At 74.8% G+C, this 55,567-nt stretch carries 48 protein-coding genes and 2 pseudogenes (1 of these 50 only partly in view); 21 read left to right on the top strand and 29 right to left on the bottom strand.

All coding sequences use genetic code 11. The features are described from left to right. On the top strand, positions 1–468 hold a 468-nt coding region (locus tag ACFYPD_RS31205; RefSeq protein ID WP_387121381.1), incomplete at its 5' end, for an RNA-guided endonuclease TnpB family protein. Here the strand turns inward: ACFYPD_RS31205 and ACFYPD_RS31200 are convergent. Beyond that, a complete protein-coding gene (locus ACFYPD_RS31200; protein WP_387121378.1) occupies positions 421–801 on the bottom strand; it encodes a hypothetical protein in 381 nt (126 codons plus the stop codon). The genes ACFYPD_RS31205 and ACFYPD_RS31200 overlap by 48 nt on opposite strands. A 401-nt stretch (positions 802–1,202) precedes the next feature. Here ACFYPD_RS31200 and ACFYPD_RS31195 point away from each other — a divergent pair, with 401 nt between their 5' ends. Both ACFYPD_RS31195 and ACFYPD_RS31190 read left to right on the top strand, forming a co-directional pair. Next, complete coding sequence (locus ACFYPD_RS31195; protein WP_387121375.1) at positions 1,203–1,547, top strand: STAS domain-containing protein; 345 nt, start codon at positions 1,203–1,205, stop codon at positions 1,545–1,547. A 57-nt stretch (positions 1,548–1,604) separates the two neighbouring features. Then, the gene (locus tag ACFYPD_RS31190; protein ID WP_387121372.1) at positions 1,605–1,937 is read left to right on the top strand and encodes an STAS domain-containing protein; all 333 of its coding nucleotides are present in this window, start codon (positions 1,605–1,607) and stop codon (positions 1,935–1,937) included. 64 nt (positions 1,938–2,001) lie between these two features. Here the strand turns inward: ACFYPD_RS31190 and ACFYPD_RS31185 are convergent, their stop codons facing one another. Continuing rightward, positions 2,002–2,316 carry a hypothetical protein gene (locus tag ACFYPD_RS31185; RefSeq protein ID WP_357944753.1) on the bottom strand — a complete coding sequence of 105 codons (315 nt, stop codon included), beginning with the start codon at positions 2,314–2,316 and terminating at the stop codon, positions 2,002–2,004. Between the two features lie 185 nt (positions 2,317–2,501). Here ACFYPD_RS31185 and ACFYPD_RS31180 point away from each other — a divergent pair, with 185 nt between their 5' ends. The 3 genes from ACFYPD_RS31180 to ACFYPD_RS31170 all read left to right on the top strand — a co-directional run bounded on the left by ACFYPD_RS31180 (position 2,502) and on the right by ACFYPD_RS31170 (position 5,512). Continuing rightward, entirely contained in the window at positions 2,502–3,473 is a 972-nt protein-coding gene (locus tag ACFYPD_RS31180) for a DUF2267 domain-containing protein (protein WP_387121368.1), read from the top strand. A gap of 70 nt (positions 3,474–3,543) precedes the next feature. Then, entirely contained in the window at positions 3,544–4,335 is a 792-nt protein-coding gene (locus ACFYPD_RS31175; RefSeq protein ID WP_387121365.1) for a spermidine synthase, read from the top strand. A 43-nt stretch (positions 4,336–4,378) separates the two neighbouring features. After that, positions 4,379–5,512 carry an AI-2E family transporter gene (locus ACFYPD_RS31170; RefSeq protein WP_387121362.1) on the top strand — a complete coding sequence of 378 codons (1,134 nt, stop codon included), beginning with the start codon at positions 4,379–4,381 and terminating at the stop codon, positions 5,510–5,512. Positions 5,513–5,523: 11 nt separating this feature from the next. On the opposite strand, the gene ACFYPD_RS31165 is transcribed toward ACFYPD_RS31170, so the two are convergent. Next, entirely contained in the window at positions 5,524–6,822 is a 1,299-nt protein-coding gene (locus tag ACFYPD_RS31165) for an NAD(P)/FAD-dependent oxidoreductase (RefSeq protein ID WP_387121359.1), read from the bottom strand. An 89-nt stretch (positions 6,823–6,911) separates the two neighbouring features. On the opposite strand from ACFYPD_RS31165, the pseudogene ACFYPD_RS31160 reads away from it, so the two are divergent. Both ACFYPD_RS31160 and ACFYPD_RS31155 read left to right on the top strand, forming a co-directional pair. Continuing rightward, positions 6,912–7,116: pseudogene (locus ACFYPD_RS31160) on the top strand (aminopeptidase); the annotation flags it as partial. Positions 7,117–7,213: 97 nt separating this feature from the next. Then, complete coding sequence (locus tag ACFYPD_RS31155) at positions 7,214–7,372, top strand: hypothetical protein (RefSeq protein ID WP_167544517.1); 159 nt, start codon at positions 7,214–7,216, stop codon at positions 7,370–7,372. 49 nt (positions 7,373–7,421) lie between these two features. Here the strand turns inward: ACFYPD_RS31155 and ACFYPD_RS31150 are convergent, their stop codons facing one another. Further along, complete coding sequence (locus tag ACFYPD_RS31150) at positions 7,422–7,949, bottom strand: GNAT family N-acetyltransferase (protein ID WP_387121356.1); 528 nt, start codon at positions 7,947–7,949, stop codon at positions 7,422–7,424. A gap of 391 nt (positions 7,950–8,340) precedes the next feature. On the opposite strand from ACFYPD_RS31150, the gene ACFYPD_RS31145 reads away from it, so the two are divergent. The 3 genes from ACFYPD_RS31145 (at position 8,341) to ACFYPD_RS31135 (ending at position 13,011) form a co-directional block, all read left to right on the top strand. Continuing rightward, positions 8,341–9,567, top strand: a complete 1,227-nt coding sequence (locus ACFYPD_RS31145; RefSeq protein ID WP_387121353.1) for an MFS transporter — start codon at positions 8,341–8,343, stop codon at positions 9,565–9,567. 226 nt (positions 9,568–9,793) lie between these two features. Next, complete coding sequence (locus ACFYPD_RS31140) at positions 9,794–11,365, top strand: glycosyltransferase family 4 protein (protein ID WP_387121399.1); 1,572 nt, start codon at positions 9,794–9,796, stop codon at positions 11,363–11,365. Next, positions 11,347–13,011, top strand: a complete 1,665-nt coding sequence (locus tag ACFYPD_RS31135) for a glycosyltransferase family 2 protein (RefSeq protein WP_387121350.1) — start codon at positions 11,347–11,349, stop codon at positions 13,009–13,011. Before ACFYPD_RS31140 ends, ACFYPD_RS31135 begins: the two co-directional genes overlap by 19 nt. Positions 13,012–13,036: 25 nt before the next feature. Here the strand turns inward: ACFYPD_RS31135 and ACFYPD_RS31130 are convergent, their stop codons facing one another. The 4 genes from ACFYPD_RS31130 to ACFYPD_RS31115 form a co-directional block, all read right to left on the bottom strand. Beyond that, on the bottom strand, positions 13,037–13,330 hold the full coding sequence (locus ACFYPD_RS31130; protein ID WP_387121347.1) for a DUF6510 family protein: 294 nt from the start codon (positions 13,328–13,330) through the stop codon (positions 13,037–13,039). Positions 13,331–13,347: 17 nt separating this feature from the next. Then, the gene (locus tag ACFYPD_RS31125) at positions 13,348–14,109 is read right to left on the bottom strand and encodes a ferredoxin reductase (protein ID WP_387121344.1); all 762 of its coding nucleotides are present in this window, start codon (positions 14,107–14,109) and stop codon (positions 13,348–13,350) included. 1 nt (position 14,110) lies between these two features. After that, positions 14,111–14,701 carry a sulfite oxidase-like oxidoreductase gene (locus ACFYPD_RS31120; RefSeq protein ID WP_387121396.1) on the bottom strand — a complete coding sequence of 197 codons (591 nt, stop codon included), beginning with the start codon at positions 14,699–14,701 and terminating at the stop codon, positions 14,111–14,113. A gap of 95 nt (positions 14,702–14,796) precedes the next feature. Further along, positions 14,797–15,816 carry a TerC family protein gene (locus ACFYPD_RS31115; RefSeq protein ID WP_387121342.1) on the bottom strand — a complete coding sequence of 340 codons (1,020 nt, stop codon included), beginning with the start codon at positions 15,814–15,816 and terminating at the stop codon, positions 14,797–14,799. Between the two features lie 248 nt (positions 15,817–16,064). On the opposite strand from ACFYPD_RS31115, the gene ACFYPD_RS31110 reads away from it, so the two are divergent. After that, positions 16,065–17,213: a CaiB/BaiF CoA transferase family protein gene (locus tag ACFYPD_RS31110; RefSeq protein WP_387121339.1), complete on the top strand. Its 1,149-nt coding sequence runs from the start codon at positions 16,065–16,067 to the stop codon at positions 17,211–17,213. An 18-nt stretch (positions 17,214–17,231) separates the two neighbouring features. Here the strand turns inward: ACFYPD_RS31110 and ACFYPD_RS31105 are convergent, their stop codons facing one another. Further along, positions 17,232–17,636 carry a DUF2267 domain-containing protein gene (locus ACFYPD_RS31105; protein ID WP_387121336.1) on the bottom strand — a complete coding sequence of 135 codons (405 nt, stop codon included), beginning with the start codon at positions 17,634–17,636 and terminating at the stop codon, positions 17,232–17,234. Positions 17,637–17,794: 158 nt separating this feature from the next. On the opposite strand from ACFYPD_RS31105, the gene ACFYPD_RS31100 reads away from it, so the two are divergent. After that, positions 17,795–18,064, top strand: coding sequence for a DUF2795 domain-containing protein (locus ACFYPD_RS31100; protein WP_387121333.1), 270 nt, complete (start codon positions 17,795–17,797; stop codon positions 18,062–18,064). Positions 18,065–18,073: 9 nt separating this feature from the next. Continuing rightward, positions 18,074–18,739, top strand: a complete 666-nt coding sequence (locus ACFYPD_RS31095; RefSeq protein WP_387121331.1) for a DUF1345 domain-containing protein — start codon at positions 18,074–18,076, stop codon at positions 18,737–18,739. Positions 18,740–18,954: 215 nt separating this feature from the next. Here the strand turns inward: ACFYPD_RS31095 and ACFYPD_RS31090 are convergent, their stop codons facing one another. The 5 genes from ACFYPD_RS31090 to ACFYPD_RS31070 all read right to left on the bottom strand — a co-directional run bounded on the left by ACFYPD_RS31090 (position 18,955) and on the right by ACFYPD_RS31070 (position 22,740). Continuing rightward, positions 18,955–19,623 (bottom strand): hypothetical protein, encoded by a 669-nt coding sequence (locus tag ACFYPD_RS31090; protein ID WP_387121328.1) that lies wholly within the window; start codon positions 19,621–19,623, stop codon positions 18,955–18,957. Between the two features lie 32 nt (positions 19,624–19,655). Beyond that, on the bottom strand, positions 19,656–20,627 hold the full coding sequence (locus tag ACFYPD_RS31085; protein ID WP_387121326.1) for a pirin family protein: 972 nt from the start codon (positions 20,625–20,627) through the stop codon (positions 19,656–19,658). A 15-nt stretch (positions 20,628–20,642) separates the two neighbouring features. Continuing rightward, a complete protein-coding gene (locus ACFYPD_RS31080; RefSeq protein WP_387121323.1) occupies positions 20,643–21,545 on the bottom strand; it encodes a hypothetical protein in 903 nt (300 codons plus the stop codon). Positions 21,546–21,672: 127 nt separating this feature from the next. Beyond that, on the bottom strand, positions 21,673–22,212 hold the full coding sequence (locus ACFYPD_RS31075; protein WP_387121320.1) for a hypothetical protein: 540 nt from the start codon (positions 22,210–22,212) through the stop codon (positions 21,673–21,675). A 399-nt stretch (positions 22,213–22,611) separates the two neighbouring features. Then, entirely contained in the window at positions 22,612–22,740 is a 129-nt protein-coding gene (locus ACFYPD_RS31070; RefSeq protein WP_387121317.1) for a hypothetical protein, read from the bottom strand. A 170-nt stretch (positions 22,741–22,910) separates the two neighbouring features. Here ACFYPD_RS31070 and gdhA point away from each other — a divergent pair, with 170 nt between their 5' ends. Both gdhA and ACFYPD_RS31060 read left to right on the top strand, forming a co-directional pair. Further along, a complete protein-coding gene (gene gdhA, locus ACFYPD_RS31065; protein ID WP_387121393.1) occupies positions 22,911–24,248 on the top strand; it encodes an NADP-specific glutamate dehydrogenase in 1,338 nt (445 codons plus the stop codon). Between the two features lie 165 nt (positions 24,249–24,413). After that, on the top strand, positions 24,414–25,781 hold the full coding sequence (locus tag ACFYPD_RS31060) for an alpha/beta hydrolase family protein (RefSeq protein ID WP_387121315.1): 1,368 nt from the start codon (positions 24,414–24,416) through the stop codon (positions 25,779–25,781). Positions 25,782–25,851: 70 nt separating this feature from the next. Here the strand turns inward: ACFYPD_RS31060 and ACFYPD_RS31055 are convergent, their stop codons facing one another. Both ACFYPD_RS31055 and ACFYPD_RS31050 read right to left on the bottom strand, forming a co-directional pair. After that, on the bottom strand, positions 25,852–26,397 hold the full coding sequence (locus tag ACFYPD_RS31055; protein ID WP_387121313.1) for a hypothetical protein: 546 nt from the start codon (positions 26,395–26,397) through the stop codon (positions 25,852–25,854). A gap of 539 nt (positions 26,398–26,936) precedes the next feature. After that, positions 26,937–27,596, bottom strand: a pseudogene (locus ACFYPD_RS31050) (DedA family protein); the annotation flags it as partial. Between the two features lie 338 nt (positions 27,597–27,934). Between ACFYPD_RS31050 and ACFYPD_RS31045 the strand changes: the two are divergent. Then, a complete protein-coding gene (locus ACFYPD_RS31045; protein ID WP_387121310.1) occupies positions 27,935–28,846 on the top strand; it encodes an MOSC domain-containing protein in 912 nt (303 codons plus the stop codon). Between the two features lie 10 nt (positions 28,847–28,856). Here ACFYPD_RS31045 and ACFYPD_RS31040 read toward each other — a convergent pair whose 3' ends face one another. The 5 genes from ACFYPD_RS31040 to ACFYPD_RS31020 all read right to left on the bottom strand — a co-directional run bounded on the left by ACFYPD_RS31040 (position 28,857) and on the right by ACFYPD_RS31020 (position 33,038). Then, on the bottom strand, positions 28,857–30,308 hold the full coding sequence (locus tag ACFYPD_RS31040) for a serine/threonine-protein kinase (protein WP_387121307.1): 1,452 nt from the start codon (positions 30,306–30,308) through the stop codon (positions 28,857–28,859). Between the two features lie 133 nt (positions 30,309–30,441). Further along, positions 30,442–30,645 (bottom strand): hypothetical protein, encoded by a 204-nt coding sequence (locus ACFYPD_RS31035; protein ID WP_387121304.1) that lies wholly within the window; start codon positions 30,643–30,645, stop codon positions 30,442–30,444. Positions 30,646–30,647: 2 nt separating this feature from the next. Next, positions 30,648–31,694 carry a LacI family DNA-binding transcriptional regulator gene (locus tag ACFYPD_RS31030; protein WP_387121301.1) on the bottom strand — a complete coding sequence of 349 codons (1,047 nt, stop codon included), beginning with the start codon at positions 31,692–31,694 and terminating at the stop codon, positions 30,648–30,650. A gap of 86 nt (positions 31,695–31,780) precedes the next feature. Beyond that, positions 31,781–32,668 (bottom strand): helix-turn-helix domain-containing protein, encoded by an 888-nt coding sequence (locus tag ACFYPD_RS31025; protein WP_387121298.1) that lies wholly within the window; start codon positions 32,666–32,668, stop codon positions 31,781–31,783. Between the two features lie 115 nt (positions 32,669–32,783). Further along, a complete protein-coding gene (locus ACFYPD_RS31020; protein WP_387121295.1) occupies positions 32,784–33,038 on the bottom strand; it encodes a DUF397 domain-containing protein in 255 nt (84 codons plus the stop codon). 252 nt (positions 33,039–33,290) lie between these two features. On the opposite strand from ACFYPD_RS31020, the gene ACFYPD_RS31015 reads away from it, so the two are divergent. Beyond that, positions 33,291–33,926, top strand: coding sequence for a GGDEF domain-containing protein (locus ACFYPD_RS31015; RefSeq protein WP_387121293.1), 636 nt, complete (start codon positions 33,291–33,293; stop codon positions 33,924–33,926). Between the two features lie 10 nt (positions 33,927–33,936). Here ACFYPD_RS31015 and ACFYPD_RS31010 read toward each other — a convergent pair whose 3' ends face one another. Next, positions 33,937–34,431, bottom strand: coding sequence for a type II toxin-antitoxin system PemK/MazF family toxin (locus tag ACFYPD_RS31010; RefSeq protein WP_387121290.1), 495 nt, complete (start codon positions 34,429–34,431; stop codon positions 33,937–33,939). Between the two features lie 156 nt (positions 34,432–34,587). Here ACFYPD_RS31010 and ACFYPD_RS31005 point away from each other — a divergent pair, with 156 nt between their 5' ends. Further along, the gene (locus ACFYPD_RS31005; protein ID WP_387121287.1) at positions 34,588–35,010 is read left to right on the top strand and encodes an OsmC family protein; all 423 of its coding nucleotides are present in this window, start codon (positions 34,588–34,590) and stop codon (positions 35,008–35,010) included. Positions 35,011–35,021: 11 nt separating this feature from the next. On the opposite strand, the gene ACFYPD_RS31000 is transcribed toward ACFYPD_RS31005, so the two are convergent. Continuing rightward, a complete protein-coding gene (locus ACFYPD_RS31000; RefSeq protein ID WP_387121284.1) occupies positions 35,022–35,759 on the bottom strand; it encodes a class I SAM-dependent methyltransferase in 738 nt (245 codons plus the stop codon). A 55-nt stretch (positions 35,760–35,814) separates the two neighbouring features. On the opposite strand from ACFYPD_RS31000, the gene ACFYPD_RS30995 reads away from it, so the two are divergent. Beyond that, on the top strand, positions 35,815–36,333 hold the full coding sequence (locus tag ACFYPD_RS30995; RefSeq protein WP_387121281.1) for an NUDIX hydrolase: 519 nt from the start codon (positions 35,815–35,817) through the stop codon (positions 36,331–36,333). A gap of 40 nt (positions 36,334–36,373) precedes the next feature. Then, positions 36,374–37,609: a hypothetical protein gene (locus ACFYPD_RS30990; RefSeq protein ID WP_387121278.1), complete on the top strand. Its 1,236-nt coding sequence runs from the start codon at positions 36,374–36,376 to the stop codon at positions 37,607–37,609. Positions 37,610–37,649: 40 nt separating this feature from the next. Here ACFYPD_RS30990 and ACFYPD_RS30985 read toward each other — a convergent pair whose 3' ends face one another. The 6 genes in view from ACFYPD_RS30985 to ACFYPD_RS30960 are tightly spaced (at most 45 nt apart) and all read right to left on the bottom strand, a layout consistent with a single transcriptional unit that may run on beyond the window. Continuing rightward, on the bottom strand, positions 37,650–43,196 hold the full coding sequence (locus tag ACFYPD_RS30985; RefSeq protein ID WP_387121275.1) for an amino acid adenylation domain-containing protein: 5,547 nt from the start codon (positions 43,194–43,196) through the stop codon (positions 37,650–37,652). Between the two features lies 1 nt (position 43,197). After that, positions 43,198–46,317, bottom strand: a complete 3,120-nt coding sequence (locus tag ACFYPD_RS30980) for an amino acid adenylation domain-containing protein (RefSeq protein WP_387121272.1) — start codon at positions 46,315–46,317, stop codon at positions 43,198–43,200. Further along, positions 46,314–46,502, bottom strand: coding sequence for an MbtH family NRPS accessory protein (locus ACFYPD_RS30975; RefSeq protein WP_091266326.1), 189 nt, complete (start codon positions 46,500–46,502; stop codon positions 46,314–46,316). Before ACFYPD_RS30975 ends, ACFYPD_RS30980 begins: the two co-directional genes overlap by 4 nt. Before the next feature lies 1 nt (position 46,503). After that, the gene (locus tag ACFYPD_RS30970) at positions 46,504–47,457 is read right to left on the bottom strand and encodes a TauD/TfdA family dioxygenase (protein ID WP_387121269.1); all 954 of its coding nucleotides are present in this window, start codon (positions 47,455–47,457) and stop codon (positions 46,504–46,506) included. A gap of 27 nt (positions 47,458–47,484) precedes the next feature. After that, complete coding sequence (locus ACFYPD_RS30965; RefSeq protein ID WP_387121266.1) at positions 47,485–52,944, bottom strand: SDR family NAD(P)-dependent oxidoreductase; 5,460 nt, start codon at positions 52,942–52,944, stop codon at positions 47,485–47,487. A gap of 45 nt (positions 52,945–52,989) precedes the next feature. Beyond that, positions 52,990–55,567, bottom strand: partial view of an amino acid adenylation domain-containing protein gene (locus tag ACFYPD_RS30960; protein WP_387121264.1) — the 3' portion only. It continues 923 nt past the right edge of the window; the window shows 2,578 of its 3,501 coding nt (coding positions 924–3,501); its start codon lies off the right edge, out of view; the stop codon is at positions 52,990–52,992.

The following is a 55,567-nucleotide window of genomic DNA, read 5'->3' as shown; positions in this document are numbered from 1 at the left end:
ATCGTGGTCGAAGACCTCAACATCACCGGCATGCTCGCCAACCGGCGACTCGCCAAACACATCGCCGACGCCGGACTCGCCGAACTCCGCCGGCAACTCGCCTACAAAACCCAGTGGAATGGCGGCCGGCTGATCGTGGCCGACCGGTGGTACCCGTCCTCGAAAACCTGCTCGGGCTGCGGCACCGTGAAAGCCAAGCTGGCCCTGTCCGAGCGCACCTACCACTGCCAGGCGTGCGGCCTGGTCACCGACCGCGACCGCAACGCCTCACTAAACCTGGCCGCCCTGGCGGCCCAGTACGACACCGCCGGGAGTGGCCCGGTGGCAGCACGTGGAGCCGACCAGAAGACCCGCCAACGCGGGCAGGCGGCTGTGAAGCGTGAACCCGGCACGGCGCCCGCCGGTCAGACCGGGACCGTCTCACCGCAAGGCGGGACTACCAACCGTGTGCTCGCTAGAGCGCACTGAAAGGTAACGGTTGCCGAGCTTCTCGCCGACCACGGCGAGGAACGCCGAGCGAGCCCGCTCGGCGAGCAGCGCGTCGGCCCGGCTGACGCGCTCGGTGACGTCCTCGACGTACCAGCAGCGGCGGCCGGCGGAGAGCTGGACCCGCCGCAGGCGCAGTCGCCGGCCGTGATGGGTGAACTCGCCCGGGTCGTCGCCGCGCAGGGCGGGCATGGCGGCCGCGGCGAGCACCTCGCCGGGCACCACCTCGGGGACGAGGCGCGCGGCGACCGGGCTGAGGTGCCGCACCACCCCGTCGGCGTCGCAGACGATCAGACCCTCACGGAAGTGCTCCACCACCTCCGACCAGTCGGGGGTGGCCAGGTCGCGGTCCGGGGCCAGGGGCGGCAGGGCCGGCGCGGCGGGCGACCAGCCCGTCTGGCACCCGGCGTGGAGATCCGTCCGTCGCCCGGGTCACCACCCCTGACGTCGGCAGCAGTCACCAGCTCAGCCCCACTCCTGTCGATACCCGCGGTCCACCCGAAACGGCGCGTATGGTCAAATCTCTTCGCCCACCCTGCGCCGGTGTGCCCCCACCGCCACCTCACGGCTCCTGCCCCGGCCTGCGGATGCGCCACCCGGCGGGGCGGTTCCAGGGTTGTTACGATCCGGACGACCGGCCCGACCGGCAGCCGCGGAAAGGCGTGATGGTGGCACCCCGACGGAGAACGCCTGAGGCGAAACCGCTGAGCATCTCCGTGGACCGCTCCGACCCCGCGGCCCCCGCCATCAGGGTCGGGGGTGACCTCGCCTTCACCACCGCAGCCCCGCTGCGCACCGAGGTCGAGCGGCTGCTGTCGGAGACTCCGCGGACGCTCGTCCTGGACTTCCGCGACCTGCTCTTCATCGACAGCACCGGCCTGTCGGTGATCGTGCACGCCTGGCGGGACGGCCAGCAGGGCGGAACGGTCATCCAACTCCGGGAGACGCCCCGCTTCCTGGCGACCATCCTCGACATGACCGGGGTCACCGGCCTGCTGTCCGGGCGGCAACCCGACGACCGGTCCGAGCGGCACGCGCCGGGCCCGTCCGCCCGTGTCTGAGCACCCTGGGGTTTTCGGGATCGGCCCGAGCTGGAAACATGGCCACATGCGCAGCTGTTGACCATCGAGGTGGACCGGCTCGACGCCGGACGTGCCCGGCTTCGGCTGACCGGCGAGCTGGCCTTCGACACCGCGCCGGAGCTCGTCTCCGTCGCCGCCGAGCTGCGCCGCGACGGCTGCCCGGAGCTGCTCCTCGACTTCGCCGGGGTGGTGCTCTGCGACTCCTCCGGCCTCAGCGCCCTGGTGGTCATCCACCGGGCCGGCGCCGGCTCGGTGCGGCTGGACGCCGTGAACCCGCAGGTGCGGCAACTGCTGGACCGCACGGGGCTGGCGGAGCTGCTGGCCGTCCCACCGCCCGGGGAGACCGTGGCGACCCGCGAGGTCGGCTGACCACGCGGGAAACGGGGGTGGCCCCCGACCCTGGGACCAGGGGCCGGGGGCCGGGGAGGGTGGTTCAGGCGGCGGGGATGGCCTGCAGGCGCGGGCCGGACTCGCGCAGCTCCCCCACCGTGGGCGACGCCGCGTCCTCCGGGGTGCCGGAATCGGGCGTCTGGAACAGGTAGCGGACGAACTCCCCACCCGCCTCGTTGTCGTCGGCTCCGGGCCACTGCCCCACACAGTCGACGCCGACGACCTCGCGTCCGCTGCCGTCGCTCTCCTCCAGCAGCGCCCAGAGGGTCACCGGGTAGCTGCGGGTGCCCTCCGGGTCGACCTGCCACCTCGCGTACCAGCCGGGCCGGGCGGGGACGATCTCCACGATCCGTTTCATGACGACCTGCCCTTCCGCGTGCGTCGGAAGTTCTTCCGGTCCACCACGATCGTGCGGCCCCGCGGGGTGACCGGTCCTCACCCGCAGCGAGTGAAGCCGGCCGGTCCGCCCGCACCCGTTTCCTTCCCAGCAGCGCCGGGAAGGCGACCGGCGCAAGCGCAACCGACCAGGAACGAGGTGCGACGATGCGCAAGCAGATGGAGGGCGACAACCAGCGCCGCCGGGCCCTGGCCCGGGACGCCCGGGAACGCGGTCGGCTCCCCAGCCAGACCGGCGCCAGCCTGAGCGCGTCCAAGCAGATCACCTCGCTGGACCGACGTGAACGGTCCGGCCCGCCGCCGGCCGGCCGGCGCAAGCCGGACACGACGCGCGGCGGTCCCGCGCCGCCGCCCGCGGCCGTGGCGGAGCGCCCGCGTCCGCTGCCCGACGAGCGGCCGGCCCGGGTGACCACGTTGGCCTACCGGGATCTCGTCGACGACGTCAGCCGGCGGGCCGGGGTGGACTTCTCCACCGCCAAGGTGGCGGCCGAGGCGACGGTGCTCGCGCTGGCCTGGGCGCTCGACGAGGCCGAGCGGGAGCGGCTGCTCGAGGCGGTGCCGGTGAAGCTGCACGACGTGGTGCCGGTGGACGGCATCGAGCGGCGGCGGGACCTGCCTGGCTTCCTGGCCGAGGTGGGCCGGCGCAGCCGCCTCACCCCGGAGCAGGCGCGCTACCAGGCCGAGGCGACCCTCGCGGCGCTGGCCGACGCGGACGGCGAACTGGTCGAGTCGCTGCGCGTACCGGACGGGTTGCGGGACCTGCTCACGCCGCCGGAGCCCGGCGGCGGCCTGGTGGGTCCGAGGTCCGCCACCGCCCCGCTGGACGAGCAGGAACTGCGCGCCGCCCTCGGCCGGCTGCCGTACTGGTCCAGCGACCGGCAGTCGCTGGTGCGCACCATCGAACTGCCGGCCGGCAACCTGGACCGGGTGCTCGACCGCCTCGACCGGCTCCGGGTGGACACCGGGCGCGGCCCGCAGATCGGCCGGCCCGACCCGGACAACGCCGTGCTCACCGTGCGCAGCCAGCAGGTCGACGGGGTGACGGCGACGGACGTGGACCTGGCCGGGCGGATCGACGACGCGATCGACGAGGCCGGTGCCGGGATGGCCACCGGCTGAGCCGCGGGTTGGCCGGGCCGGCGGGCGCTCCGCCCGCCGGCCCGGCGTGGCCCGGGTACCGTTGCCCGCCGTGGAGAGCGACGCCGAGGCGCTGGAGATCGTCGTGGACCCGGCCCGGCCCACCGGCCGGACGCTGCTCGCCGCCGGGGTCGAACAGTCCTACGTCGACGTCGCGGACCCGCGCCACCTGCACTTCGAGTACGTGCGGCGGATGGCCGCCGTGGTGGACCTGGCCGCCCCGCCGGGCCGGCCGCCGGCCGCCCTGCACCTGGGCGGCGGGGCGCTCACCCTGCCGCGCTGGCTGGCCGCCACCCGCCCCGGCTCACCGCAGCGGGTGATCGAGCGGGACCCGAGGGTGGTCGAGCTGGTCCGCCGCGAGTTGCCCCCGGTGCCGCCCGAGGTGGTCGTCGAGATCGGCGACGCCCGGGACGCGGTCACGGCCGCCCCGGCCGGCGCGTACGACCTGGTGCTGGCCGACGTCTACCGGGCCGCCCGGATGCCCCGGCACGTGGCCAGCGTGGAGTTCGCCGCCGAGGTGGCCCGGGTGCTCCGCCCGGACGGCGTCTTCCTGGTCAACGTCACCGACCTGCCGCCACTGGTGCACACCCGGACCCAGGTGGCCACGTTGCGGGCGGTCTTCGCCGACGTCTGCCTGGTCGCCGACCGGCGGATGCTGCGCGGCCGGCGGTACGGCAACCTGGTGCTGGCCGCCACCTCCCGCCCCGACCTCCTGCCGGTACGCCGACTCGTCGCCCGCGCCGCCGGCGATCCGGTGCCCGGCGGCGTGCTGCACGGGGCGACGCTGGACGCGTTCGTCGCCGGCACCCGGCCGGCCATCGACGCCACCCTCGCCGAGCGCTGACCGTCGGGGGTTTCCACTCATCCGGGGCGGGTAGCCGCGCCGGATGAGCAGAGCCGACGACCGGTCCACCGCCCGCCGGGCGCTGATCGTGATCGGTCTGGTGCTCGCCACGCTGATCGGGCTGGCGCTGGTCTGGGCGACCCGGCGGGTGCTGGTCTGGGGCCTGGTCGCGGCGTTCTTCGCGGTGGCCCTGAAACCCCTGGTCGACCGGGTGGAACAGCGGCTGGTCCGGCGCCGGGCGGTGGCCACCCTGCTGGTCTTCCTGGCCACCTTCGTGCTGCTGGCCGCGCTGGGCGCGATGATCGTCCTGCCGCTGGCCGACGAGCTGGGTCGGTTCGCCGACCGGGCCCCGGAGCTGCTCCGGGAGGCGCGCGCCGGGCGCGGACCGGTCGGCGAGGTACTGAACCGTTTCCGCCTGCTCCGGTACGCCGAGGCCCACGCCGACCAGCTCCAGCGCTACGGCTCCCGGCTCGGCCAGCCGGCGGTCGGGGTGCTCCGGGGCGTGCTCGAGATCGTCGCCGCGGTGCTCACCGTGGTGGTGCTTGCCTACCTGATGGTGCTGGAGGCGCCGAAGATCATCGCCGGCACGCTCAAGCTGGTCGGCGACGGTGCGGCGGAGCGGCTGCGGCGTATCGGCCGGGACTCGTCCCGGATCATCACCGGCTACCTCAGCGGCAACCTGCTGATCAGCGTCATCTGCGGGGGCCTGACCTTCGTGGTGCTCTTCCTCGTCGGGGTGCCGTTCGCCGGGGTGATCGCCCTGGTGGTCGCGCTGGCCGACCTGGTGCCGCTGGTCGGGGCGACCATCGGGGCGATCGTCGCGGCCGGCGCCGGGTTCCTGCACTCCCCCACCGCCGGCGTGGTGGTGCTGGTCTTCTTCGTGGTCTACCAGCAGGTCGAGAACCACCTGTTGCAGCCGGTCATCATGGCCCGCGCGGTGCGGCTGAACCCGTTGACCGTGCTGGTGAGCGTGCTGCTCGCCGCCGAGCTGGCCGGTCTGGTGGGCGCCCTGCTGGCCATCCCGGTGGCCGGGATCGCGCAGGTCCTGCTGCGCGAGTTCGCCTCGACCGGGCGGCAGGCCCTGGCCGTCCCGGCCACCGTGCCGGACCGGCCCGGACGGCGCCCGGCCGGCGGTCGGGCTCCCGAGGACGGGAACTCGCCGCCGGCCGGCGGATGAGGCGCGCCGGCTCAGCCGCGGCGCACCACCTCGGGCGATTCGCTCTCCAGCGGCACCGCGTTCGCCGGGACCAGGCCGAGCTGCACGGCCGGCCGGGGCAGGGCCGCGTCGAGGAGCCAGTCCGCGCCGACCCGGGCCCGGTTGCTCGGCATGGCGTACAGGTGGTAGCCGCGGGTGACCGCCTTGGCCGGCAGGCCGGCCAGCGGCACGTGCAGCGGGTTGGCCGCCGCCTCCTTGCCGCCCAGGTCGACCACCCAGCCCAGGTCGCGGTGCTTGTACGTCTTCCGGGTGCCCTGCCCGTAGGAGGCGGCGATGTTGCGGGCAGCGAGCTTGCCCTGCCGCTGCGCGTGCTGGGCGGTCATCGCGCACACCTGCCCGGGGCGGGTCGGATCGGGCACGGCCGCCGCGTCGCCGCAGGCGAACACTTCCGGGTAACCGGGGACGTTGAGGTACTCGTCGACCACGAGGCGCCCCTTCTCGGTGCGCAGCCCCAGCTCGGCCACGAACGGGTCGGGGCGCACCCCGACGCACCAGACCAGGCTGCACGTCGGCACGTACTCGCCGTCGGTGAGCATCACCCCGTCCGGGGTGGCCTCGGACACCGAGGTGCCCATCCGCACGTCGACGCCGCGCCGGCGCAGCACCCGGTCGGCCGTGACGGAGAGACGCTGGTCCAGCTCGGGCAGCACCCGCGGGGCCACGTCCAGCAGCATCCAGCGGGGGCGCACCTTGAGGTGGGGCCGCTGGGCCATCAGCCGGTCGGTGAAGAGCTGGCCGTGCGCGGCGACCTCGGTGCCGGTGTAGCCGGCGCCGACCACCACGAACGTGGTGCGGGACCGCTGCTCGGCCGGGTCCTCGGCCAGCTCGGCCAGCTCCATCTGGCGGACCACGTGGTCGTGCAGATAGAGCGCCTCGGGCAGGCCGCGGAAGCCGTGCGCGTACTCGGTCACCCCGGGGATCGGCAGCAGCTTGTTGACGCTGCCGACGGAGAGCACCAACCGGTCGTATGCGAGCTGGCCGTGGTCCCCCTCGGCGGAGCGGTAGCCGACCCAGCGGTTCTGCAGGTCGACCCGGTCCGCCTCGCCGATGACCACGCGGACGCCGTCGAGGGTGCCGGCGAGCGGCACGGAGATCCGGGTGGGCTCGACCACCCCGGCGGCGACCTCGGGCAGCAGCGGCAGGTAGAGGAAGTAGTCGGTCGTGTTCAGCAGGACGATCTCCGCCTGCCTGCCGGCCATCCGGCTCAACGCCTTCGCCGCGTGGTATCCGGCGAACCCGGCCCCCACGATCACCACACGAGGTTTCGTCATGCCTGCTGCCGTTCCCGTCGAGGACCCCGACAAACGTGGGCGTCAGTCGGGGGGGGTCGGCGGGAGTCGGACGCACGACAGCCATGCCGCCGGCCGGGCGGTTCACCGAGCCGAACGAGGACTTCGCCCACCAGCACCAGGACGTCCGGGTGGTCGACGGCGTCCAGTACGGCGACCTGCCGAAGTTCTGCGACTTCGATCGACCTGTCCAAGGACAACGTGTTCTTCGGCGTCCGGGCGGTGGACCGGGCGGGGCACCGCAGTCCGGTGGCCTTCCCGAAGCCGGGCAGCTGACCGCCGCTCACCCGGATCGGGTGGGGTGACCTCACCCGGCCGAGACGGAGAGTGGTGGGAAGCGCGAGAGTCGACTCCGACACGAGGGGAGCCCGTAATGAGCATCCTGCCGTCCGACCGACGTGTCTCCCACTACCGGCAGCAGAGTGGCCGCCCGCAGCTCACGCCCCGGCAGCGCCGGCGCGTCGAGCACAAGGAGGCGAAGCTCCAGCGCCTCACCGGTCAGCGACCGCAGGATCGAGGGCCCGGGCGCTGAGCCGATGAACGTGGTGGCGGTCGCCGTTGCGCGGCCGCCACCGCGCCGTTCAGCCCGGCGCCGGCGCGGTGATCGCCCAGCGCTCGTGGTCCCGCCAGGCGCCGTCGATGAACAGGTAGTCGGGCGAGAAGCCCTCCAGCCGGAACCCGAGCCGCTGGGCGAACCGCTTCGACGGCTCGTTGCCAGGCTGGATGTTCGCCTCCAGCCGGTGCAGCCCCAGCACGGTGAACGCGTACTCGATGACCAGCCGGACCCCGGCCGAGGCGTGCCCGGTGCCGGCGTACGGCAGGAACGCGGCGTAGCCGAGGTAGCCGCCGCGCAGCGCGCCCATGACGATGCCGCTGATGTTCGCGTACCCGGCGATCTCCCCGGTGGCCCGGTCGCAGAGCAGGTACCCGGAGCTGTCCCGCCCGCGGATCTTGCGGCGATAGGTGGCGTACCGCTCGGCGTCGTCGGGCGCGGCGAGCCACGGATGGTGCAGGTCGCGGCTGCGGCGGGCCGCGGCCACGAACTCCGCCTCGTCGGTGGGGCGCGGACGGCGGATCGCGACGCGGCCGTCGCTGCGCAGGTACCTCACGGTGATCCACTCTCGGTCACGCGCCCGCCCGCTGTCCAACCGGGGTCGCGCCGCCCACCGAGGTGCCCTAGCCTGGCACCCGAGGACGGGAGGTCGATCATGAGGACTGCTCCACTCGGCACGGTGCTGGTTTCCGCTTCGCCGGTAGGCGATCCGGTGTCCTGACCTGACCGGCGCGGCTTCCCCGCCCGATCCGCCCGGCGCTTCCCACCGGGCCCGACACCGCCACCCTCACCGCGAAGCGATCCGGTGATCCGCCCCGCGCGGGTCCCGACGTCCCGGCGTGCCCGCACGCCACCACATCGCTTCCGAGGGAGTTCCTCGTGTTTCCGGACAACCCGTCCGGGTGCCGCCTCGCGCCCGGACCGCGTACCCCTGCCCGGTGGCCGGCATGACGGCCACCCTTCCCGCCGACCAGCTCGGCCCCGACTTCCGGCGGCTCTGGACCGCCTCCGCCGTCTCCAACCTCGGCGACGGCGTCACCCTGGTGGCCGCGCCGCTGCTGGTCGCCTCGCTGACCCCCGATCCGGCGGCGGTGGCCGCCGCTGCGCTCGCCCCGCAACTGCCGTGGCTGCTCCTCGCCCTGGTCAGCGGGGCGCTCGTGGACCGGCTCGACCGCCGCCGGCTGATCATCGCCGTCAACCTGGGCCGGGCCCTCGTGCTGGCCGCACTGACCGCGGCCCTGCTCGCCGGGGTGGCCACCGTGCCCCTGGTCTGCCTCGCCTTCTTCCTCACCGGCGTCGGGGAGACCCTCGCCGACACCGCGGCCGGGGCACTCCTGCCCTCGGTGGTGCCCGCCGACCGCCTGGAGCAGGCCAACAGCCGGCTATCCGCCACTTTCGTGATCGGCAACCAGTTCGTGGCGAAGCCGTTCGGGGCGTACCTCTTCGTGTGTGCGTCCGCGCTGCCGTTCGGGTTCGACGCGGCCACCTTCGGGTTGGCCGCGCTGCTACTGGCCCTGCTGCGCTGGCGACCCGTCCCGCCCGCGACGCCGCCGGCGCCCGCGGCTCCGCGCCGGTCGCTGAGGGCCGACGTGGTGGAAGGCGTACGCGCGCTCTGGGCCGTGCCGGTGCTGCGCACCCTGGCCGGCTGCATCGCCGTCATGAACGTCGCCTTCTGCGCCGCGTTCGCCGCCTTCGTGCTCTACGCCCGTCAGCGGCTCGGCCTCGCCGAGGTCGGGTACGGCCTGCTACTGACCGCCTCGGCGCTCGGCGGGCTGGCCGGCAGCGCGCTGGCCACCCGGCTGCGGTCCCGGTTCGGCACGCCCGCGCTGCTGCGGGCCGGGCTGCTGATCGAGATCGGGCTGCAGCTCGTCCTGGCCGGCACCCGGAACCCGGTGGTCGCCGGCGCGGCGCTGGCCGTGTGGGGCGGGCACGCCATGGTCTGGGGCGTGCTCGTGGTGTCCCTGCGGCAGCGCCTCGTGCCGGACCGGCTGCGCGGCCGGGTGACCAGCGTCTACGCCCTGGCCGACCTGGGCGGGGCGGCGCTGGGCACGGTCGCGGGTGGTGTCCTGGCCCGGGCGGCCGGGAGCCTCCTGGCACCGTTCTGGCTGGCCGCGGCGGCGCTCGCGGTGCTCACCGCGCTGGCCTGGCGTCGGCTGGGCGACACCGGCCGCTGATCCGCTCCCGCCGGTGGGGAGGCCGTCCGGTCTCCCCACCGGCGTCCCCTTGTGTCGCGGGTCACCACTGAACCGCCTCCTCTCGGTCACCTTGCCGTCACGTCGGCGTAGCCCCGGCGACCGCTGCCTCCACCAGCGTGGTGTCGCGCCGGAGAGGCCGGCCGACAGCGGAGGACCAGCAGTGGCACACGACGAGGGGACACCGCCGCGCCGCGGCCGGATCGTCATGCTCGTCGACAACAAGGTCGAGGGCGACTCCCGGGTGCAGAAGATCGCCCGGTCCGCCGCCGAGGCCGGGTGGGACGTGACCCTGCTCGGCCGCTCCCCGGACGGCACCGAACGGAGCTGGCGGCTGGGCGCGGCCGAGGTCCGGCTGGTGCCGATGGCGGAGCCGCTGCACCGGCGCCGGCACGAGTTCCGCCGCTCGCTGCGCTGGCCGCTGGCGTACCGGTCGGACGGCATCGCCGAGCATCGCGCCCAGTGGGTCCGGGCCTGGCGGGCGGACCTGGCCGTCCGCTCCGCCCTGGTGACGCGGCGCGCGGCCGCCGGCGAGCTGGCCGGCGCCCGGCTGCGGCGGGCCCGGCACGCGCTGCGCCGGCAGGAGGCCGCCGCCCGGCTGCTCGACCGCTGGGTGTGGCTGCGCTCGAAGATGATGAACCGGGTCCGGTACGGCCGCCGGTTCCGCGGCCCGTGGGACCGCGCGTACACGCTGTTCTGGCAGCTCGTCCAGGGTGACCGGGCGTGGCGGCGGCTGGAGCCGGGGCTCTGGGACTTCGAGCTGGCCTACGGCCCCGAGGTGGATCGGCTGCGCCCGGACCTGATCCACGCGCACGACTTCCGGATGCTCGGCGTCGGCGCCCGCGCCAAGATCCGCGCCGCCGGCCGGGGCCGCCGGATCGCGCTGGTCTGGGACGCCCACGAGTTCCTGCCCGGCATCAAGCCGTGGCGGGACCACGCCCGCTGGCTGCCCGCCCATCGGGCGCACGAGCGGGAGTACGCCCCGCACGCCGACGCGGTGCTCACCGTGTCGGCGGACCTGGCCGAGCTGCTGCGCCGCGAGCACCGGCTCGCCGAGACGCCGGGGGTGCTGCTCAACGCCCCCGCCGACGACCACCGCCCGGCCGACGACGTGCCGCCGCCGGACCTGCGGGCCGAGTGCGGGATCGCCCCGGACGTGCCGCTGCTGATCTACAGCGGCGCGGCGGCCCCGCAGCGCGGGCTGGACACCCTGGTCGAGGCGCTGCCCCGGCTGCCCGGCGTGCACCTCGCGCTGGTGGTCAACCCGGCGTTGCGCTACGTCGAGCGGCTCGCCGAGCGGGCCGCCCGGCTCGGCGCGGCCGACCGGTTGCACGTGCTGCCGTACGTGCCGCACTGGCAGGTGGTGCCGTTCCTGTCCGGCGCGGACGTCGGGGTGATTCCGATCCACCGCTGGCCCAATCACGAGATCGCTCTGATCACCAAGTTCTTCGAGTACGCGCACGCTCGGCTTCCGGTGGTGGTGAGCGACGTGCGGACCATGGCGGCCACGGTCCGGGAGACCGGCCAGGGCGAGGTGTTCCGGGCCGGCGACGTCGACGATCTCGTCCGCGCGGTGACCGCCGTGCTGGCCGACCCCGCCCGGCACCGCGCCGCGTACGACCGGCCGGGCCTGCTCGCCGCCTGGACCTGGTCGGCCCAGGCCGAGGTGCTGGAGGCGACGTACCGCCGGCTGCTGCCCGACGCCCCACCCCCGCCCGACGCGGACACGCCCGAATCGTCGACTCCCCGAGGAGCGCTCCGGTGCCCACCCCAGACGTGAGCGTCGTCATCCCGGTCTACAACACCCGGCCCTACCTGCGGTCCTGCCTGGACTCGCTGCTGCGCCAGACGATCGGCCGCGACCGGCTGGAGATCGTGGCGGTGGACGACGGCTCCACCGACGGCAGCGGCCGGCTGCTGGACCGGCTCGCCGCCCGCCACCCCGGCACCGTGACGGTGCTCCACCAGGCCAACTCCGGCGGCCCGGCGGCCCCCTGCAACCGGGGCCTGGAGGTGGCGACCGGCCGGTACGTCTTCTTCCTCGGCTCCGACGACCACCTCGGCCCGGAGGCGCTGGAGCGGCTGGTCGCCGCCGCCGACCGCTACGGCTCGGACGTCGTGCTCGGCAAGGTGGTCGGGGTCAACGGGCGGCACGTCTTCTCCGACGTCTTCGCCGCCGGCAACGCGGTCGACGTGAGCCTGTTCGACTCCGCGCTGCCCTGGTCGCTGGCGAACACCAAGCTGTTCCGCCGGGATCTCGTGGACCGGCTCGGGCTGCGCTTCCCCGAGGACATGCCGGTGCTCAGCGACCAGCCGTTCACCCTGGCCGCCTGCTACCACGCCCGGCGCATCTCGGTGCTCGCCGACTACGACTACTACCACGCGGTGCGCCGGCTGGACGCCCGCAACATCACCTACCACAGCCGGGTCGACCAGCGCCTGGTCAGCCTGGAGCGGCTGTTCGCCTTCGTGGCGGAGCTGATCCCGACCGGCCCGCGGCGGGACGCGGTGCTGCGCCGGCACGTCGGGTTGGAGCTGGCCAACCTGGTCGGCGACGACTTCCGCCGGCTGGACCGCGCCGCGCAGGAGCGGGTGCACGCAGCCGTGCGCCGGCTCGTCGAGCGGTACGTCACCGACGGGCTCCGGGACCGCCTCGACATCGAGGCCCGCCTGCGACTGGGCGCGGTGACCGCCGGGGGCGTCGACGAGCTGCTGGCGATCATCGACCAGGACGCCGAGCGGGGCGTCCCGGCCACGGTGGTCGCCGACGGCCGCTGGCACGCCGGCTACCCGGGCGCGCCGGCCGCCTGGACCGACGTCACCGAGGTACGCGCCGACTGGCTGGCCCGGCTGGACACCGTGACGGTGAGCTGGACGGACGCCCACACCCTCGCGGTGACCACGCGCAGCCCGTACCCCCGCTTCGCGGCGGAGGCGGGGCCGGTGCGGCTGGTGGCCGGTCCGGTCGCCGGCACCACGCTGCTGGACGCGACCGACCCGACCGGCCGGACGGTGCGGACCGACTTCCCGATCGACCGGCTCCTCGCCGGCAGCGCGGCCAGCGGCCAGCGCCACCCGGTGCGGGCGGAGGTCGACGGTGGCCACGGCCGGGGCAGCGCCCCGGTCCGCGCGCCCCGGCTCGCCGCCGGCCGCCCGCGGCTGCTGCGCCGGGGCGCCCGCCTGTACGGGGTGGCCGCGACCGTCGACCAACGCAACGGCCAGCTCGTGCTGTCGGTGGTGCCGGTGACCGTCGGGCAACTGGTCAGCCGGCTGCGCCGGCGGTGGCGGCGGAGCGGTCCGGCCGTCGCCCGCCCGGTGTCGGCCCCGGCGCCGGCCCGGCCGGCGGGCTCACCGGCGCCCCTCGGCCCGACGAATCACGCCGAGCCCGGCCCGGCGCAGGTGGGCCAGCTCACCGTCACCCCCTGACCCTCGGGGCGGGTCGCCCGACCCGTCAGAGCGGGCGGGGATGGGGCTGGTCGAGGGGCATGGGGATCTGGAGGTAGGTGGTGCCGCGCAGGTCGAGCCAGGCGCGGTCGGGGGCGCGGACCAGGCGCACCATCACCCCGGTGCAGGCCGGGCAGCGCCCGATCAGCCCGGGGGCGTGCGAGTAGACGTGCAGCCCGGCCACCGGGCCGGTGGTGCCGCAGTGGTCGCAGCGCCCCATGGCGGAACTCAGGTCGACCGCGAAGACTTCGCGCATCGGCCCGTCGAGCATGTTGCCGTCCAGGTAGGACATGTCGGTCATGCGCTCTCCTCGGGTGGTCAGCCGGTCGGGCCGAACCGTTCGGTCTTCACCCGCCGGGTCGGGTGGCCCAGCCCTACCAGCAGGTCCGCCACCGTTTCCACGAAGCCGGTCGGGCCGCAGACGTAGCAGAGCGGTTCCAGGTCGGGCGGCCAGCCGTAGCTGTTCACGTCGGCCAGGCCGATCCGGTGCGGCTCCCCCCGCCAGCCCTCCGGCGCCGCCCGGGTGTAGATGTACGCCACGTCGAGGCCTTGGTCGTCGCGGGTGCGGCGGCGCAGCTCGTCGGCGTAGAAGACGTCGTCGGGGGTGCGTACCGAGTAGATGAGGCGGAACGGCGCCCGGCTGCCGGCGGCGCGCCGGGCCCGGACCATCGCCATCAGTGGCACCACCCCGGAGCCGCCGCCCACCAGCAGCACCGGCGCGGTCTCGTCGGGGCGCCAGACGAACCAGCCGCCGACCGGTCCGCGCACCTCCACCGGGTCGCCCTCGGCGTAGGTGTCGGTGAGGTACGGCGACACCTCCCCGTCGGGCACCCGCTGGACGGTGACCGCGATCCGCTCCCCCTCGGCCGGCCCAGCGAGGGAGTACGAGCGGGCCGCCTGGTAGCCGTCGCCGGCGGTGAGTCGCACGTCGACGTGCTGCCCGGGCTCGTGTCCCGGCCAGCCGGGCACGTCCAGCACCAGGGTCTGCGCGCTCGACGTCTCGACCCGCCGCTCCACCAGCCGGGCGACCCGCCAGGTCAGCGGGGCGGCCACCCGGCCGCCGGTCGTCGGGGCGGCCACCTCAGTCGCCCTGGTAGCGCTGCTCGCGCCAGGGGTCGCCGTAGTCGTGGTAGCCGGCGGTCTCCCAGAACCCCGGTTGGTCGTCGGTGAGCAGCCGGACGCCACGGACCCACTTGGCCGACTTCCAGAAGTAGAGGTGCGGCACGAGCAGCCGGGCCGGCCCACCGTGCTCGGCCGGCAGCGGGCCGCCGTCGTAGGTGTGCACCACCCAGGCCCGGCCGCCGCGCAGGTCGTCCAGGGGCAGGTTGGTGGTGTAGCCGCCGTAGGAGTGGGCCAGGGCGTAGCGGGCGGCGGTGTCGATGCCGTCGAGCAGGGTGTCCAGTGAGACCCCCTGCCAGTCGGTGCCCAGCTTGGACCAGCGGGTGACGCAGTGGATGTCCACGTGCGGCGTCTCCTGCGGCAGGCCCATCAGCTCGTCCCAGGACCAGCGGTACTCGGCGCCGGTCTCGGCGGTGAGCACGAACTCCCAGGTGTCCAGCGACACCCGGGGCGTCGGCCCGGCGGAGAGCACCGGGAAGTCCTGGGTGAGGTACTGCCCCGGTGGCAGGGCCGGTTCGGCCGTACGGGGCCGGCCCTGGAAGCCCGGCGACACAATTCCCACGCGTCAGTCGTACCACCCGGGGTGGGTCGGGGCGACGGGTTCGGCCGGGAGCCGCCGCGACCGGGTGACCGGCGCGGCGGCCGCGGTCACTGCCGCTCGGCGATCACCGCCTCCTCGCCGGTGGCGCGGTCGCGGGTGGCGCGCAGGCTGGTCAGGGTGACGATCACCAGGACGCCGATGATGACGCCCAGCGAGGCGAGGGTGGGGATCTGCGGCACCTCGGGCCAGATGCCGTGCGCCCAGTGCAGGCCCAGCTTGAGGCCGATGAAGGCGAGGATGGCGGCCAGACCGTAGCTGAGGTGCACGAGGCGGCTCAGGGCGGCGTGCAGGACGAAGTAGAGCGCCCGCAGGCCGAGCAGGGCGAAGGCGTTGGTGGCGAAGACCAGGTAGGGGTCCTCGGTGATGCCGTAGACGGCGGGCACCGAGTCGACGGCGAAGACCACGTCGGTGGCGAGCACGGCGACCACCACGAGGGCGAACGGGGTGAGCGCCCGCCGGCCGTGCTGCCGGATGGTCATCTTCGGGCCGTGGTACTCGTCGACCACCGGCATGACCTTGCGCAGCAGCCGGACCGACCGCATCTTGTCGATGTCGACCTCCTGCTCGTGCCCGGAGAGGGCGTCGCGCAGCAGCTTGACCGCGGTGGCGATCAGGATGAGGGCGAACAGCAGGAAGGCGAAGTCGAGGGTCTGCAGGGCGGCGGCGCCCAGGGCGATGAAGACCGCGCGCAGCACCAGCGCGCCGGCGATGCCGTAGAGCAGCACCCGCTGCGCCAGGACGGCGGGCACCGCGAACGCGGCCAGCAGCAGCATGAAGACGAAGAGGTTGTCGACCGAGAGCGACTTCTCGACCAGGTAGCCGGTGAGATACTGGACGCCCTGCTCGGACCCGTAGCGGCCCCACACCCAGGCGCCGAAGGCCAGCGGCAGGGCTATGTAGAAGGCCGACCAGCCCAGCGCCTCCCGGAGGGAGACCTCGTGCGGCTTCCTCGTGACCAGGAAGTCGAGCACCAGCAGCGCCAGCACGCCGGCGATGGTCACCGCCCAGAGGGTGGGGGTCCCCACCGACGACAACTCGGCGGCGGACAGGTACGACAACTGGGTCATGGAGCCTCCTCGAACACCGTGTCATGTTCGAGGTCTCCTTCACCCACCGTTCGTGGGCAACCACCCGAGGCCGGCCCGGGGCCCGCCGTACTGACCGGAATGGTTCGTGGGAAGTACTCCCCTCGCGCCTCAAGGTTAGGGCAACCTCAACGCGTACGCCAAGTGGCGACCCGGTTGATTGCCCTGGTCAACCGCTGTGTGGGGCGCCGAGCGTGGTGCCCGGCGGACCTGAGCCCTATGGTGACGCGATGAACAGTCAGGGGCCGCTGGCCGGCGTACGGGTGATCGAGCTGGCCGGCATCGGGCCCGGGCCGTTCGCCGCCATGATGCTCGCCGACCTCGGCGCGGACGTGGTGCGCGTGGACCGGATCGGCGGCGGCGGCCTCGGCGACATCCCGGGCGACCTGCTGAACCGCAACCGCCGCTCGCTCGCCGTCGACCTCAAGACGCCCGAAGGGCGCGAGGTGGTGCTGGCCCTCGTCGCCGGGGCGGACGCGCTGATCGAGGGCTTCCGGCCGGGGGTCACCGAGCGGCTCGGCCTCGGCCCCGACGACTGCCGGGCCACGAACCCCCGCCTGGTGTACGGGCGGATGACCGGCTGGGGGCAGGACGGCCCGCTCGCCCACACCGCCGGCCACGACATCGACTACCTGGCGCTGACCGGCGCGCTGCACGGCGTCGGCCGGGCCGGCGAACGCCCGGTGCCGCCGATGAACCTGCTCGGCGACTTCGGCGGCGGCGGGATGATGCTGGCCCTCGGCATCGTCGCGGCGCTGTACGCGGTCCGCGTCGGCGCCCCCGGCCAGGTGGTCGACGCGGCCATCGTGGACGGCGTGTCGGTGCTGGCCACCCAGATCCACGCGCTACGCCGCTCCGGCATGTGGCAGGACCCGCGCGGCGTGAACCTGCTCGACGGCGGCGCACCCTTCTACGACACGTACGAGTGCGCCGACGGTCGGCACGTCGCGGTGGGCGCGCTGGAGCCCCGGTTCTACGACGAACTGGTCCGGCTCACCGGCTTCCCGCTCGACGGCGACGAGGCCCCCGACCGGCACGACCCGGCGAACTGGCCGGCGCTGCGGGCCGCCTGGGCCCGGCTGTTCCGCACCCGCACCCGGGACGAGTGGGCCGCGCTGCTGGGCGGCTCGGACGCCTGCGTGGCGCCCGTGCTCGACTGGGCCGAGGCCCCGGCGCACCCGCATCTGGCCGCCCGGGAGGTCTTCGTCGCGCCCGGCGGGGTTCCCCAGCCGGCCCCCGCGCCGCGCTTCTCGGCCACCCCCACCTCGGTACGCCGGCCGCCGCCGCAGCCCGGCGAGCACACCGACGAGGTGCTGGCCGAGGCCGGTCTCGACGCCGCCCGGATCGCCGCCCTGCGCGCCGCCGGCACGGTCGCCTGACACGCCCGGCCCGGCGCGTCAGCGGCGGGTCGCAGCGGGCGCCAGAGCCGGCTCCACCATGTCCCGGAAGTCGCGCGGCAGCTGCACCACGACGTCCTGGAACTCGCCACTGGTGATCGCCTCGCGCAGGGTGCAGAACACGGCCCGCACCCCGTTCCGGGCGGTGGTCTCGTCCACGCCGGCCCGCACGGACACCCGGGCGACGAATTCGGCCGCCCCGAAGCGCTCGGCCGCCTCGGCGCGGGGATCCGGCTTCAGCAGCCCCTGAAGGGGCTTCGGCAGCTGCGCGGCGAGATCCAGCACCTCACCGCCGGTCAACCGGTCGGTGAGGGTCGCCAGCGTGGCCCGCGTCAGCTCCGCCGCCAGCTCCTGGGACGTCCCGGTACGCCGCGCCACACGGCCGACGAAGGTGAGGTAGTGCATGGGTGGTACCCCCTTCGATGCTCAGCACCCGCGCGGCTACCCGTCACGACGGCCCGCAAACGGTGGCGGATTTCCACCGGTCCCGGGGCGTGACCCGCGCTCCGGCGGGTAACCGCCGCCGGTCGTGACCGCAACTACAGGCGCGAGGAGCCCCACCCATGGCGAGTTACACCGACGTCCTCGAATACCTGTCCGCGCTGGACTACCCGGCCGGCAAGGACGACGTCATCCAGGAGGCCGAACGGGAGGGCGCGCCGCCGGAGGTGTTGAAGGCGCTGCGGGCGCTGCCGCCGGTGGACTACGCCAACGGCACCGAGGTGGCCCGGTCGGCGGGCATCGACGCCGCCCCCGAGGTGGGTCGATCGCAGCGTGCGGCGCAGGCCCGGGACCGGCACCAGCGGGTATCGCAGCACCTACGCGGCATCTGATCCCGACCCGTGCGACGCCGGACGACCGCCTGGGCCGACGCGCACGTGCCGGCGGCACTCCAGCTCGTCGTGATGGCGCTGGTCGGCGCCTTCGCCGCCGGTGCCGCCGCCGTCATGCTGTCGCCGACGCTCGCGCCACTGGTCGGCTGGGACGGCGCAGCGCTGAGCTGGCTGGTCCTGCAGTGGGGGCGGCTGTTCCGGCTGGACGCCGCCCGGACCGCGCGGTTGGCGAAGCTGGAGGATCCCAACCGGGCGGCGCGGGACGCCCTGCTGCTGGCTGCCTGCCTGGCCAGCCTGCTGGCGGTCGGCCTGGTGCTGACCACCGCGCACAGCGTCACGGCCGGACTGCCCCGGGACCTCTACGGCGGACTCGGAGTGCTCAGCGTGGTGGCCTCCTGGTTCGTGGTGCACACCGTCTACACCACCCGGTACGCCCGGCTCTACTACAGCGGTGAGCCGGGCGGGATCAACTTCCACCAGGACGAGCCACCCTGCTTCTCCGACTTCGCGTACCTCGGCTTCACCGTCGGCGCGACGTTCCAGGTCTCCGACACCGACCTGTGCAGCTCGGAGATGCGCCGGACCGCGCTGCGGCACCTGCTGCTGTCGTACCTGTTCGGCGCGGTCATCGTCGCCGCCACGGTGAACCTGCTCGCCGGCCTCGCCGGCCGATGAACCCCCGGCAGCAGGCGGGCGCCCCGGGTCACGAACCGCGACCTGGGGCGCCACGCAGCACCTGTCCCCGCCGGTTCGCGCCCGAACCGGGTCGCGACCGACAGGCGGTGGATGTTCGCCCGAACCGGGCGGGCATCGCTGCCACGATCATCATACGACGGGGGATCAGCCGAACGGGTGAGTATCGCGGAATTGTGGCCCGCGGCACGCCCCGGTCACGAGGTGACCTCGGCGTACCGCTTCTCCAGATCCACCCGGGCCAGCGCCCCGACCAGCCAGGCCAACCGCTCCGACTCGCCGCTGCCGGCCAGCCCGGCCAGGTCGTCGGCGGAGCGGCCCAGCCCCAGCCGGCGGGCCGCCGCGAGCGCCCGCCGGTCGGCCACCGGGGCCACCTCGCGCCACACCGCCTGCACCTCGCGCAGGAACAGGTCGGTGACCTCGTCGTCCACTCCGGGCAGCCCGATCAGCAGTCGCCGCTCCCGGGCCGGATCCTGGTGCGCCTCGGTGCGCAGCCGACGCAGGTCGCCCCGGTACGCGTCGACCACGTTCTGCGCCAGGTCACCGAGGGTGGCGGCGAGCGCGTCCACGTCGCCGCGCTGCCCCGCGGCGCGCAGCACGCGGACCCGGTCGGCGTGCAGCGAGCGGGCCAGCCGGGCGGCGCTGTCCCAGCCGGCGTCCCGCAACCCGGTCGCCGCGTCGATCGCCTTGTGGAAGTCGCCCCGCCGAGCGAGCAGAACGGACAGGTAGAGCACCTGGAACAGCTGGGACGGGTTGTTCGTGACCCGGAACCCGTACCGTTCGGCGAACCCCCGCCCGTCCCCGGCGAGCCGGCGGACCAGCCGCTTCTTGTCCTCGACACTGGAAATCGCACTGGTGGTGGGCATGCCCGCCGTCTACCCGTGGCGGGACGGGGCATTCAGCCGAGCGTGCCGCCGCGCCGGTCCCGCGCCTTGAGCCGGGTGGTGGGCAGCGCCGGGGCGGGCAGCGGAGGCGCCGCGTCGTCGGCGACCGTGCCGAACCGCCGGCCCGCCATCCAGTCCTCGCGGGCGGCCGCGACCTCCTCGTGCGACCGGCCGACGAAGTTCCACCACATCACCAGCGGCTCCTCGAACGGGGTGCCGCCGAGCAGCAGCAGCCGGCTGCCCGGTGCGGCTCGCAGGGTCAGCGCGTCCCGGCCGGCGCCCAGGTAGAGCAGGGCACCGGGGGCGAAGGCCACCCCGTCCACCTCGGCGGAGCCGGACATGGCGAGCAGCCCGTACTCGAAGTCGCGGCGCAGCGGCAGCGTGGCCGGCGCCGGACCGCGGGCCTCCAGTTGCGCGCCGACCAGCGGGGTGTGCACCACGGCCGGTGAGCGCTCCCCACCCACCTCGCCGACGAGCAGGGTGACGTCCAGGTCGCCTTCGCGCCACCGGGGCAGCTCGGCGTGGTGGGCGAAATCGGCCGCGCCGGCCCGGGCGGGGTCCGGCAACGCCACCCAGAGCTGCACGCCGTGCATCACCGGCGGGTGCACCAGGGGCGAGCGTTCCGAGTGGGCGATGCCGTGCCCCGAGGTCATCACGTTGAGCTGGCCGGGGCGGATCGGCTGGACATTGCCCAGGCTGTCGCGGTGCAGGATCTCCCCGTCGAGCAGCCAGGTGACGGTCTGCAGCCCGGTGTGCGGGTGCGGCGGGACCTCCATGCCGGGGCGCTCGGCCACGTCGTCCGGCCCGAAATGGTCGACGAAGCACCAGGCCCCGACCAGCCGCCGCTGCCGCTGCGGCAGCAGCCGGCGCACCGTGGTGTAGCGCCCCAGCGGCACATCGTGCCCGGGGAGCAGCACGCTGCCCGGGTCCGTGGAGCCCACGCCAGGTGGGAGGGTCTGCGCCGGCAGGGATTCGGTACGGTCCACCGCCCGACTGTACGCTCAGGCGGCCGAGACGCTGACCGTGTTCGCGCCGGCCGTCAGGTCGAGGTCGAGCCGGTTCCGGGCCCCGTCCCAGCCGGGTGACGTGACCAGCTGGCCCGCGGCCACCCCGGTGCGGCGGACGTCGTACACGGTTACCGAACCGGCGCCGGCCGCGACCCGGACCCGGGCGGGCGACCCGCCGGGAACGATCACGGTCAGCTCGCTGACCCCGCCCGTCACCCGTACGGCCAGCGCGCCGCTCAGCGGGGGTAGCCGCAGCACGGTCCGGGACGCCCCGCCGGCCAGCTCGATCCCGGCCAGCCGGGCCGCACCCAGGTCGAGCTGCTGCTCGCTGACCCCGCCGGCCAGGCGCAGCCGCCAGGTCACCCGGGAGTTGAGCACCACCTCGACGGCGGCCGGCCCCGGCCGGCCGTTCTTCTGGACGCGCAGCCGGACCCGGTCCCCGATCACCTCCGGCCGTGGGGTGACGCCCGCCCCGTCCGGTGCGCCGACCCGGTACAGGTCGGCGCCGAGGTCGGCGGCCCGCAGGGTGAGGCTGGCCAGCGGGTCGACCAGCTCGAAGTCGGCTTGCCGCCGGCCGCCGCGTGGGGCGGTGAGCGTCTCCTGGGCGGTGGCTACGCCGCCCGGCCGATGACCCTCGGCCAGCGTGGGCTGGTGGTCCTCGGTGGGCGTGGACTGGTGGTCCTCGGTGGGCGTGGACCGGGTGCCCTCGGTCTGCGTTGGCTGGTGGCCCTCGGGCAGCGGGGGCGCCTCGCCGGAAAAGGCGATGCCGAGCCGGGCCGGATGGGACAGCGTCACGACCACGGCCGCCACGCCGAGCGCCACCACCAGCACGGCGGCAGCGGTCAGCAGGCGGGCGGCTCCGGACCATCCCGACCCGGTGGGCTCAGGGTCGGTCATGGTTGTCCCCTCTCGCCGGTCCCCACCGGCTGATACGTCTCCGTTTCGGGTTCAGTTCATTCCTGGATACGCCGCTGGCCGGCACCCCCGTTGTTCGGGGGTGCCGGCCAGCGGTTGGTGTTTCGGGTCAGCTGTTCCAGTGCTGGTGGACGATGTCGGTGGCCTGCTGCTCCCACTGGGCGTAGGCGTCCGGGTAGGCCGAGACCTGCACGGTCTGCGCGGCCTCGGTCAGCGGCATGTCCTGCCAGCCGTCGACCTGCTTGAGACCCTTGAGGAAGGCCAGGGTGGAGTACTCGGGGTTGGTGATCTGCTCCGGCGTGCCCCAACCCGAGGTCGGGCGCTGCTGGAACAAGCCCAGCGAATCGTGATCATTCTTGTCGCCGAGGTGCCCGAGGTTCTCCAGCTTCGACTCCTGCAGGCTCGTCGCGATCGAGATGACCGCCGCCCGCTCCGGCAGGCCGGCCTTCTTCGTCGCCGCGATGATCGCCTTGGCGTTCGCCGTCTGCTCGTCGTTCAGGTCAATCTTCGACTGGGCGCCCTGCACCGACACGGCGACCGGCTTGGTGTCCACCGGCTCAGCGTGGGCGGCGACCGGACCGGCGAAGATTCCACCGGTGAAGGCCAGACCAGCAATACCCAGCACACTCTTACGCAGCATCGTGTTCATGGGGGTAGCTCCATTCGGGGGTTGGCGCACACGGCCGATGGGGGTCGGCGGCGCGCAAGCACCACGTCAGGCGCTCAAAGGAAAGTCTTGGGGGATCATCCAGCGCGCGGGGCGAAGCCACTTCGCGGCGCCGGGACCATGTACAACGACCGGCGGGCCACCGTCATTCCCGGCCGGGCAGTCCCGCCTCGACGGCGCCGGCTCCCGGGGGTCGGCCACCGCGCTGGGCGTGGCGTGGTCCTCGGTCGTTCACCCGTATACAACGACTCCCACCCACCGGCCATTCCGCCGCCGGGATGCCGCCGGTCACTCGCCGAACCGGACACCCCGCCAAGAACGGGACGGTCGGTGGAACGCCACGTGTGTATCCGGACCTGGGAGACACACATGGCGTTCCACTCAACACGCCAGGCGGGATGGAAACCGGACATCCACCCGCCGGGCGGCGGGCGCTGGGTGGGCGGCGAGCACCCCGATCCAGGCGGTCACCTCCCCCGCCTCGGTGAGCTTGAGGAGGCGGAAGGTCAACTCCGCGTCCCCGGTGCCGGCGGCGGCGTCCAGCCACAGCGCGGGCGTCCCTCGCCGGTTCCCAGATCAACTCGTCCACCCGCCCGGTGAACCGGACGACGGTGACGATCCGTACCCCGGGGCGGTGCGGCGACGAGGCCGGCACCGGGACCGGAAGGGGCGTGTCCGTGATGCCGGAGACCGTCGAGACGGTGTTCGCGAACGTGGTCAAGCGGAACCCGGGTGAGCCCGAGTTCCACCAGGCCGTCCGGGAGGTGCTGGAGAGCATCGGGCCGGCCCTGGCCCGCCACCCCGAGTACGCGCACGCGTGTGTCATCGAGCGGGTCTGCGAGCCGGAGCGGCAGGTCATCTTCCGGGTGCCGTGGGAGGACGACCACGGCCGGGTGCGGGTGAACCGCGGCTTCCGGGTGGAGTTCAACAGCGCACTCGGCCCGTTCAAGGGTGGGCTGCGCTTCCACCCGTCGGTCTACCTCGGGATCGTGAAGTTCCTCGGTTTCGAGCAGATCTTCAAGAACGCGCTGACCGGCCTGCCCATCGGCGGCGGCAAGGGCGGTGCGGACTTCGACCCGAAGGGCCGCTCGGACCGCGAGGTGATGCGGTTCTGCCAGAGTTTCATGACCGAGCTGTACCGGCACATCGGCGCGCAGACTGACGTGCCGGCCGGGGACATCGGGGTGGGCGGCCGGGAGATCGGCTACCTGTTCGGCCAGTACAAGCGGATCACCAACCGGTACGAGTCGGGCGTGCTCACCGGCAAGGGGCTGTCGTACGGGGGCGCGCAGGTGCGGCGGGAGGCGACCGGCTACGGGGCGGTCTTCTTCGCCGAGGAGATGTTGAAGCAGACCGGGGACAGCTTGGACGGCAAGCGGGTGGTGGTGTCCGGCTCCGGCAACGTGGCCATCTACGCCATCGAGAAGGTGCACCAGCTCGGCGGCACGGTGGTGGCCTGCTCCGACTCGGACGGCTACGTGCTGGACGAGAAGGGCATCGACCTGGCCCTGCTGCGTGAGCTGAAGGAGGAGCGCCGGGCCCGGCTCGACGACTACGTCCGGCGCGTGCCGCACGCGGTGGCCGTCTCCGGTCGTACCGTCTGGGAGGTGCCCTGCGACCTGGCGCTGCCCTGCGCCACGCAGAACGAGATCGGCGGCGCGGAGGCCGCGGCGCTGGTGGCCGGCGGCTGTGTCGCGGTGGTCGAGGGGGCGAACATGCCCACCACGCCGGAGGCGGTGCGGATCCTGGGCCGGGCCGGGGTGCGGTTCGCCCCGGGCAAGGCCGCGAACGCTGGCGGGGTGGCGGTGAGCGCGCTGGAGATGCAGCAGAACGCCAGCCGGGATTCGTGGACGTTCGCCCAGTCGGAGCAGCGGCTGCGGGAGACGATGCGGGACATCCACGCCCGCTGCTGGGCCACCGCCGAGGAGTACGGCCTGCCGGGCGACTACGTGGCCGGGGCGAACATCAACGGGTTCCGGCGGGTGGCGGAGGCGATGCTGGCGCACGGCCTGGTGTGAGCGGCCATTGTGGGCGGACCGGCCGGACTTGGCTGACCGTTCGGTCAGTCAACGATTGACAGGCTTCGACGCCCGTCCTAGGTTCAGGGCGCTACCGGCCGGTAGGCATCCGTCCCGCCTGGCCGCCCCCGTCCCGGGGCGGCACCCGTCCCCGGGGGAGCACCGATGCTGACCTCACCCACCCGTCTCCTGCGCCGGCTGCTCGCCGCCGGCGCGGCCCTCACCCTCACGGTCGGCCTCGCCGGCGCCGCGCCCGCCCTCGCCGCCGACCGCGACGACGACGGCAGCCAGCCGCTGCCCGGCTACACCATCAGCAACCCGCCGCTCGCGCCGCTGGTGATCGACGGCGCCACCACCACCGTCCGGCAGGGCGTCCACGCGCACGCCGGCTTCATCATCGAGACCCCCGCGAAGTGGAACGGCGACCTGGTGATGTGGGCGCACGGCTACCGTGGCCAGGGCACCGTGCTCTCCCCCGAGCCGCCCGGCTACGACCTGCGGCAGCGGATGCTGGCGCAGGGGTACGCCTGGGCGTCGTCCTCGTACGACCGCAACGGCTACGACATCCGCTCCGGGGTGCTCGGCACCCGGGCGCTGGCCGACCTCTTCGCCGACACGGTGAAGCGGCCGAAGCGGGTGCTCATCGCCGGCGTCTCCATGGGCGGGCACATCATCGGCCGCTCGCTGGAGCAGTACCCGGGCTACTACGACGGTGCGCTGCCGATGTGCGGGGTGCTCGGCGACCAGGAGCTGTTCGACTTCTTCCTCGACTACAACCTGGTCGCGCAGGCCCTCGCCGGGGTGCGCGCGTACCCGACGCCGGACGACTACCTGACCGACGCGGTGCCGCGGATCCAGGTGGCGCTCGGGCTGGCCGAACTGAAGCCGGGCGGCCCGGACACCACCAACGACCTCGGCAAGCAACTGAGGGCGATCACCGTCGAGCGGTCCGGCGGCCCGCGGCCGGGCGCCGAGGCCGCCTTCGCGGTCTGGAAGGACTTCCTGTTCAGCATCACCACCACCGACGGCGGCGACTCCCCCGCCCAGCGGCCCGGCCAGCTCGCCACGAACCTGCTCACCCGGTACTCCCCGAACAGCCCCGTGAACGTCAACGGCACCGTGCAGCGGGTCGCGCCGGAGAACCTGTGGCAGCGGCTGTCCCCGACGCTGACCGAGGTGCCGCGGATCAGCGGCCGACCCACCGTGCCGGTGCTCAGCCTGCACGACCTGGGCGACCTCTTCGTGCCGTTCGGCATGGAGCAGGCCTACGCCCGGGACGTGGCGTGGCACGGCCGCAGCCGGCTGGTCGTGCAGCGGGCGATCCGGGCCGCGCAGCACTGCGAGTTCAGCCCGGCCGAGGCCGGCGCCGCCTGGGACGACCTGGTTTCCTGGGTACGCACCGGCAAGCGCCCGGCCGGCGACGCGGTCACCGATCGGAAGGCGGTGGCGGCGCCGGACTTCGGCTGCCGGTTCAGCGATGCCGCTGCCTGGGCTGCCGGTTCGGGGACGCGTCGCCTGTACGCGCCCTGCTGACCGCCCCCGGATACGCCGCTGGCCGGCACCCCCGTTGTTCGGGGGTGCCGGCCAGCGGTTGTTGTTCGGGTCAGCTGTTCCAGTGCTGGTGGACGATGTCGGTGGCCTGCTGCTCCCACTGGGCGTAGGCGTCCGGGTAGGCCGAGACCTGCACGGTCTGCGCGGCCTCGGTCAGCGGCATGTCCTGCCAGCCGTCGACCTGCTTCAGACCCTTCAGGAAGGCCAGGGTGGAGTACTCGGGGTTGGTGATCTGCTCCGGCGTGCCCCAACCGGAGGTCGGGCGCTGCTGGAACAGGCCCAGCGAGTCATGGTCGTTCTTGTCGCCGAGGTGGCCCAGGTTCTCCAGCTTCGACTCCTGCAGGCTCGTGGCGATCGAGATGACCGCAGCCCGCTCGGGCAGGCCGGCCTTCTTCGTCGCCGCGATGATCGCCTTCGCATTGGCGGTCTGCTCGTCGTTCAGGTCAATCTTCGACTGGGCGCCCTGCACACTCACCGCGGCCGGCTTGCCCTCAACGGGGCGGGCGTCGGCGTGGGCGGCGACCGGGCCGGCGAAGATTCCACCGGTGAAGGCCAGACCAGCAATACCCAGCACGCTCTTACGCAGCATCGTGTTCACGGGGGTAGCTCCATTCGGGGGTTGGCGCACACCTACGCCGACGGGGGTCGACTCAAGGTCATGTGCGCAAGCACCGTCAGGCGCTCAAGGAAAGTCTTGGGGGGATCATCCAGCGCGCGGGGCAGAGCCACTTCGCAGCGCCGGGACCATGTACAACGACCGCCGGCCCACCATCATTCCGGGCCCGGGACACCCGCCTGGCGGGCTGTCCTTCCTCGGTCGTTCACGGGGATACAACGACCCCCGCCCACCCGCCATTCCACCGCCGGAGTGCCGCCGGTCACCCCGCGAAACGGACACCGGGCCCAGGCGAGGACGGTCGGTGGAACGCCATGGAGGTAACCGGGCCCCGGAGACATCCATGGCGTTCCACTCACCGCCCGTCTCAGCGCACGAACCGGACACTCCGCCCAAGGCACGTAGCCAGCGTCGCAGCGACGGCCGATCTTGGAGAGCTGCCGCTCAAGCCGACCGGCAGGGTGGTCAGTGGTCGTCGGGCTCCTCGGGGGTCCACCAGCCGCCCCGGTACAGGGTGCCGCGGGGTGGCTCGGCCGGGGCGGGTCGGGGCGGCGCGCCCGGCGTACCCGGCTGAGGACGAACCAGCCGACCGCGCCCACGCAGACCACAATGACCACGTTCTGCAGCGTGCCGACGTACGCCTCGACGACGTGCCAGTTCTCGCCGAGCAGGTAGCCGGCCAGCACGAAGGCGCTGTTCCAGATGAGGCTGCCCAACGAGGTGAAGAGCAGGAAGACCGGCACGGGCATCCGTTCGACGCCGGCCGGGATGGAGACGAGACTGCGGAAGATCGGAATCATCCGGCCGAAGAACACCGCCTTGACGCCGTGCCGGAGGAACCACGCCTCGGTGCGGTCGACGTCCTCCAGTTTGACCAGTGGCAGCCGGCCGACGAGGGCCCGCATCCGGTCCCGGCCGAGGGCCGCGCCGATGTGGTAGAGGGCCAGCGCGCCCAGCACCGACCCGAGGGTGGTCCACGCGATCGCCCCGACCAGGCTCATCCGCCCCTGGCTGGCGGTGAACCCGGCCAGCGGCAGGATCACCTCGCTGGGGATGGGCGGGAAGAGGTTCTCCAGGGCCACCGCGAGGCCGGCTCCGGGGCCGCCGAGCCGTTCGACCAGGACGGTGACCCAGCCGACGGGTCCTTCGCCGGCCGGCTCGGCGGCGCGCGGGGCCGCCACCCGGGGCCGACGAGGAGTTGCGCGTTTCCGATCATCCGGACAACGGTACGAGGCGACGTGACCGGCGACCACGAAACCCGGGGCCCTCGGGCAGCCTCACGCTTCGGCGTCCGGCCGTCGCCGCCAACCGCAGCCGCACCACCCCGAGCTGGTCGGTGTGCCGCACCAGGTGGCCCGGGCCGCTCGCCTTCGGCCCGGTGTTCCAGCTGACAGCGCCCGGGCGGGACGTGCGCCGGGGACTTCGTGGTGGCAGCCCTCCACTGAGTACGGGACGGCCGGCGTCGGACCGGTGACCTACGGTGGGGCGGTGGGGCGGCCGGCCCCGGGACGGGGAGGCGATGACGGGCAGCATGCCGGCTCACGGGCACCAGCAGGACGCGGCGCCACCCGGGACGAGCCGGTCGAGTGGCGGGCGGCGGCCGGTGATCGGGCGGGTGGTGGGCATCCGGCGCTACCCGGTGAAGTCGCTGCTGGGTGAGGATCTCGACGCGGTGGCCGTGGACGCGGCCGGGTTGGCCGGGGACCGGCGGCTCGCCCTCCTGCACCGGGAGACCGGGCGGGTGGCGAGCGCGAAGAACCCGTACCGGTGGCGGGCACTGACCACGCTGGCGGCCACCGGCGGCGACGGCGCGGTGCGGATCGCGCTGCCCGACGGCCGCAGTGTGGCGGCCGGTGACGACGGGGTGGACGCCGTGCTCTCTGAGTTGCTCGGCGAGCCGGTGACGCTGATCGACACCCCGCCGCCGGACGCGGTGCTCGAACGGTCCCGCCCGGAGGAGGTGCTCGCCGCGGGGGTGGCCGTGCCGGTGCCGGTGGACGAGGGGCGGCTCGGGGCGGCGGCGCCGCCGGGCGGCTTCGTCGACTTCGCGCCGGTGCACCTGCTGACCACCGCGACGCTGCGGCGGATCGGGGCGGAGCTGCCGTCCGGCGCGGTGGACCCGGTGCGCTACCGGCCGAACCTGGTGCTGGACACCGCCGGTGCCGGGTTCGAGGAGAACGACTGGCCGGGTCGGGAGCTGCGGATCGGCGCCGAGCTGGTGCTGCGGGTGCTGGCCCGTACGCCCCGCTGCGCGGTGCCGACGCTGGCGCACGGCACGCTCCCCCGCGACCCGGAGGCGCTGCGCGTCCCGGCCCGGCTGAACCGGGTGGTGCCGCTGGACGGTCTGGCGCCGCAGCCGTGCGTCGGCGCGTACGCGCAGGTGGTGCACGCCGGCCGGGTCGAGGCGGGTGATCCGGTGCGGCTGGCCTGAGCGGGGCGGCTCAGCCCTCGCCCCGGCCGCCTCCGCCCAGTCCCGCGTACGCGTCGAGCAGGTCCTGGAGGGCGGCGGCCGTGCCGTCGTCGAGCTTACCGTCCTCGGCCAGGTCGTCGATCCGCTCGCGCAGGTCGTCGACCCGCTTGGCCCGGTCCCTGGGCTTGCCGCGGTCCAGCTCGGCGGCCTTCTCGCGCAGGTCGTTCGCGGTCTTCCGGTCGATCCGTCCGTCGGCCACGGCCTGGTTGACCACGTCGGCGAACTGCGCGGCGAGCTGGCGCAGGCTGACTGGCGCGGGCCGGGTGCTGGCCGGGCCGGAGGTGGCCGGCTCCGACGGCGTCGACGGGCTCGGCTCCTCGGCCGGCGCCGTTTCGGTCGAGGGACCGGTCGACGGGCCGGCGACCGGGCCGGTGCCCGTCGGGGTGTCGGAGTTGTGGTCGAGCAGCAGCGTGCCGACCAGGGCGAGCAGCAGCACCACGCCGGCGGCGATCAGGGCCCCGAGGAGCCGGTTCGACCGGGCGGCCGGGCGCGCGGGCGGCGGGACCGGGCGGGGGGCCCGCTCGATCAGCGTCGGCGGGTGCTCCGGCCGGGACACGGTGGGCAGGATCGCGGTCGGCGGGTCGGCCGGGCGGCCGGCGCCGAGCCGGGTGGCGAGCTGGGCGGCGGTGGGGCGCCGCGCCGGGTCCACGGCCAGGCAGGCCAGGGTGAGTTCGGCGATGTCGGCGGGCAGCCCGGGGATGCGCAGTGGCGGCACCGGGGGCCGGTGGGCCTGCACGTCGAGCACGTCGTCCCAGGTCTGCACGGGCAGCGGAGCGCGCCCGGTGAGGGTGCGGTAGAGCAGGGCGCCGAGGGCGTAGACGTCGCTGGCCGGGTTCGCCGGGCCGGGGGTCATCCGTTCCGGTGCGAAGTACGCCGGGGTGCCCATCAGCAGCTCGCCGGTCTGCCCGGCGAGGGGGTGCCGCGGGCCGGCCAGGGTGGCGATGCCGAAGTCGAGCACCTTCGCCCCGGTCTCGGTGAGCATCACGTTGCCGGGCTTGATGTCGCGGTGCACCACGCCGATCCGGTGTGCGGCGGCCAGGGCGGCGGCGATCTGCCCGGCCAGCCGGACGGCCTCCGGCCAGGCGAGCGGCCCCGCGGTCAGCCGGTCGGTGAGGGTCTGGCCCTCGACCAGTTCCATGACCAGGTAGGGCACCACCGAGGCGTCGGGGAGGGTCGCCTCGCCGTAGTCGTACACCTGGGTCACGTGCGGGTGGGTGAGCCGCGCCGCGGCGCGGGCCTCGCGCTGGATGGTGGCGCGCAGCTGCGGGTCGGCGGCGAGCTGGGTGGCGAGGGCCTTGACCGCGACGGGGCGGTGCAGCACCTCGTCGTCGGCGCGCCACACCTCGGACATCCCGCCGAGGCCGATGCGCTCGCGCAGGACGTACCGGTCGTGCAGCCGGAGCGAGGGCGTGAACGGCGACATGGTGGTCCAGTGTGCCTGGCCGGAGGGGCGACCCACCAACCCGGTGCCCGGTTCCACGCCGATCGGGCGCTTCTCGACCGAACGGGACGCCGGCCGGGTGGTGTGGGCCACCCGGCCGGGCGGTCGACCGGGGTCAGGACCGGCAGGTGGGCATCGCGGCCGGGCGGGGTTCCATCCGGTCGGCGAGGCGGCGCAGGGCCGCCGCGGCGGCCAGCCGGGAGGGCGCCAGCCGGGGCGCGCGGGGCCGGTCGGGACGGACCGGGGCGTCGGGGCGGGCGGAGTTCACGTGCCGCGTCACGGCGTCGACGGCGAGGACGAATCCGGTGGACTGTTCCATGGTCAACTCCTGGGGACGGGACCGGTGGAGGTCCGGACGACGAGGTCGGTGGGGAGCAGGAGGTGGCCGGCGGCCGGGTCGGCCGGCGGTTCGAGCAGCAGCGCGGCGGCGAGCCGACCCTTCTCCTCGGCCGGCTGCCGGACGGTGGTCAGCCCGGCGTCGGCGGCCTCGGCGACGTCGTCGAAGCCGGTGACCGAGAGGCCGGAATGCGGGCCGGCCGCGTCGAGCACTCCGAGCGCCAGCACGTCGGAGCAGGCCAGCACGGCCGTGGGCGGGTCGTCGCCGGCCAGCACCGGTGCGATGGCCGCGGCGGCGGCGGCCCGGCTGTTGCCGGCGGCGTTGACCACGGTGATCTCCGGCCAGGGAACGCCGACGGCGGCGAACGCGTCGGCGAAGCCGGCGAGCCGGCCGTGGGTCGTGGGGTGGGGGGCGTCGCCGGGATCGGCCAGCCGCAGCGGCCCGGGCGGCGCGTCGGGCAGCACGGTGTCGCCGAGCAGGGCCACCCGCCGGTGCCCGAGGCCGGCGACGTGGGCGGCGACGGACCGGGCGGCGGCGCGCTCGTCGATGCCGACGAAGCGGTCGGCGGGGCCGGCCGCGGCGGGGGCGGTGGTGACGAGGGGCAGCCCGCGGTCCCGGATCGCCCCGAGCACGTGCTCCTCGTCGCCAACGCAGTAGACGCAGAAGCCGTCGACCGCGGCGTTGTCGACGGCGGCCCGGGCCCCCTCGCGGTCGCGGGGCAGGGGCACCAGCAGCAGGCTGGCGCCGTGCTGCTCGGCCACCTGGCCGACACCGGCGAGGAAGCGCACCGCGAACGGGTCGGTGAAGGCGTAGGACAGCTCGGAGGTGAACAGGACGCCGATCGCGCCGACGAAGCCGCGGCGCAGTGAGCGGGCGGTCGGGTCGGGGCCCGGGTAGCCGAGGCGGCGTGCGGCGTCGAGGATCTTCGTCCGCAGGGCGGCGGACAGCTGGTCGGGCCGGCTGTAGGCGTTGGAGACGGTGCTGCGGGAAACGCCCACCGCGTTCGCGACGTCCTGCAGGGTCGGCTTCACCGGTCTGCCCTTCTGAATCGATTCAGTACTGTATCGATTCAGAAGCTACTCCGCCGCCCGGCGGACGTCAATCGGAAACCGTCCGGTCAGGCCGGGTAGAGCTCGTCCCGGATGCGGGCCAGCAGCTCGCGGGTGCGCTCGGGCGGCGCGGCCTCGCCGCAGAGCCGCTCCATCGCCGTCGCGTAGTGGTCGAGGTCGTCGCGCTTGTCGAGATAGACCGCGCTGGTCAACTGCTCGATGTAGACGATGTCCGGCAGGTCCTGGTCGCCGAAGCGCAGGATGCTGAAGGCCCCACCGGCGGCGGCGTGCCCGCCCGCGTCGAACGGGACGATCTGGAGCCGGACGTGCGGCGCGGCGGTCGCCTCGATGAGCGCGTCCACCTGCTCACGCATCACGGCGGCGCCGCCGACGGGCCGCCGCAGCACCGCCTCGTCGAGCACCGCCCAGAGCTGCGGCGGATCGCTGCGGCGCAGCAGTCCCTGGCGCTCCATCCGCAGGCGCACCCGCCGGTCGACCTCCGCCGGCGGGGCGTCGTGGTGGCCGAGCAGGACCACCGCCCGGGCGTACGCGGGGGTCTGGAGCAGGCCCGGGACGAACTGCACCTCGTACGTGCGGATCAGCGCGGCGGCGGCCTCCAGCCCCAGATAGGACTGGAACCAGCCGGGCAGCACGTCTCCGTAGCGGTGCCACCAGCCGGGACTGTTCGCGTCGCGGGCGAGCTTGAGCAGCGCCGCCCGCTCGTCGGGCACGGTGACGCCGTAGAGGGTGAGCAGGTCCGCGACGTCGCGCTCCTTGAAGCCGACCCGGCCCAGCTCCATCCGGCTGATCTTGGATTCGGAGGAACGGATCTCCCAGCCGGCGGTCTCCCGGCTCACCCCGGCACCCTCACGGAGTCGGCGCAGCTGCGCCCCGAGCAGCATGCGCAGCACGGTCGGACCGCTGGTCGGGCCTCCCTCGACGGGCACCGTCGTCACCTGGCCGTCCTTCGCCTGCCGACTGTCCTGACCGGACGCCCCAGCCCGGCCGAGGAGTAAGCATGCCATGGACCGACAGTGAGGTGAACTCCTCCGGACGGAGGATGCGGTCCGGTCAGCGGGACGGCGCGCGGGCGATGAGGTGGTCGAAGTCGCCGTCCCGGGCACCGAGCACGAACGCGGCGATCTCGTCGACCGTGTAGATGAGCGCCGGCCCCTCGGGGTGCCGGGAGTTGCGTACCGCGATGCCGCCGCCATCGGGCAGCTCGGCCAACTCGACGCAGTTGCCGCTCGGGTTGCTGCGCCGGCTCTTCAGCCACCGCACCGGGGGCAGCTCGGTGGTGGGTACGCCGTTCGAGGGCTGCTGCATGAGCGTCCTTCGCGGGAAGAGCCAGCCGATGCCGCGGGGAGGGGGCGGTGGGTGGCGACGGGGTGCCGTCCACTGAGGACGGAGATGCACGTGCATCTGCTATTGCATCTGCAATGGACAGCGAGCATGATATCGCACGTGCGGTGTACCCGGACGTTCACGTTCGGTTACCCGGATCCCGGTTGCGAGCAGACAGAACAGGTCCGGCCCGGCACCGTCCGGCGAGGCCGGGGCCGCGGTGAGGGAGGGCGCGTGCCGGATCCGATGACCGTCGCCTCCGGCATCTCCGCAGCTGGCGCCCTGGTCTCCGCCTGGCAACTGCGCCGCCGGGCACTGCGCGCCGAGGCCGAGATCGAGCTGCTCCAAGCCGAGCTGGCGGCCGAGCGGCACGCGGCCAGCCACGACCCGCTCACCGGGCTGCCCAATCGGCGGGCCTTCTTCCGGCTGGCCGCCACCCTGCTCACCGACGCCGCCGGCAAGCCGCTGGTGGCTATCGTGCTCGACCTCGACGACTTCAAGCAGGTCAACGACCGCTACGGGCACGCCGCCGGCGACCAGGTGCTGGTCAGTGTGGCGCAGCGGCTGGCCGCGTTCGCCGGGGACAACCCCGTCGCCCGGCTCGGCGGCGACGAGTTCGCCGGCCTGCTGGTCAGTCCGACGGTGGACCGGCGCTGGATCGAGCACGCCACCCGCCGGCTCTGCGAGGCGCTCGCCGCGCCGATCCCGCTGGGCGCCCGCAGCGTGCGGGTGACCGCCTCGGTCGGGCTCGCCCCGGTGCACGGCCCCACCCAGCTCACCGACGCGCTGTGCCGGGCCGACGCGGCGATGTACCGGGCGAAGACGGTCGGCGCCGCCCGCGCGGCCCGCCAACTCGTCGGCGAGTGGTGAGCGACGCCCGTCAGCGCCAGCCGTAGCCGGACCGCAGCGCCTGGCCCACCCGGTCGAACCGGCGCCGGTCCAGCACCGCACCCTCGCGACGGATGCTGTCCTCGCGCATGGTGAGCACCCGGTCCAGGCGGACCCAGCTCGACCGCTGGTCCCGGTCCCACTCCCCCGGGCCAAGCGCCAGCCAGTGCCGCTGGCCGTCGCGGTCGCTCTGACTGGACAGCATCAGCCCGAACAGCGTGCGGCTCTGCCGGCCGACCACCAGCACCGGGCGGTCCTTGCCCTGCCGGGGGTCGTCCTCGTAGGGCACCCAGGTCCAGACGATCTCCCCCGGGTCCGCCTGCCCGTCCAGCTCCGGCGCGTACGCCAGCTCGCGCCGCTGCAATGCGCTGACCTGCCGGCGCCGGGCGACCTGGGCCGGAATCGGCCCGGCGGTACGGGTGGGCGCGGCCGCGCCCCCGGCGATCCGACCGAGCCGGGACGCCACGTTCCTCAACAGACCTGCCACGGCGGGCAGCCTATCCCGCGCCGTCGAACGGGCGCGCGGCGGCGGCGGGAGGATCAGACGGCCCGAGCGGTCGACGCGGGTTCGGGCTGAAGCGCCGAGCCCGCCGGCCGGCCCGGGATGGTTGACTCGGCCTGGTCGGAAGCGGAGGTGGTCGGTATGACCGTCGAGGTACACACGCGCAGCCTGCCCGGGCGGCCGGCGGCGATCGGCGCGGCGGGCCCGTTCACGCTGGTGGTGGATCGCCCGGCGGACGGCGGCGGGGACGGGCTCGGTTTCAACGGCGGGCAACTGCTCTACCTGGCGGTGGCCGGCTGCGTCTCCAACGACCTGTTCCGCGAGGCCCGGGCGGCCGGGATCACGCTGCACCGGGTCGAGGTCACCGTGCACGGCGACTTCACCGGCGACCCGGCGGTCTCCACCGAGGTCGGCTACGACGTGCGGGTCGAGGGCGACGCGACCGAGGCCCGGCTGCGCGATCTCGTGGCCCGGGTGGACGCCATCGCGGAGATCCCCAACTCGCTGCGCCGGGGCACTCCGGTCCGGCTGCGGCACGCCAAGGTGGCGGGCACCACCGGCTGACCGAGCCGGCGTCAGGCGGGGCGGCGGGCCAGGACGAGCGTGGTGCGCAGGTCGAGGACCACGGTGCCGCCGAAGCCGTCGATCGCCGCGCCGACCGCGGCGAGCACCCGCTGGCGCAGCGCGGGCGGGCGGCGCAGCTGCGGCGAGAAGGTGCCGACCAGCCGCAGGTAGGCGGCGGTGTCCAGCGGCACGTCCCGGCGGAAGAGCGGTGCCCGGACGTCCGTGAAGAGGCCACTGTCGGCGATGTCGGCGTGGAACCAGCCGTCGGGGCGGTCGCCCTGCTGTTGCGGGTCGGCCGACTCGAACGCGGCCCGGATGGCCGCTGCTTGGTCGGGGTCGACGTAGTCGTAGCGGTTGCCGAAGACGGCGAGCGTGCCGCCGGGGCGCAGCGCGTCGTGTGCGCGGCGGTTGCGGGTGGCGGGATCGAGCCAGTGCCAGGCCATGGCGCAGGCCAGCGCCGACACGCCGCCGGCCGGCGGGGTCCACTGCTCGAAGGCCGCCGTCACCACGTCGACCTGGGGGAAGCGTGCGGCCAGCACCCGGGCCATCCGGGGGTCCGGCTCGACGCAGGTCGTCGGCGCTCCGAGGCCGAGCAGGGTGGCGGTGGCCAGGCCGGTGCCGGCACCCACCTCGGCCAGCAGGTCGGGCGTCCCGCCGTGGTAGGCACGGATCGCCGCGACGATCTCGGCCGGATAGCCTGGGCGGGCCTCGTGGTAGGCGCCGGCCACCTCGCCGAAGAGCTGCGACATGATCGTCATCATCGCAGGTCCGGCCCGTCGCCACCGCCCCGACGGAGGGAATGCCGTGGATCCGGAGCTGCCCCGCGACCTGCCGTTGTTCGAGCGGCGGGCGGTCCGGCTGGTGGTGCTGGACGCCGCCGACCGGGTGCTGCTGTTCCACACCCGCGACCCGGATCATCCCCAGCTGGGCACCTGGTGGGAGCTGCCCGGCGGCGGGCTCGACCCCGGGGAGACCTACCTGGAGGCGGCGGTGCGGGAGCTGCGCGAGGAGGCCGGCATCGTGGTCGCGCCGGCGCAGGTGGGTGCGCCGACCTGGCGGCGGCGGGCCAGTTTCCGGCACCGGCAGCGGCGGCACCTCCAGGGCGAGGTGGTGGTGCCGGTACGGCTGCCGGGGCCGGGGCCGGACGTGGACGAGGCGCACCGGCTCGACTACGAGGTGGAGGACTACTTCGGGTTCCGCTGGTGGCCGGTGGCCGACGTGGTCGCCGACCGGCCACGCTGCTACCCGGGGCGGCTGCCGGAGCTGCTGCCGGCCTTCCTGGCCGGCGAGGAGATCGACGAGCCGTTCGAGCTGTGGTCCTGACCGGCGTGCCGGACGCGCCGCCGACCGGCACAGTGGAGCGGTGAACCCTCTCCACGCACCCCTGGCCCACTACGCCGAGCGGCTGCACCGCGCCGCCGGCGACGCCCACCACGTCGCCTCGCCGCTGGGCGCCTGGCTGCTGCTCGCGCTGACCGGTCCGGCGGCCACCGGCGAGGCCCGGGCGACCCTCACCGAGGCGCTCGGCACCGACGCGGACGACGCCGCCGCGGCGGCCCGCGCGCTGCTCGCGGAGCCGCACCCGCTGGTCGCCGCGGCCACCGCGCTGTGGGAGCGGACCCCCTTCGAGCAGCTGGCCGCCTGGCGGGCCGGCCTGCCGGACCGTACCGAGCGGGGTCCGCTGCCCGACCAGGCGGCACTGGACGCCTGGGCCCGGGAACGCACCGCCGGCCTGATCGAGCAGTTCCCGGTCGCCGTCACTCCGGACACCCTGGTGATCCTGGCCAGCGCGCTGGCCACCCGGGTGTCCTGGGCGGACCCGTTCCGGGTGGCGCCGGCAGGTGAGCTGGGGGCCGGCAGCGCCTGGGCGGGCCGGCTGCGACGGGTGTTGCGGACGCCGCCGTGGGGCCACCGCTGCTGGGTGGCGGCCACCGAGCGGGCCGGCGACGTGGCGGTGCACGCCGCGCCGGCCCGACCGGCGGACGGCGGGGCCGGGCTGCTGGTGGTGTCGGTGGCCGCCGCGCCGGACGTGCCCGCGGCGGACGTGCTGGCCGCCGCGCAGGAACTCGCCGCGACCGCCGCCACCGTCCCCGGCGGGGTCGAGCCGGGTCGCCGGTCGCTGTTCGACCTGCCGCTCGGCGAGACGCCGCTGTGGACGCTGCGGGAGGAGCCGACCCGGACGTTCGCCCGGGACGGCCGGGAGGAGCGGGCCGCGGCGGTGCTGCCCTGCTGGTCGGCCGAGAGCCGGCACGACCTGACCCCGGCCGGGTTCGGCTTCGACGGGGCGGCGCGGGCGCTGGGCGCGCTGCTCGGCCTGGCGGAGCCGCCGTTCGAGGCGGTGCAGTCGGCGGTGGCCCGGTTCGGGCGGTACGGCTTCGAGGCCGCCGCGGTGACCGCGTTCGCCGTCGCGACCGGGATGCCGCCGGAGGGGGTCGCCCGGGTCGCCGAGCTGCGGTTCGGGCACCCATACGCGGTGGTGGCGGTGGCCACCGACGAGGCGGGCGGGCCGTGGCACGGGCTGCCGGTCTACTCCGGGTGGGTGGCCGAGCCGGCGGAACTGCCCGGGGAGGAGGCGGCGGACCCGCCGGAGCGGTGGTGAGCGTGGCGGCCTCCGGTTGCCGCCGGAGGCCCCCACCGACCTAGACGGTGACCTTCTCCCGCTCGGCGGCCCGGGCGGCGAGCCGCCGTTCCCGCTCCTGCGCGCCGATCAGGTCGTCGGGAAGGGAGTCCTCGACCTCCAGGTCGAAGCGGCGCAGCAGGCGGATCGCGAAGCCGCCCAGGGTGATCAGGATCAGGACCACCCCGAAGCAGACGTACGCGAAACCGATGCCTCGGCCCGGGCCGGTGCCGATCACCGCGCCCACCGACCCGGCCAGCGCCCCACCCGGGGCGAGCATCGGCTCGAACAGGGCGGTGGCGCCCGGCGCGAGCAGCGCGAACCCGATGGGCAGGGTGGACCAGGCGATGGTCTGGTTGAGGCTGAACACCCGGCCGTGGAAGCGCTGCGGCACCTTGACCTGGACGATGGTGGCGTAGATCGACTGGGCGGTGGTCATCGCCATGGCCAGCCAGCAGAAGCCCACGCAGATCATCGCGAGCGAGGCGTCCAGGCCGATCAGGACGCAGCCGATCGCCGTGCCCAGGTTGCCGATCAGCACGCCGATCATCCGCCGTCGGCGCGGCCCGCCCCAGAGCGACATGAGCACGCCGCCGGCCACCGCGCCGACCGCCTCGGCCAGCGCCACCTGGGCCACCTGCGTCGGGCTGCCGAAGGAGAGCACCAGCGGGGTGGTGAGCACCAGCGCGGGGGCGAGGAAGATGTTGCCCAGCGCGAAGTAGCCGAGCATCAGCCGGAAGCCGCGGTGCTGCCAGGAGTAGCGCATCCCGTTGGCGATGGCCACGAGCAGCCGCTCCCGGGGTCGCCAGCCGAGCAGGTCGGGGAAGCGGACCACGGCCAGGGTGAGCACGGCGACCACGTAGCTGGCCACGTCGATGAGCAGGATGCCCTTCAGTTCGATCGCGGCGAGCAGGCCGGCGGCGAAGACCGGCATGAGCAGGGTGGCCACGCCGGTGGAGAGCTGGGTGATGCCCATGGCGTGGCCGAGGTAGCGCTTCGGCACGAGCTGCGGCACCGCCGACTGGAACGCGATCCGCTGGAACGACCCGGCGACCGAGCTGAGCGCGACCAGCAGGTAGATGTGCCAGAGCACCAGGTTGTCGGTCCACAGCAGGGCGGCCAGGACCAGCTGGATCGACCCGGCGACGGAGCTGGCCAGCATCATGATCCGGCGCCGGCTGACCCGGTCGACGACGGCGCCGGCCACCGGGAGCATGAGCACACCGCAGATCAGCGCGAGCGCCCAGAGCAGGCCCAGGTCGGCCACCGACCCGGTCCGGTTGAACAGCCAGATCGGCAGGGCGAACGCGGTCAGCGCCGACCCGGTGCTGGAGACGAGCTGCCCGAGGGTGATCGACAGGAAGCGGGCCATGCTCGGCTTGACCGTCGCGGTCGCCGGCCCCTCCTCGGCGCCGACCCGGAGCCGGTCGAGGACCGCCCAGCCGGCGTCCTCGCCCCGGGCCTGCGGGCCGAGGTCCGTCACGTCCCCGGCGACCACGGCCGGGTGCACCCGGGTGACGATCTCGGCCAGTTCCTCGGCCCGGTACTTGAGGAAGAAGTGCCCGGCCTGGTCGAGGACGACCAGCCCGAGGGTGTCGCTGAGGAACTGCCACTCGGCGTACCGCTCGCGGTAGTAGTCGGTGACGGGGTCCTCGGAGCCGACCACCGAGATGATCGGGGCGCTCAGCTTCGTCGCCCGCTGGTCGAGCAGCCGGGTGAAGTACTCCTCCGAGGCGCGGGAGTCGGCCCGCATGTTGCTGATGATCCGGTCGGCCTGCTCCGGGTCCAGCTCGTCGGTGTCCACGCCCATCGACTTGAGCCAGCTGGCGTAGTGCTTGTTGCTGCGCAGCTGTTCGAGGCGGTTGCGGGCCGCCGCGAAGAAGCCCTTGGGGCGGGCGAACGGGAACATGGCGCCGATGTAGACCGCGTCGAGGTCCCGCCCGGCCGCCTCGACCTTGCGGGCCACCTCGGCGACGATGGCGCTGCCCACGCCGCAGTGGCCGTAGAGGGCCAGCGGCCCCTCGACCCGTTCCAGGATCTCGTCGGCCACCCGGGTGGTCAGCTCGTCGAAGGGCAGCGCGTCCTCGCTGAGGCCCACGTCGTGACCGGGGATCGCGAGGGACCACAGCGCGTGTCCGGCCGGCAGCGCGTCGGCGAGCGGCTGGTAGACGATGGCGCTGCCGCCGCCGTACGGGACGCAGACGTAGGTGAGCACCCGCTGGGCGGCGGGGATCGGCTTGGTCAGCTCGTAGAGCAGCCGGCGCGGGCCGGCCTCGGCGGCGTCGCCGGAGATGAACGCGGCCAGCTCACGGATGGTCCGCTGCTGGAACAGGTCCATGACGCCGACCGCCCGGCCGCCCAGCTCCGCCTTGCGGATCTTCGCGACCACCTGGGTGGCGAGCATCGAGTGCCCGCCCAGGTCGAAGAAGTCGTCGTCGATGCCGAGCGTGTCGACGCCGAGCACCTCGGACCAGATGGCGGCGAGCGCCCGCTCGGTGTCGTCGCGGGGCTCGACCAGCGCCACCGACGCCTCGCGGGTCACCACCGGCGCGGGCAGCGCCTTGCGGTCGAGCTTGCCGTTCGGGGTCAGCGGCAGCGCGTCGAGGCTGACGAACGCCGCCGGCACCATGTATTCCGGCAGGGTCTCCTTGAGCGCCGCCTTCAGCGCCGCGTGCTCGGCCGGCCCGACCAGGTACGCGGTGAGCCGCTTGTCGCCGGGGCTGTCCTCGCGGACGATCACCGCCGCCTCGGTCACGCCGGGCTGCTCGCGGAGCGCGCTCTCGATCTCGCCCAGCTCGATACGCAGGCCGCGCAGCTTGACCTGGTGGTCGATCCGGCCGAGGAACTCGATGACCCCGGTCCCGTCCGGCGCGACGACCCAGCGGGCCAGGTCGCCGGTGCGGTAGAGCCGGGCGCCCGGCTCGCCGGAGTGGGGGTCGGGGACGAACTTCTCGGCGGTCAGCGCCGGCCGGCGGTGGTAGCCGCGGGCCAGCCCGACGCCGCCGATGTGCAGCTCCCCGGCCACCCCGACCGGGCACTCGGCGCCGGCCGGGTCGAGCACGTGCAGCCGCAGGTTGGCGATGGGCGCGCCGATCGGCACGCCGGTCACCTCGGCCAGCCGGGCCGGGTCGCAGTGCCAGGCGGTGACGTCGATGGCCGCCTCGGTCGGGCCGTACAGGTTGTGCAGGCCGCACCAGGGCAGCCGGGCGGTGAAGTCGAGCGCGGAGGTCAGTGGCAGCTCCTCGCCGGAGCAGATCACCCGGCGCAGCGCGGTGGCCGCGTCGATGCCCTCCTCGGCGAGGAAGACCGTCAGCATGGACGGTACGAAGTGGGCGGTGGTGATCCGCTCGGCGACCAGCAGGTCGCGCAGGTAGCCGGCGTCCTTGTGGCCGCCGGGCTTCGCGAGCACCAGCCGGGCGCCGGTGCGCAGCGGCCAGAAGAACTCCCAGACCGAGACGTCGAAGCTGGCCGGGGTCTTCTGGAGCACCGCGTCGTCGGCGCCGAGACCGTAGGTCTTCTGCATCCAGTCGAGCCGGTTGACGATGCCCCGGTGGGTGTTCGGCACACCCTTGGGCCGGCCGGTGGAGCCGGAGGTGTAGATGACGTACGCCAGGTGCTCGGGGCCGGCCGTGGGCGCCGGGTCGGTGGCCGGCTGGTCGGCCCAGACCGTGGCGTCGTCGAGGGCGAGCACGGTGGCGGCGGTGGCCGGCAGCACGTCGCGCAGGTGCTCCTGGACCAGCACCACCGGCGCGTCCGCGTCGGTGACCATGAAGGCGAGCCGGTCCGCCGGGTACTCCGGGTCCAGCGGCAGGTAGGCGCCGCCGGCCTTGAGCACGCCGAGCAGGCCGGCGACCAGCTCGACGGAGCGTTCCGCGCAGACCCCGACCAGGGTCTCCGGGCCGACGCCGGCGGCGCGCAGCCGATGCGCGATCCGGTTGGCCGCCGCGTTCAGCTCGGCGTAGGTGAGGCTGCGACCCTCGATGGTGACGGCGACCGCGTCCGGGGTGGCGGCGGCGCGCTCCTCGATCGGGCCGTGCAGGGTCGCATCACGCGGGAAGTCCGCGGCCGTGTCGTTCCACCCGGCCAGCAGCGCCCGCTCGTCGGCGGGAAGCAGCTCCAGCCGGGAGACCGGGGTGTCCGGCGCGGCGACGATCGCGGCCAGCAGGGTGGTCCACCGCCGGGCCATCCGCTCGACGGTGTCCCGGGTGAACAGGTCGGTGTTGAAGACCAGCTTGCCCCAGAGCCCGTCGACGGTCTCCACCGCGTGCAGCTCGAAGTCGAACCGGGTGGCCCGCAGCTCCATCGGGGTCCACTCGAAGGTGACCTCGTCGGCGCGGGACACCCCGCTGAACCGGCCCATCTCGTAGTTCTGCAGCACGAACATGGCCTGGAACACCGGGGAGCGGCTGACGTCGCGGGGCAGCCCAAGCTCGTGGACGACCTTGGCGAACGGCACCTCGGCGTGCTCGAAGCCGTCGAGCACGGTGCGCCGGGTGCGCGCCAGCAGCTCCGTGAAGGTGGGGTCCCCGGCCAGCTCGGCGCGGAGCGGCAGCATGTTGATGAACATGCCGACGACGTTCTCCAGCTCGGGCGCGGAGCGGCCGGCCACCGAGGCGCCGACGGCGAAGTCGTCCTGACCGGCGTGCCGGGCCAGCAGCACCTGGTACGCGGCGAGCAGCGTCATGAACAGCGTGCCGCCGGTGGCCCGGGTGAGCGCGTTGAGCCCCTCGGTGGCCGCCGGGTCGAGCTGGAACTCGACGAAGTCGCCCCGGTAGGTCTGGGTGGCCGGGCGGGGCCGGTCCAGCGGCAGCTCCAGCGGGGTGATGCCGGCCAGCCGCTCCTTCCAGTAGTCGACGTGCGCCCGGGCCTGCGGGCCGTCCAGCTCCCCGGCCTCCCAGACCGCGAAGTCCCCGTACTGGATGGGCAGGGCGGGCGGCTCGCCGCCCCGGTAGAGGGTGATCAGGTCGCGCAGCAGCACGTCCACCGACCAGCCGTCGCCGACGATGTGGTGCTGGCCGAGGAAGAGGACGTGGTCGTCGACGTTCATCCGGTCCGGAGTGCCGTCTTGCGGCGCGGAGGCCGGATTATCGTCGTCGGCGGCCAGCCGGATCAGCAGGGCGCGCAGCAGCGGCCCGTTCGCCAGGTCGAACGGTTCGGCGGCGGCGGCCTCCACCAGCGCCTGCACGCCCGCCTCGTCCGGGGCGTCCACGATGGTCAGCGGCACCTCGACGGACTCCTCCACCACCACAGTGGGGCGGCCGTCGGAGTCGGCCGGGAAGCGGGTGCGCTGCGACTCGTGCCGGGCGCCGAGCGCGGCCAGGGCCGCGCGCAGCGCCTCGACGTCGAGCGGGCCGCGCACCCGCAGCGGCACCGCGATGTGGTACGCCGCCTCGCCCGGGGCGAGCTGGTCCATGAACCAGACCCGCTCCTGGGCGTACGACAGCGGCACCTCGGCGCCGGGGGGCCGGGGGGTGATCCGGGCCGCGGGGGCGGCCTGACGGGCGCGCAGTCGCTTGGCGATCAGCGCCTGCCGGGCCGCCTCACGGGCCGGATCCTTCAGGTCGGTCATATCAGCTGGTTCCCTCTTCCGCCGCGAGCAGCGCGGCGACCTCGCTGTCGGAGAGCCCGTCGAGTTCCGCGGCGATCCGCTGCTCGATCTGGGCGGCCAGGTCCGCCACCACGGGGCTGCTGAACAGCGCCCGCATGGGCAGGTCGACGTCCACCTCGGCGCGGATCCGGGCCATGGCCCGCATGCCGCGCAGCGAGTTGCCGCCGAGGGTGAAGAAGTCGTCCAGGGCGCCGACCTTCTCCACCTGGAGGATCTCGGCGTACACCTCGGCGACCAGGGACTCGGCCTCGGTGCGCGGCGCGACGTAGGCGTCCTCGGCCGGAGTGGCGGCGGCCGGTGCGGGCAGCGCGGCCCGGTCCAGCTTGCCGTTCGGCGTCAGCGGCAGCGCGTCGAGCCGGACCAGGGCCGCCGGCACCAGGTGCGCGGGCAGCTCGCGGGCCAGTTCGGCGCGGACCGAGTCCTCGTGCGCGGGGCCGACCAGATAGCCGACCAGGGTCGGCTCGCCGGTGTCGGTGCGCACCGCCGCGGCGGCCGCCCGGACGTCCGGGTGCGCCAGCAGGGCGGCCTCGACCTCGCCCAGCTCGATCCGCATGCCGCGCACCTTGACCTGGTCGTCCCGGCGGCCCAGGTAGTCCAGGGTGCCGTCGGGTCGCTGGCGGGCCAGGTCGCCGGTGGCGTACATCCGCGCGCCGGGCGGGCCGTAGGGGCAGGGCAGGAAGCGCTCGGCGGTGAGGCCGGGGCGGCGGTGGTAGCCGCGGGCGAGCTGCGCGCCGGTGACGTACAGCTCGCCGACCACGCCCGGGGGCACCGGCTGGAGGGCGGCGTCGAGCAGCAGCGCCCGGGTGTTCCAGGTGGGCGCGCCGATCGGCACCGGGCCCGGCGGGACCGGCTCGCCGGGGGCGATCCGGGCGGCCACGCAGCCCACGGTGGCCTCGGTCGGGCCGTACTCGTTGACCACCGCCACGTCGGGGTGGGCGGCCCGCCAGCCGGCGAGCTGCTCGGCGGTGAGCGCCTCGCCGCCGATCACCAGGTCGGTGGTGGGCGACAGCTCGCCGTCGAGCAGCGGCAGGTGGCTCGGGGTGACCTTGAGGAAGGCCGGCCGGCCGCCGGCGCGGGCGGCCGGTTCGTCGATCGCGGCGAGCCGGACCGTGCCACCGGCGGTGAGCGTGCCGAGCAGGCCGGTGACGGTGAGGTCGAACGAGATCGGCGAGTGCAGCAGCGCGGTGCCGGCCAGCCCCGGGTAGGTGTCCCGGGCCCAGGCCAGGTAGCCGGTCACCGCCCGGTGCTCCACCACCACGCCCTTGGGCCGCCCGGTGGAGCCGGAGGTGTAGAGCACGTACGCCGGGTGCTCCGGTCGCAGCGGGGTACGCCGGTCGGCGTCGGTCAGGTCGCCGTCGGGCTGGTCCGCGCCGAGCTCGCCGTCGAGCACCAGCGCCCCGCCGGGCACCAGGGCGGCGGTGTCCGGGTTGGCCACCACGAGGGCCGGCGCGGCGTCCTCCAGCAGGTAGGCGATCCGCCCGGCCGGGTACGCGGTGTCCACCGGCACGTACGCGGCGCCGGACTTCAGCACGGCGAGCATCGCCACCACCAGCTCGCCGGAGCGGGGCAGGGCGAGCGCGATCCGGGTCTCCGGTCCGGCGCCGCGGGCCACCAGCAGCCGGGCCAGCCGGTTCGCGGCGGTGTTCAGCTCGGCGTACGTCAGCGGCACGCCGTCGCAGACCAGCGCGGTGGCGTCCGGGGTGGCCGCGGCCTGCCGCTGCACCTCGTCGGCCACGGTGACCGGCGGCACCTCGCGCGAGGTGTCGTTCCAGGCGCCCAGCACCAGGTCGCGCTCGGCGCCGGTGAGCAGCGGCAGCGCGGCCACGGTGCGCTCCGGGTCGGCCACGGCGGCGGTGAGCAGCCCGACGTACCGCCGGACCACCGTCTCGGCGGTGGCCCGGTCGAATAGCGCGGTCCGGTAGACCAGGCGGCACTCCCCCGCAGTGATGTCGAAGGCCAGGTCGTCCTTGGTGGTGCCCAGCTCCACCGGGTCGAGGCCGGAGTCCGGGATGTAGTTCAGCGCGGTCTGGAAGATCGGCTGCACCGACGGGTCGCGCTGCGGGTCGACCGCCTCGACGATCTTCTGGAACGGGGTCTGCCCGTGCTCCATGGCGTCGACCAGGCCGTCGCGGACCCGGCCGAGCAGCGCGGCGAAGCTCGGATCACCCGAGACGTCGCAGCGCAGCGCCACCGGGTTGACGAACATGCCGATCAGCGGGGCCAGCTCGGGGGTGTCGCGGCCCGCGGTGGACACGCCGACCACCACGTCGGTGTCGCCGGAGATCCGGGACAGCAGCGCCGCGAAACCGGCCAGCAGCACCATGTACGGCGTGGCCGCCGCGCCGACCGCCAGCCGGCCGACCCGGTCGAGCAGCCCCTCGGGCAGGTCGAAGCGCACCTCGTCGCCGGCGAAGCCGAGCTGCGCCGGTCGGGGCCGGTCCAGCGGCAGGTTGGTCACCGCCGGCGCGCCGGCCAGGTGGCCGGTCCAGAAGGCGAGCTGCCGGTCCAGTTCCGCCCCGGCGAGCTGGTCGCGCTGCCAGACCGCGAAGTCGGCGTACTGGATGGGCAGCTCGGGCACGGCGGGCTCGGCGCCGGTCTGCGCGGCCGCGCAGAACGCGGCGAGTTCGGCGTGGAACAGCACCGCCGAGTGGCTGTCGAAGACGGCGTGGTGCGCCACAAAGACCAGCGCCCAGGTGTCGTCGAGACGGACCAGCCGGGCCCGCCACAGCGGCGGCGTGTCCAGCGGGATCGGGGTGCGGGCCAGCTCGGCCCGGATGACCTCGAACGCGGCCCGCCGCTCGGATTCCGGCAGGTGGCTCAGGTCGGTGGTGGGCAGCGGGACCGGCTCGTGCGCCCGGACCACCTGGACCAGCGCGCCGTCGTCGACCCGCAGGTGGGTACGGAGCGCCTCGTGCCGGGCCACCACCCGGTTCACCACGTCACTGGCCGCGTCGGCGTCGACGCCCGCCGGGAAGCGCCACGGGATGGACACGTTGAACACCGGCGACCCGGCGTCGAGCTGGTTGGCCATCCACACCCGCTCCTGGGCGAAGGAGGCCGGGAAGGTCCATTCCTGACTCATGAGTGGGCCTCGCGGACGGAGCGGGGGCGCATGTCGGTCCAGACTGTGTCGACGTGGGCCAGGCACTCCTCGCGGGTGCCGGCGAAGCCGGCGTCGTGCCAGCCCGCGGGGAGGTCCCGGTCGGCCGACCAGATCGAGTACTGCTCCTCGTCGTTGCGGACGACCAGGAATCGGGGTTCGGCCATCTCAGTTCGCTCCAGGGGTGTCGGGGGTGTGCGGCTCGGCCATCGCCACGGCGATCTTGCGGGGGCCGGTGAACGGCTCCCGGCCGTGCGCGGCGGTCATGTTGTCCACCACCAGCACGTCGTCGCGCTGGTAGTCGAAGCGGACCGTGGCCGCCCGGTAGGCGGCGCGCAGATGGTCCATGACGTCGGCGGGGATCTCGCCACCGTCGCCGTAGTAGGTGTTCGACGGCAGCCCGTCGGCGCCGAACATGGCCAGCAGCCCCTCCTGGTAGTCCTTCGGGAGGGTGCTCACGTGGAAGAAGGTGGCGTGGTTGAACCAGCGCGGGGTGTCCGAGCCGGGCCGGTGGTGCACCACGTCCCGCACCGCCCGGGTGCGCAGGCCGTCCTTGCCGACCCACTCCACCGTGATCCCGTTCGCCGCCGCGTACGCCTCGACCTCGGCCCGGTTCTCGGTGTTGAACACCTCCTGCCAGCGGGTGCCAAAGTCGCCGTGGAAGTTGCGCACCAGCATCCAGCGCCGCCGGACGAACTCCGCACGCACCGCCGGGTCGATCAGGTCGTGGACCCGGCGGACGTCGGCGAGCGGGGTGGCGCCCCGGGTCTCCGGCGCGGTGATGCAGTAGAAGAACAGCGTCAGCGGCCAGCGCGCCTGGTACGAGTTCTCGTTGTGCAGGAAGATCTCCTCGTCGGGCGGGTAGTCCGTCGAGGTGTACACCCGGCCCTTGATGGAGTGCCGGGGCGAGGAACGCTCCGTGTAGGTCAGCGGCTCGCCGGACAGGGCGCGGACCACCCCGTCGAAGCCGTCCACCCCGCCGACGTCGAAGCCGCGGAACAGCAGCCCGCCGTGCGCGACGAGGGTGGCCCGCAGCTCGGCGCGGCGGGCCGCGATCAGGTCGGTCAGGGCGCGGCCGTCGTTCTCGACGACCACCGGCAGCGTGGCGATCGTGTCGCTCATGATGCGGTGTCTCCTTGTCCTTCGTGGTCAGGCGCGGGGCAGCCGCGGGATGGCCGGGATCGCCGCCGGCGCGGCCGGTTCGTCGGCGGGCTGGCTGGACCGCAGCTCCTCGATCCGGGCGGCCAGCCCGGCGACCGTGGGGGTCTCGAAGAGGCTGCGCATGGGCAGCCGCACCCCGGTGGCCTTGCGCATCGCGGCGATCAACTGCACCGCGACCAGCGAGTTGCCGCCGAGGGCGAAGAAGTCGTCGTCCACGCCGACCTCGGTCACGCCGAGGCCGTCCCGCCACACCTGGGCGATGGTCTTCTCCAGCTCGGTGGAGGGGGCGGCCGAGCCGCCGCCCGTGCCGGCCGCCAGGGTGGCCGGTGCGTCGGTCTCCGCTTCCAGGCTGTCCGTGGTCACCCGGGCCGCGCGTCGCCGGATGTCGGCGACGGTGCGGGTGGTGATGACCACCTGCGCGCCCAGGCCGGCGGTGAGGCTGCGGCGGAACGCCTCGGCCCCGTCGACCGGCCGGATGTCCTCGGTGACCGGGGCCGGCGCCGGCTCGGCGGCGGTCGGGGTGTCGGCCAGGCCGCCGGTCACGGCGCCCTGGTCCACCTTGCGCAGCACGAAGTCGCTGATCGCGACCAGCTCCCGGCCCTCGGTGTCGCGCAGCGACAGGTCGGCCGCCACCACCTCCTCGGTGGCGCTGGGCCGGTGCCGCAGGTGGCTGTGGAAGGTCGCCGGCAGCGCCCCGCGCACCACGATCCGGCCGTACGACAGCGGCAGGTAGGTGCCGGCGCCCTGGCCGCGACCGAACGCGGTGGCCACGTCCAGCAGCGCCGGGTGCAGGCCCCACGAGGGCAGGTCGCCCAGCGCGGCGGCGGGCGCCACGACCCGGGCCAGCTCCTCCCCGTCGGCCAGGTGGTGCTCGGCCAGGGCGGCCCAGCGGGGGCCGAAGGTGAGCATGCTGGTGCGGCCCCGGCCGAACGAGGCGTCGTCGTCGACCCGGCGGCCGGCGACGGCGGGCGTCCCGGCCGGCGGTGCGGGCTCGGTGGTCCAGCCGGCGGCGCCGCGCACGTGGGTGCGGAGCTGGCCGGCGGCCAGGCTGGCCACGGTGAAGTCCATTCCGTCCTCGGCCGGGGTCAGCTCCACCCGGTACTGGGCGACCGTGCCGTCCGGCACCGAGAACGGCTCCAGGAAGACCACGTCCCGCAGTTCCACGGTGGCGTCCGGCGCCGGGGCGGGCAGCGCGGCGGTCACCGCGGCCCGCACCGACTCCAGGTGGGCGGTGCCGGGCACCACCGGCACCCCGCCGATCCGGTGCTCGTCCAGCAGCCAGTGGGTGCTGGCGGAGACCAGGCCGTGCAGCACCGTGCCGTCCGGGCCGGTCACCCTGGTGGTGAGCACCGGGTGGTCCACCGGGCCGGTGACGGTGTCCCGCCCGGCGGCCCGGAAGGCGGCCGGCGCGTTGGTCTCCACGGCCATGCCGACCTCGGCCCAGCCGCCCCAGTTCTGCGAGACCACCGGGGCGCGGAAGCCGGCGCCGGCACGCGCCCAGGCGTCCAGGAAGGTGTTCGCCGCGCAGTAGTCGACCTGGCCGAAGCCGCCGATCACCGCGGTGATCGAGGAGCAGAGCGCCACGAAGTCCAGCGGCAGGTCGCCGAAGACCTGGGCCAGGGCGAGGGTGCCGGCGAGCTTCGGGGCGAGCACCCGCTCCGCCTCGGCCCGCTCCTTGATCTCGGCCATGCCGCCGCCGGGCAGGCCGGCGGCGTGCACGATGCCGTCCAGGCCGCCGAACCGGGAGACCGCCGCCTCGCGTACGCGGCGCAGGTCGTCGGGGTCGGTGACGTCGGCGGCGAGCACCAGCACCTCGGCCCCGGCCGCCTCCATCCGGCGGATCGCGGCGATGGCCCGGCCGGCCCGGTCGGCGCCGCCGTGCACCGCCAGGTGCTCGTCCCACCGGTCCCGCTCGGGCAGGCCGGAGCGGGCCAGCAGGACCAGCTTGGCGCGGGCCCGGCGGGCGAAGTCCTCGGCCAGGGTGACGCCGACGCCGCCGAGACCGCCGGTGATCAGGTAACGGCCCGTCTCGCGCAGCACGCCGGGCGAGTCCTCGGCGTCCACGGTGACCTGCTCGTAGCCGGCCACCCAGCGCCGGTCGCGGCGCAGCGCCACCTCCGGGTGCTCCGGGTCGACCGGGCCGCGCAGCTCGGCCGCGAGCGGGGCGACCCCGCGCGCGGCGGTGTCCGCGTCGACCAGCCGGACGGTGAGCCCGGGCAGCTCGACCGGGAGCACCCGGGCCAGGCCCGCCAGGGTGGCGTGCTCCGGCCGGAGCAGGTCGTCGCCGCGCACGTCGCCGATGCCGGCGGTGACCAGGTCGAGGCGGATCCCCTCCTCGTCGGCGGTCAGCCCGGCCCCGGCGAGGGCCTGCACCAGGTGCAGGGCGCTGAAGAAGCCCCGGTCCTGGGCGGCCCAGGCGGCGGCGATGTCGGTCCCGGCCGGCTCGCCGTCGAGGGCGTACGCGTGCACGATCCGGCGGGGCAGGTCGGCGCCGAGCGCGGCGACCAGGGCCTCGTGGTCCTCGCGGACGCCGGGGCGCAGCCGGAAGCCGGTGGCGGTGGCGGCGAAGGCGTCGCCGGCGCGTACCTCGACCGGGTCGTCGCCGGCGGCGCGCAGCGCGGCGACGAGCGCGTCCCCGCGCGGGCCGTCGGCCAGCACGAGGCACCGGCCCAGCGGGACGACGGTCCGCGCCGGGGCGGCCTGCCGCCACACCGGCACCGCGAACCACTCCGGCAGGGGCCGGGGCCCGGTCTCGACCGGGGCCGCCGCCTGCTCCACCGGGTCCGGATCGACCCAGTAGCGGCGCCGCTCGAAGGGGTAGGTGGGCAGCGGCACCCGCCGGGCGTCGGGGTCGACGGCCAGGGTCACCGGCACCCCGGCGCACCAGAGCGCGCCGGCGCTGCCGAGCAGGGTGGCCAGGTCGCCGATCGGCTCGCCCGGCCCGGGCAGGCTGCCCAGCGGGGTCAGCTTCCGCTGCGCCTCGGACGCCTTGGCGACCTGCATCCGGGCCAGGTTGGCGAGCTGTCGGCCCGGGCCGCACTCGACCAGCGCCCAGGTGCCCTCGGCGAGCAGTGTGGCCACGCAGGCGCCGAAGCGGACCAGCCGGCGCAGGTGCGCCGCCCAGTACGCCGGGTCGGTGGCCTCCGCCGCGGTGATCCAGGTGCCGGTCACGTTGGACAGGAACGGCACGGCCGGCGGGCGCAGCGGCACGCTCGCCATCAGCGCGGTGAACTCGTCGAGGATCGGGTCCATCATCGGCGAGTGGAAGGCGTGCGAGGTGCGCAGCAGCTTGGACTTGTTCTTGCCGCCCAGGCTCGCGGCGAACTCCTCGACCAGCGCGGTCTCGCCGGCCACCACGCAGGTGCCCGGGCCGTTGACGGTGGCCACCGACAGCCCCTCGGGCAGCCGTTCGGCGACCGCCGACTCGTCCAGCGTCACGGCGAGCATCGAGCCGGCCGGCAGCGACTGCATGAGCCGGCCCCGGGCCGCGACCACCCGCAGCGCGTCGGGGAGGGTGAGCACGCCGGCCACGGTGGCGGCGACGTACTCGCCGATGGAGTGGCCGAGCATCGCGGCCGGGGCGACCCCGGCCCGCTGCCAGGCGGTGGCGAGGGCGTACTCGACGGTGAACAGCGCGGGCTGGGTGTAGCGGGTCTGGGTGAGCTTCTCCCCCGCCTCCGGGTCGCGACCGAGGATCAGGTCCCGGATGTCCAGGCCCAGCTCGGGGCGGAGCAGCTCGGCGCACTCGTCCACGGTGGCCGCGAAGGCCGGGTCCTCGGCGTACCGCTCGGCGCCCATGCCGGCGTACTGCGAACCCTGGCCGCTGAACAGGAAGGCGACCCGCGGGGCGGGACCGTCGAGGACGCCCCGGTGTGCCTTGCGCTTGTCCCGCAGGGCGACCGCCGCCGACGGCAGGTCGGTGGCGACCACGGCGGCGCGGTGCGCGTACTGCTGGCGGCCGACCCGCAGGGTGTGCGCGACGTCGGCGAGCAGTTCCGTGCCGCCTCCGCTGCCGTTCTCCAGGTGGTCGGCGAGCCGCCTGACCGCGGTGTCCAGCGCGGTCGGGGTCTTCGCCGAGACCTGGAGCAGGTGCGCGGGGCGGACCCGCCGCTCGGTCCGGTACGCGGCCGGTGCCTCCTCCAGCACCACGTGCGCGTTGGTGCCGCCGATGCCGAACGAGCTGACCCCGGCGCGGCGCGGCCCGCCGTCGGTGTCCCACTTGGTCAGCGTGTTCGCCACGTAGAACGGGGTGTCGGCGAAGTCGATGGCCGGGTTCGGGGTCTCGTAGTTGATGGTCGGCGGGATCAGGCCGTGCTCCATGGCCAGCACCGTCTTGATCACGCTGACGATGCCGGAGGGCTGGCTGAGGTGCCCGATGTTGGACTTCACCGAGCCGATGCCGCACCAGCCCCGGTCGTCGGTGTCCTTGGTGTACACCGCGGAGAGGGCGGCGACCTCGATCGGGTCGCCGAGCGCGGTGCCGGTGCCGTGCGCCTCGACGTAGCTGATGGTGCGCGGGTCGATGCCGGCCAGGCCGACCGCCTGGGCGACCGCCTCCATCTGCCCGTCGATGCTGGGGGCGGTGAAACCGACCTTGCCGGCGCCGTCGTTGTTGATCGCGTTGCCGAGCACCACGGCGCGGATGGTGTCGCCGTCGGCGATCGCGTCGGAGAGGCGCTTGAGCAGGGTGACCCCGACACCGCTGCCCCAGACCGTGCCGTTGGCTCCGGCGTCGAACGGGCGGCAGCGCCCGTCCGGCGAGGTGAAGCCGTCCATGCCGAGGTAGCCGACGTGCGGCAGCTCGATGTTGACCCCGCCGGCCAGGGCCATGTCGCACTCGCCGTTGCGCAGCGCCTCGCAGGCGAGGTGGAACGCCACCAGCGAGGTCGAGCAGGCGGTGTGCACCGTCAGGCTGGGCCCGCGCAGGTCCAGCCGGTAGGAGACGTTGGTGGCCACGTAGTTCGGGGAGTTGCCGGTGGCGAGGGAGACCGCGCCGTGCGGGCTGCCGCCGACCCGCTTGTTGCGCAGCACGTTGCGGTGCAGGTAGGTGTTGCCGCCGGTGCCGGCGTAGACGCCGACCGCGCCGTCGTAGCGCGCCGGGTCGTAGCCGCCGTCCTGGAGCGCGGTGTAGCAGGTCTCCAGGAAGAGGCGGTGCTGCGGGTCGGTGATCTCGGCCTCGCGGGCGGTCATCCCGAACAGGCCGGCGTCGAACTCGTCGTAGCCGTCGACCAGCGGGGCCCGGCTCACCCAGCCGGGGTCGTCGACCTCCTCCGGGGTGGCGCCGCGGGCGAGCTGCTCCTCGCGGGTCAGCACGGTCACCGACTCGACGCCGTCGACCAGGTTGCGCCAGAACTCGTCGACGTCGGCCGCGCCGGGTAGGCGGGCGGCGAGCCCGACGATCGCGATCGGGTCGATGCCGTCGTCGGTGGTGGGGATGTCGTTCTGCATCGGGGTTGTCCTTAGCTCACGCGGTACGTCGGGGAGGGTGACGGGTCACGGCTGGTTCGGTCGTCGGGGTGGGGTACGGCGGGCGCGGCCACGCCGGGCGGCCGCCCGCATCGCGGCCCGGGCCAGTTCCGGCCGGTCGGCGGCGCCGTCGAGGCTGGCGGCGAGGGCCCGCACGGTCGGGTGGCGGAACAGGTCGAGCATGGTCAGGGAGCGGCCGGTGGCCTCGGTGAGCCGGGCGTGCACCGCGGCGAGAGCCATTGAGTGGCCGCCGATGTCGAAGAAGTTGTCGGCGACGCCGACCCGGTCCCGGCCGAGCACCTCCCGCCAGATGCCGGCGATCAGCTCCTCGGTGGCGGTGAGCGCGTCCGGCCCGGTGGGCAGCGGGGCCCGGGCCGGCTCGGCGGCGGCCACGGTCATCGCGCCGAGCGCCGCCACCCGCACCGCCGGGCGGGGCAGCTCGGTCGCGACCTGGTCGGCGGGCGTGTCCGGGTCGGCCGCGAGCGCGCCGACCAGGGCGGCCAGGTCGGCCAGGAGCGCCTCGATCCGGGCGGCCTCGAACAGGTCCGGGTTGTGCACCACCTCGACGCCGGCCCGGCCGTCGCGTTCCACCACGTAGACGGTGATGTCGAAGGGCGAGCCGGGCTTCGGCACCGGCACCGCCTCGACGGTCAGGCCGGTCAGCGCGAGCCGGGGCGGGACGAAGTTGAGCACGTTGAACAGCACCTGCACGAGCGGAGCGCGGGAGGTGTCCCGGCCGACGCCGAGCGCCTCGACGATCCGTTCCAGCGGCGCACCGGGATGCTCGGTGACCGCGTGCAGCTCGGTGGCGCACCGGTCCACCAGCCCGGCGAAGGTCGCCCCGCCGGCGCGGACCCGCACCGGCACGGTGTCGATGAAGAAGCCGATGACGTCGTCGAAGGCGGCCAGCCGCCGGTCGGCGACGATCGCGCCGAGCACGTGGTCGTCAGCGCCGGTGAGCCGGCGCAGCAGCTCGCCGAAGCCGGCCAGCAGCACGGCCGCCACGGTGGTGCCGCGCCGGGCGGCCAGCTCGCGCACGGCCCGGTCGGCCGCCTCGGTGAGCCGCACCGCGGCCTCGACGCCGGCGTAGGTCTGCACCGCCGGGCGGGGCCGGTCCCGGGGCAGGTCCAGCACGGTCGGCGCGCCGGCCAGGTGCTCGGTCCACCAGGCCAGGTCGGCCGCGCCCCGGCGACTGTCCCGCTCCGCCCGCCAGACCGCGTAGTCGGCGTACGTGACGGGCAGCGGCGGCCGGGCCGGCGGGTCACCGGCGACCGCCCAGGCGTACGCGCCGGCCAGCTCGTCGTAGAGCAGCGCCTCGGACCAGCCGTCGAAGACCGCGTGGTGCACGGTCAGGGCCAGCACGTGGGTGTCGGCGGCGAGCCGGTAGACGGTCACCTGCCAGGGCGGCCCGGTGGCCAGGTCGAACGAGTGCCCGGCGCCGGCCGCGAGCATGCTGGCCAGCTCCGCCTCGGCGTCGGCGGCGCCGGTCAGGTCGACCACCGGCACGGCCACGTCGGTCGGCTCCTCGCGGACCGCGTACGGCACCCCGCCGGTCTGCGGGATCCGCCAGCGCAACACGTCGTGCCGCTCGGCCACAGCGCGCAGGGCGGCGCCGAGCGCGGCGGTGTCCAGCGGTCCGCGCAGCCGGTGCGCGACCGCGATGTTGTACGGCGCGCTCGACGGGGCGAGCTGGTCCATGAACCAGAGCCGCCGCTGCGGCGGGGAGAGGGTGGGCGGGTTGCCGGTGGTCAGCCGGTCGCCGTCGGCGGGCGCGGCGGCCCGCACCCGGTCGACCAGCGCGCCGAAGGTGCGGTCGGTGAACAGCACCCGGGTGTCGACCCGCCGGCCCAGCTCGGCGCGGAGCGCGGCGACCAGCCGCATGGCCGCGATGGAGTTGCCGCCGGCGGCCAGGAAGTCGCTGTCCGGGCCGGGGTTGGCGCCGAGCAGCCGGATCCAGAGCCGCCGGACCGCCGCCTCCACCGGATCCCCGCCGTCGACCTCGTCCGCCGCTTCCGGGGCGGTCGTGGCGAGGGCGCGCAGCGCCGGCCGGTCCAGCTTGCCGCTGGTCGCGCTGACCGGCAGCGCGGCCAGCCGCACCGTCCGGGCCGGCAGCATCGCGGTGGTCAGCCGGGCCCCGGCGTACGCCCGCAGCGCCTCGTCGCCGGGCGCGTCGGCGGGGGTGAGGAAGGCGACCAGCTCGGTGCCGGCCGGACCGGGCACGGCCTCCACGGCGACCCCGTCGACGCCGGGGTGCCCGGCCAGCACGGCCTCGACCTCGCCCAGCTCGATCCGCTGGCCGCGGACCTTGATTTGCCGGTCGGCCCGGCCGAGGTAGACGATCCGGCCGTCCGGCGCCTGCCGGACCAGGTCGCCGGTGCGGTAGAGCCGCTCCCCGGGCCGGTCGTCGAACGGGTCGGGAACGAACCGCTCGGCGGTCAGCCCGGGACGGTTGAGGTAGCCGTCGGCCAGGCCGGGGCCGCCGATCAGCAGCTCGCCGGTCTCCCCCGGCGGCACCGGACGCAGGTCGGCGTCCACCACGTACGCCCGGTGGTTGGGCAGGGGCAGGCCGATCGGCACCGGGTCGGTGTCGGCGGCGGTGAGGTCG

Source organism: Micromonospora sp. NPDC005299, assembly GCF_042872345.1.
Lineage (GTDB): Bacteria > Actinomycetota > Actinomycetes > Mycobacteriales > Micromonosporaceae > Micromonospora.
The sequence above is the reverse complement of the archived record's forward strand: the minus strand, read 5'-3'. Positions and strand labels throughout refer to the sequence as shown.

Excerpts from the sequence above, each read along its gene's own strand:
- ACFYPD_RS31060 (WP_387121315.1), top strand. The coding sequence starts at position 24,414 with ATGCTGACCTCACCCACCCGTCTCCTGCGCCGGCTGCTCGCCGCCGGC.
- ACFYPD_RS31105 (WP_387121336.1), bottom strand. The coding sequence starts at position 17,636 with ATGCACTACCTCACCTTCGTCGGCCGTGTGGCGCGGCGTACCGGGACG.
- ACFYPD_RS31090 (WP_387121328.1), bottom strand. The coding sequence starts at position 19,623 with ATGCCCACCACCAGTGCGATTTCCAGTGTCGAGGACAAGAAGCGGCTG.
- ACFYPD_RS31000 (WP_387121284.1), bottom strand. The coding sequence starts at position 35,759 with ATGTCGCAGCTCTTCGGCGAGGTGGCCGGCGCCTACCACGAGGCCCGC.
- ACFYPD_RS31100 (WP_387121333.1), top strand. The coding sequence starts at position 17,795 with ATGGCGAGTTACACCGACGTCCTCGAATACCTGTCCGCGCTGGACTAC.
- ACFYPD_RS31075 (WP_387121320.1), bottom strand. The coding sequence starts at position 22,212 with ATGAACACGATGCTGCGTAAGAGTGTGCTGGGTATTGCTGGTCTGGCC.
- ACFYPD_RS31170 (WP_387121362.1), top strand. The coding sequence starts at position 4,379 with ATGAGCAGAGCCGACGACCGGTCCACCGCCCGCCGGGCGCTGATCGTG.
- ACFYPD_RS31005 (WP_387121287.1), top strand. The coding sequence starts at position 34,588 with ATGACCGTCGAGGTACACACGCGCAGCCTGCCCGGGCGGCCGGCGGCG.
- ACFYPD_RS31045 (WP_387121310.1), top strand. The coding sequence starts at position 27,935 with ATGACGGGCAGCATGCCGGCTCACGGGCACCAGCAGGACGCGGCGCCA.
- ACFYPD_RS30970 (WP_387121269.1), bottom strand. The coding sequence starts at position 47,457 with ATGAGCGACACGATCGCCACGCTGCCGGTGGTCGTCGAGAACGACGGC.
- ACFYPD_RS30975 (WP_091266326.1), bottom strand. The coding sequence starts at position 46,502 with ATGGCCGAACCCCGATTCCTGGTCGTCCGCAACGACGAGGAGCAGTAC.
- ACFYPD_RS31080 (WP_387121323.1), bottom strand. The coding sequence starts at position 21,545 with ATGACCGACCCTGAGCCCACCGGGTCGGGATGGTCCGGAGCCGCCCGC.
- ACFYPD_RS30965 (WP_387121266.1), bottom strand. The coding sequence starts at position 52,944 with ATGCAGAACGACATCCCCACCACCGACGACGGCATCGACCCGATCGCG.
- ACFYPD_RS31020 (WP_387121295.1), bottom strand. The coding sequence starts at position 33,038 with ATGCAGCAGCCCTCGAACGGCGTACCCACCACCGAGCTGCCCCCGGTG.
- ACFYPD_RS30985 (WP_387121275.1), bottom strand. The coding sequence starts at position 43,196 with ATGACCGACCTGAAGGATCCGGCCCGTGAGGCGGCCCGGCAGGCGCTG.
- ACFYPD_RS31040 (WP_387121307.1), bottom strand. The coding sequence starts at position 30,308 with ATGTCGCCGTTCACGCCCTCGCTCCGGCTGCACGACCGGTACGTCCTG.
- ACFYPD_RS31180 (WP_387121368.1), top strand. The coding sequence starts at position 2,502 with ATGCGCAAGCAGATGGAGGGCGACAACCAGCGCCGCCGGGCCCTGGCC.
- ACFYPD_RS31145 (WP_387121353.1), top strand. The coding sequence starts at position 8,341 with ATGACGGCCACCCTTCCCGCCGACCAGCTCGGCCCCGACTTCCGGCGG.
- ACFYPD_RS31140 (WP_387121399.1), top strand. The coding sequence starts at position 9,794 with ATGCTCGTCGACAACAAGGTCGAGGGCGACTCCCGGGTGCAGAAGATC.
- gdhA (WP_387121393.1), top strand. The coding sequence starts at position 22,911 with ATGCCGGAGACCGTCGAGACGGTGTTCGCGAACGTGGTCAAGCGGAAC.
- ACFYPD_RS31155 (WP_167544517.1), top strand. The coding sequence starts at position 7,214 with ATGAGCATCCTGCCGTCCGACCGACGTGTCTCCCACTACCGGCAGCAG.
- ACFYPD_RS31035 (WP_387121304.1), bottom strand. The coding sequence starts at position 30,645 with ATGGAACAGTCCACCGGATTCGTCCTCGCCGTCGACGCCGTGACGCGG.
- ACFYPD_RS31130 (WP_387121347.1), bottom strand. The coding sequence starts at position 13,330 with ATGACCGACATGTCCTACCTGGACGGCAACATGCTCGACGGGCCGATG.
- ACFYPD_RS31110 (WP_387121339.1), top strand. The coding sequence starts at position 16,065 with ATGAACAGTCAGGGGCCGCTGGCCGGCGTACGGGTGATCGAGCTGGCC.
- ACFYPD_RS30980 (WP_387121272.1), bottom strand. The coding sequence starts at position 46,317 with ATGAGTCAGGAATGGACCTTCCCGGCCTCCTTCGCCCAGGAGCGGGTG.
- ACFYPD_RS31165 (WP_387121359.1), bottom strand. The coding sequence starts at position 6,822 with ATGACGAAACCTCGTGTGGTGATCGTGGGGGCCGGGTTCGCCGGATAC.
- ACFYPD_RS31185 (WP_357944753.1), bottom strand. The coding sequence starts at position 2,316 with ATGAAACGGATCGTGGAGATCGTCCCCGCCCGGCCCGGCTGGTACGCG.
- ACFYPD_RS31115 (WP_387121342.1), bottom strand. The coding sequence starts at position 15,816 with ATGACCCAGTTGTCGTACCTGTCCGCCGCCGAGTTGTCGTCGGTGGGG.